Source organism: Methylobacterium sp. WL64, from assembly GCF_008039945.1.
In the GTDB taxonomy this organism is placed as follows: domain Bacteria; phylum Pseudomonadota; class Alphaproteobacteria; order Rhizobiales; family Beijerinckiaceae; genus Methylobacterium.
In genome coordinates this window covers 1-55,602 of sequence record NZ_VRVA01000012.1, presented here as the reverse complement: position 1 = coordinate 55,602, position 55,602 = coordinate 1, and the positions used below count along the sequence as shown (strand labels likewise).

The following is a 55,602-nucleotide window of genomic DNA, read 5'->3' as shown; positions in this document are numbered from 1 at the left end:
GCCGTTCCGGCAACCGCATCACTCGGCCTCGATGGCCGCGCTCGTCGGCGGCGGCCTCGGCGCGCGACCCGGGGAGGTGTCGCTCGCCCATGGCGGCGTGCTGTTCCTGGACGAACTGCCCGAATTCAACCCGCAGGCGCTCGACAGCCTGCGGCAGCCGATGGAGACCGGGGAGGTGATGATCGCCCGGGCGAACCACCGGGTGACCTACCCGGCGCGCTTCCAGCTCGTGGCGGCCATGAACCCATGCCGCTGCGGGCAAGGATTGGAGCCCGGCTATGCCTGCCGGCGCGGGCCGAACGCGCGCTGCATGGCGCAATACCAATCGCGGATCTCCGGGCCGATGCTCGACCGGATCGACCTGCGCATCGAGGTCCCCGCGGTCACGGCCGCCGACCTGATCCTGCCGCCCCCGGCCGAGGGCTCCCGCGAGGCCGCCGCCCGGGTCGCCGAAGCCCGCAATCGACAGACGACGCGCTACGCCGCCCACGCCCTGCCGGTAGCCACCACCAACGCCTCATGCCCGGCGACGTTGATCGAGGCGGTGGCAAGCCCCGATGCCGAGGGCACGGCCCTGATCCGGCAGGCGGCCGAGAGCATGCGGCTCTCCGCCCGCGGCTTCCACCGCACCCTGCGGGTGGCGCGGACGCTGGCCGACCTCGACGGCGAGGCGCAGGTGCGCCGGCTGCACCTGGCCGAGGCCTTGTCCTATCGCGGCCGGAGCGACGCGTCGGCGGCGGCCGCGTGAGTACGGACCTGACCGTCACGATCGGACAGGCCAGCGCGGCCGGCCGCAAGGACGCGAATCAGGATTTCCACGGTGCCCTGGTGCCGGTGCAGCCGGCACTCGGTCTCAAGGGCATCGCGGTGGCGCTGGCCGACGGCATCAGCAGCAGCGCGGTCGGCGCGCTGGCGAGCGAGACCGCGGTCAAGAGCTTCCTCGGCGACTATTACGCCACCCCGGACACGTGGGCGGTGAAGAGTTCGGCGCAACGGGTGATCGCGGCAACGAATTCCTGGCTCTACGCGCAGACGCGGCGCGGGCGCGATCCGTACGATGCCGACAAGGGCTACGTCACCACCTTCGATGCGCTGGTCCTGAAGGCGCGCACCGCGCACCTGTTCCATGTCGGCGATGCCCGGATCTGGCGTGTCGCCGGCCGGTCCTTGGAGCAGCTCACCGAGGATCACAGGGTCGTGGTCTCGGCGGCGGAATCGTATCTCGGCCGCGCGCTCGGGGCGGGCGGTCATGTCGAGATCGACTACCACACGGCGAGCCTGGACGCCGGCGACGTCTTCGTCCTGACAACCGACGGCGTTCACGAGCACGTCCGGCCGCGCGATCTGGCCGCGATGATCGCGGCCGCCGAGGACGATCTCGACGCCGCCGCCCGGGCGATCGTGGAGGCCGCGCACGCCGCCGGCAGCCCGGACAACCTCACGGTCCAGATCGTCCGCATCGAAGCCGTGCCCGATGGCGAGCCGGCCGACCTGCTCGGCGGCGTCGACGGGCTCGATCCCGCGCCGTTGCTCGATCCGCCGGCCGATTTCGACGGCTACCGGCTGCTGCGCATCCTGCATTCCGGGCCGCGCAGCCGGGTCTACCTGGCGATCGACGCGGAGACCGGGGATCCGGTCGCGCTGAAGGTCCTTTCGCTCGATCTGCGCGACGACCCGGCCCAGCGCAAGCGGTTCGCCCTGGAGGAGTGGATCGCCCGGCGCATCGACAGTTCGCACGTGCTCAAGGCCCATCCACAGAGCCGCCGCCGCAGCCACCTCTACACGGTCATGCGCTACGTCGAGGGCCAGACCCTGACCCAGTGGATGCGCGATCACCCTGCGCCCGAGTTGGAAGCGGTGCGCGGCCTCGTCGAGCAGATGGCCAAGGGCGTGCAGGCCTTCCACCGAAAGGAGATGGTCCACCAGGACCTGCGCCCCGACAACGTCCTGATCGACACCACCGGAACCGTCCAGGTCATCGATTTCGGGGCCACCCGGGTGGCAGGGGTGGTGGAGGGCGATCCCCGGAACGATGCCGCCGAAATCCTGGGGACCGTGCAGTACACGGCGCCGGAAGGCTTTCTGGGCGAGCCGTCGACGGCCGGCTCCGACATCTTCGCGGTGGGCGTGATGGCGTACCAGATGCTCACCGGCCGGCTGCCCTACGGTGACCGGGTGCCCCGGGCGTTGACGCGCGCGGCCCAGCGCAAGCTCCGCTACGTCTCGGCCCGCAACGCCCGGCCGCTGCTGCCGGCCTGGGTCGACGGGGCGCTGCGCAAGGCCGTGCATCCCGATCCCGCCCGGCGGTACCAGGCGCTCTCGGAATTCGTCCACGATCTCCGGTACCCCAATCCCGGTTTGACGGAGACCCGCCAGGCGTCGCTGCTGGAGCGCGATCCGCTGCTGTTCTGGCGGTTGCTGTCGCTGGTGCTGGGCCTCATCGCACTCGGGCTGGCCAGCATCCTGATCGCCCACCCGCCCCGGTGACTCGGCGCGTCAACGGTCCAGTTCGGGATACCGGCGGAAGATCCCGTCCTCGTTGAACGGGATGCGGCGCTCGCTCGCCAGATAGGCGGCGATGCGCGGACGCTGCGCCACCGCCTCGTGCAGCCGGGCGACATGCGGCGTGTCGCGCAGGGCAGCATTGGATGCGTTCGGGAAGGCGTAGCGCAATCCGGCGACCAGCTGGAACAGGGATAGGTCGGCGTAGGACAGCTTTGATCCGACCAGGCGTTCGCTCCCGTTCGCCGCCAGCACGCGCTCGAAATAACCCAGGAATTTGGGGATGCGGTCCTCGCGGAACCCTTCGGCCCGGCGCGCAGCCTCCGGCTTCTGGTCGGCGTAGTATAGGCCGACCCCGAGGGGATGGTGCGTGTCGTGGGCCTCGTCCACCGCGTCCGCGATGGTGAGCTGCAGCTGATGGGTCCAGATCCGGTCCGCCTCGGTGGCGCCCACGAGGCCGAGGCGCGGCCCGAGATACAGCAGGATCGCGGTGCTCTGTCCGATCACGACATCGCCGTCGCGCAGGAAAGGCGGCGCGAAGGGCGGCCGGCGATTGCCCGGATCGGCGAGGCGGTCGAGCATCGGCTCGATGCCGCCGGCCTCGTCGTCCCGCCGCGCGATGTCGACATAGTCGGCACCGGCCTCTTCGAGGGCGAGGCGGACGAACTCGCCGCGCCCCTGGATCATCGGCCAGTAATGCAGCTCGTACGGCATTGCGTCTCCTCCACCGGGAAGGCGCGATGCCGGCGCGTGGTTCCCGCTCAGTTGCCGGGGGCGTCGCCGTCGGTCGCCTTCTCGGGCAGCGGCTCGGCGCTGGCGACCGCCTTGTGGGCCAGCATCGGCTGCAGGTGCTCGGCGAGCTGCTGGTCCAGATGCTTGACGTAGGCGCCCTTGAAGTAGCGCTCACCCGTCTTTGCGCCGTAGAGCCGGTCATGGGCCTGGATCATCGCGGCCACCTCCGGGCGGCACAGGAACCCGGTGATGCCCACCGCCTCGTACCAGTGGCCGGCCCGGGCCTCGGCCGTCGCCTTCGGGTTCGCCAGCACGGTCTCGGCGAAGCATTCCGTCGCCGCCTGTCGCAGCGGACCCAGCACCTTCTCGGCCTCCGCCTTGTTCACCACCGGGGCAGCCGGATGGCGGTGGGGACGCGCCTGAGCCGTCGATGCCAGCGCGAGGACGGCGAAGGTGGCGAGGATCGTGGACTTCATGCGGGCGGCCTCGTCGGGTGTCCGAATGGCGTTCAGCATTCCCTCATGATTGCGTCGGGATCGCGGCTGACGGGACGCCGCATCCGCCCGATCTCGGGCAAGATGCGGACGATTTCGCGACCGCGCTCAGCGCTGCCGCTCGGCCCGCCAGCGGCTGCGGCAGGCGAGGGCGCCGGACGCGATCCAGGTGCCGGCGCCGAACCCGTTCGCGCCGAGCCGGCCGGCGACGTCGGCGGTGCCGAGACCGTTGGCGATGGAGCCCCGGACAATACCGTTCCGGGCGACGCTGCCCTGCACGACGAAGGCCGTCCCCATGAAGCGGGCCTGCCCGTGCTCGATGCGCACCGGGTATCGGTAGGCCCGGTCGCAGGGACCGGATTCGGTGAGGATCTCGACGCTCCAGGTGCCGTCGAACCGGGAAGTGCCGTCGAACCGGGAAGTGCCGTCGAACCGGTCCGGAATCCGGACGCCCCGCGGCGTCGCCGCAGCGGGGACCGCGAGTTCGAGGATCAGAGCGGCGCCGGTCAGGCACCCGAAACGGCGTCGGCTCATGGCGATGATCGGGGCAGGCGGTCTCGTGATCGTCTCAGGCGGCGGGCGGCCGAACGGCGGCACGGAGGGCACCGTCGAGCAGGCTCACCAGATCGCAGCCGACATGCAGGAAGGCGTGGACGCCCGCCGCCTTAAGGGGATCGATCAGGTCCACCGGTTTGCCGGCGACGTAGATCGATCCGGCGCCGGCCTGCTTGAGGGCCTCTGCGGCCGCCAGCGCGTGCTCGGCGTAGAGCGCGTCGGTCGAGCAGATGCAGGCGAGCGGCGCGCCGGATTCCCGGAATGCCGCCGCGAGGGCGGCCGGGTCCGTGAAGCCGTCGTTCGACACCGCCTCGATGCCGCCCGCCGCGAAGGCGTTGGCCGCGAAGGTCGCCCGGGCGTTGAAAACGGAGACCGTGCCGAGATTGGCGAGGAACACGGCGGGGCGGTGCCCGGATTTCGCCAGGACGGCGTCGGATGCGTCGCGCAGCGCCTCGAACGGCTCGGCCAGACGGATCGCCGGCAGCGCATCGCAGGCGACGGCCGAACCGGAACCGAAATTCGAGGCCGGGCCGGCGGTCACCGGCTTCACGTCCAGGACGGTGACCGGCTTCTCGGCGAGGTTCGGGAATTCGCTCGCGCCGGTCAGGGCCTCGCGACGGGTGGCCACGGCCTTGGCGCGAGCTTCGCGGGTCAGCTCGATGCGCCGCTGCAGCTTGCCGACGCTGAGGGAGGCGACGATCCCGCCCTCGGCCTCGATCGCCTGGAACGCCTCCCAGGCCGCCTCGGCGAGCTGGGCGGTCAGCGTCTCGAACCCGCCCGCACCGGCCGCCGGATCGCTGACCCGCGCCAGGTGGGATTCTTCGAGCAGGACGATCTGGCTGTTGCGTGCCACCCGCCGGGCGAACGCGTCGGGCAGGCCGAGCGCCAGGGTGTAGGGCAGGACCGTGACGCTGTCGGCGCCGCCCATTCCGGCCGACGCGGCGGCCATGCCGGTGCGCAGGATGTTCACGAACGGATCGCGCCGGGTCATCATCCGCCACGCGGTCTCGGCATGGAGGCGCAGGGGCTTCGGATCCAGCCCGCAGGCCTGCTCGATCCGGGCCCAGAGCCGTCGCAGGGCGCGGAATTTGGACACCGTGACGAACTCGTCGGCATCGGCGGCGAGCAGCACCGAGATCCGGTCGCGGGCGGTGGCGAGGTCGTGGCCCGCGGCCTCCAGGGCACGCAGGTAGGTCACCGCGGTGGACAGGACGGCGGCAAGCTCCGCCGCCTCGCCGGCCCCGGCCTCGTGGTAGGGCCGTCCGTCGGCCAGGAGCGCCCGGCCGGTGAAGCCCGCGGCTTCGAGGTCCGAGACGGTGGCGGCCAGCCGCGGGGCGATCTCGAACCACACCGCGCCGAGGCTGCCGGTGGCGGCGAGCGTCCCGACCGGATCGATGCCGAGGTCGAGGTCGTAGGTGGAGAGGTCTTCCCCGCGGCGGGCCGCGAGGCCCTTCACCAAGCCGGCGACCTCCAGGCCGGACGCGCCCGCGTCGAACCGCAGGGCGATCAGCGGCAGCATCACGCCCTTCAGCACGGCGTCGAGATCCTCGACGCTGCGGGCGGTCAAGCCGTAGCCCCGGGCGCCAGCCGCGCCGGAAAACACCAGGGCCAGCGCGTCGGCGCCGCCTTCGAGGTCGGTCATCGCCTGGATGTTGGCGCTTGCGATCTCCGGATGATCGACCCGCTGGGACACGCGCCAGGGACCGGGCTCCCGGAACGGTTGCGCGGTCGGCTCGGCACGCTCGTAGAGCGGCTCGATCCGCAGACCGTCGCTCGTCCGGGAGACCAGCCGTTTCTCGAAGTCTGCGCCCTTCAGGACGCTGTCCACAAGGCCGAGCCAGCGCGCCCGGTCGGCGGGCTTGAACAGGTCGGCGAGCGGTGTGTCGTCCATCGGAAAATCCCCGGGCGCGGCGTCTTGTGCACCGCTTTCGGGGACTTGCCTCGCACGCCGCTCGCCCGGAGGCAATCGCCCGTTGGGCGAGGATTGTTATCCGAGGATGATCAGCCCGGCGAAGCCCAATGCACCGACGATGATCCGCCACCAGGCGAACAGCCGGAACCCGTGGCGCGACACGTAGTCGAGCAGCACGCGGACCACGAACAGGGCCGAGACGAACGACACGATGAAGCCGATCACGATCAGGCCGATATCGTCGCGCGAGAGGAATTTGTAATTGTCGAACAGGTCCTTGGCGAAGGCGCCGGCCATGGTCGGCATCGCCAGGTAGAACGAGAACTCGGTGGCCGAGCGCTTGTCGGCGCCCATCAGCATCGCGCCCACGATGGTCGCGCCCGAGCGCGACACGCCCGGGATCATGGCCAGGCACTGGAAGATGCCGATCTTCAGGTCCATCGGCAGGGAGAAGTCGTAGACGTCGGTCTTCTTAACCTCGAGGTCGGTGTCGTCGAGGACGAGAAGCACCAGGCCGCCGGCCACCAGCGTCGCGCATACGATCCACGGGTTGAACAGGTAGGCCTTGATCACCTTCGAGAAGAGGCCGCCGATGATCGCGGCCGGCAGGAAGGCGACCAGGATGCCGATCACGAAGCGGCGAGCCTGCGGGTTGGTGGGGAGCGCGGTGGCGATGCCGACGAGGCGGCGGAAATACACCGTCAGGATCGCCAGGATCGCCCCGAGCTGGATCAGCACCTCGAAGGTGTTGTTGGGGGAGTGGAAGCCGATGAAGTGGCCGACCAGGAGCTGGTGACCGGTGGACGAGACCGGGATGAACTCGGTCGCGCCCTCCACCAGGGCGAGAAGGACCGCCTTCCCGATGCTTACCGGATCCATTGTCGAGCCTCGCGCCGCGGGCGCACGCCGGCCCGAACCAGGCGCGTCGCGAACCGTCCAAAGAATGTGCCCGGAGGCTTCGCCCATCAGGGTTGACGAGCGGTTACCGGAGCGGACCGCGCGTGTTAAGGGCTCGGCAACGATCGAGCAATAACGCTCGCTCTGAAGTCCTGCGCGCCGAAATCTAACGCGCCGGGGCCGACGACCGGCGTGGGACTGTCCGCGCCGTCTGAACGCATTGTCCTCACGGCCTCAATGGCGACGCTCTACCACTTCCCCTTCTGCGCGAACTCCCGGTTCATCCGTCTCGTGCTCGCCGAGATGGGTCTCGAACCGACGCTGTTCGAGGAGCGCCCGTGGGAGCGCCGGGACGACTTCCTGTTGATCAATCCGGCAGGCTCCACGCCCGTGCTGCTGGAGCAGACCGGCCTGGTCGTGCCGGGCGCCGGCGTCATCGCCGAATACCTCGACGAGACGAGGGGCCTCGGGCTATCCGGCCGGCGCATGCTGCCGGACGACACGGTGGAGCGCGTCGAGGTCCGGCGCCTGCTGGACTGGTTCCTGATCAAGTTCGACTCCGAAGTGACCGGCTATCTGGTCAACGAGAAGATCTCGAAGCGCTTCATGTCGGCGCACGAGGGCGGCGGCCCGCCAGACATGAACGCGATTCGGGCGGCGCGCACCAACGTGCGCTACCATCTCAAGTATATCGGCTACCTCATCGCTCGCCGACGCTGGCTCGCCGGCGACAACCTGACCTATGCCGATCTCGCGGCCGCCGCCCACCTCTCCTGCGCCGACTATCTCGGCGACGTGCCGTGGGACGAGGACGAGATGGCCCGCAACTGGTATGCCCGGGTCAAGTCGCGGCCCTCGTTCCGGGGGCTGCTGGCCGACCGGGTGGCCGGCATGCCGCCGGCGGCCCATTACGCGGATCTGGATTTCTGAGCGCACGACGGACCTATCACGGTGCCGACCTGCGCCGCCTCGTCGAGGGGCGGGCGCGCCATCTCGGCTTCTGCGGGATGCGGGTGACGCGGCCCGACCGGCTCCCGGACCTGCCCGCGCGCCTGTCGTCCTGGCTGGAGGAAGGCGCCCACGGCACGATGGACTGGATGGCGGACCGCGCCGACCAGCGCGCGAGCCCCGTCGGCCTCTGGTCGGGCCTGCGCAGCATCCTGGTCTTCGCCATGAGCTACCGCCCGGACGACGATCCGCTCGAACTCGTGGCCCTGAAGGAGCGCGGCGCGATCGCGGCCTATGCCCGTCGTCGGGATTATCACGACGTTTTGAAAGGCCGCCTGAAGGAACTAGGGGGCTACCTGTCGGCCAAGGGCGACGTCCGGGTGAAGGTGTTTTGCGACACCGCCCCGGTGATGGAGAAGACGCTTGCCGAGGCGGCCGGGCTCGGCTGGCAGGGCAAGCACACGGTGCTGCTCTCCCGGGAGCACGGCAACTGGCTGCTCCTGGGCGCGATCTACACCAGCGCCGAGTTCGAGCCCGACGATCCCGGGCGCGGCCATTGCGGCTCCTGCCGGGCCTGCCTGGACATCTGCCCGACCGACGCCTTCCCGGCTCCGTACCGGCTCGATGCGCGGCGCTGCATCTCGTACCTCACCATCGAACATGCCGGGCCGATCGCGACGGAGTTCCGGACGGCGATCGGCAACCGCGTGTTCGGCTGCGACGATTGCCTGGCGGTCTGCCCCTGGAACAAGTTCGCCCGGACCGCGGCCGATGCCCGCTTGGCTGCCCGGGCCGACCTCGCCGCTCCGGCGCTGGCGGACCTCGCCGGATTGGACGACGCGGCCTTCCGGAAACTGTTCGCCGGAACCCCGGTGAAGCGCACCGGCCGGGACCGGTTCCTGCGGAACGTCATGATCGCAGTCGGCAATTCCGGCGATCCCCACCTCGCGGATGCGGCGATCGCGCGGCTCGCGGACGCCTCGCCGCTGGTGCGGGGCATGGCGGTGTGGGCCTGCGGCCGCCTGCTGGAGCCCGCCTCCGTTCAGGCACTGCGCCAACAGCACGAAGCAGCCGAGACGGATTCTCACGTTCGCAGCGAGTGGATCGCCGCCACCGCCTTGACGGAACTCCGGACCGGCGAGACATCCCGGGCATGAATCTCTTCATCTTCGGGCTCGGCTTCACCGGCCGCCGTTTTGCCGAGCGGGCGCGCGACCGCTTCCAGACGGTGCGGGGCACCGTCACCGACCCGGCGAGTGCCGCGCGCATCGCCACCGAGACCGGCTTCACCATGCGGGCCTTCGGGCCGGAGGCGGACGATCCCCGGATCGCCGACGACCTCGCCGACACCGACGCGCTCCTCGTCTCGGCGCCCCCCTCCGAGCGGGGCGACCCGGTGCTCCGGCGCTACGAGGACGCGATCGCGGCGAGCCGGGTCGGCTGGATCGGCTATCTCTCGACCATCGGCGTGTACGGCGACCAGGGTGGCGCCTGGATCGACGAGGCCACGCCGGCCGCGCCGCGCAGCGCCCGCTCCCGGATCCGGCTCGAGGCCGAGGCGGCCTGGTTCGATCTCGGCGCCCGGACCGGCAAGGCCGTGCAGGTGTTCCGGCTGTCGGGCATCTACGGCCCGGGGCGCAACCCGATCGTGAAGCTGCGCGAGGGCCGGTCTCAACGCATCGTGAAGGCGGGCCAGGTCTTCAACCGCATCCATGTCGACGACATCGCCACGACCCTGATGGCCTCGCTCGACCGTCCGAGGCCGGGGGCGGTCTACAACGTCACCGACGACGAGCCGGCGCCGCCTCAGACCGTGACCGAGCACGCCGCGGCGCTCGCCAGCTTGCCGCTGCCCCCGGAGGTCGACTTCGAGACCGCCGACCTGTCACCGATGGCGCGCAGCTTCTACGGCGAGAACAAGCGCGTGCGGAACCGGCTGATCCGCGACGAACTCGGCGTCGCGCTGGCGTACCCGACCTATCGCGAGGGCTTGGCCGCCCTGAAAGATCAGGCCTGATCAGGCTTCCAGGTGCCGCGGCCGGACGAGGCGGCGGAGCAGGCCGCCGCGCGGGCCGGCGAGCATCGAGACGATGTAGAGCGCGCCGGCGGCGAGCACGATGGCCGGGCCGCTCGGCAGGTCGAGCTGGTAGGACAGGCTGAGCCCGGTCACGCTCGCCACCGCGGCGATCAGCATCGAGATCGGGATCAGGCCGCCCAGGTCGCGCGCCCAGAATCGGGCCGCCACGGCCGGCAGCAGCATCAGCCCGACCGCCAGCAGGGTCCCGAGCGCCTGGAAGCCGCCGACGAGGTTCACCACCACCAGCGCCAGGAAGGCGAGATGCACCGGGCCGCCGCTGCGGCTCACCGTGCGCAGGAACAGCGGATCGACGCATTCCATCACCAGCGGCCGGTAGATCGCGGCGAGCACCACCAGGGTCAGCGTGCTGATGCCGCCGAGCAGGATCAGCGCGGCGTCGTCGAGGGCCAGCACCGAGCCGAACAGGAAGTGCATCAGGTCGATCTGCGAGCCGCGCAGGGAGACCAGCAGAACGCCGCCGGCCAGCGAGATCAGGTAGAAGGCTGCGAGGTTCGAATCCTCGCGCACCACCGTGGCCCGGGTGACCGCGCCGGCGAGAAGCGCCACCGCCAGCCCGGCGACCAGTCCGCCAAGCGTCATCGCCGGCAGCGACAGGCCGGCGACCAGGAAGCCGGCTGCGGCACCCGGCAGGATCGCGTGGCTCATCGCGTCGCTCATCAGGCTCATCCGGCGCAGGGTCAAGAAGACCCCGACCGGCGGCGCAGAGACCGACAGAGCGAGGCAGCCCGCCAGCGCCCGGCGCATGAAGCCGAACTCCACGAAGGGCGCCAGAAGCGGCCCGAACGGATCGATCACGCCGCGTCCTCGTGATGATGATCGTGGGCGTCCGGGCCGTGCGACCCGTGATCATGCCCGCGCGCGTCGGCTGTCCGGGGCCCGATGCAGACCGGCGCGTCCTCATCCCAGGCTTCGGAGAGGTTGCGCGCACGCGCCAGGTTCTCCGGCGTCAGGACTCGGGCGGTCGGCCCCCAGGCCACGGCTTCCCGGGCCAGCAGGAGCGTGGTCGGGAAATGCTCGCGCACCTGGGACAGGTCGTGCAGAGCGGCGACGACGGTACGGCCCTGGCCGTGCCAGAGCCGGATCAGCGCCAGCAGGTCGTCCACGGTGCGGTTGTCGATCCCGGTGAACGGCTCGTCGAGGAGCATCACCGGGCAATCCTGCAGGATCAGGCGGGCGAACAGGGCCCGCCGGAACTGCCCGCCCGAGAGGGTGCTGATCGGGCGCGCCTCGAAGCCGCCGAGCCCGACCGCCTCGAGGGCCGCCGCGATCTCCGGCCGACGCCGGCCCAGGCTGCGCCAGGATCCGGCCTTCCGCCACAGGCCCATGCCGGCGAGGTCCATCACGCTCAGCGGAAAGCTCCGGTCGATCTCGTCGGCCTGGGGCAGGTAGGCGAGGGCGCCCGAGCGCTCGATATACCCTTCGAGGCAGCGGATCTCGCCGGCCATGCCCTTGAGCAGGGTCGACTTGCCGGCGCCGTTCGGCCCGACCAGCGCCAGCAGGTCGCCGGCGCGCAGGGTCCCCGACAGGTGGTGGATTGCCGGATGCCGATCGTAGCCGAGGGTCAGGCCGACCAGCCGGATCGCATCCTGCATGGCGGGACGGTCGCTCATGCGGCCAGCGCCCAGGCGATCGCCAGCCAGACCACGACCGACAGCGTCACCGCCAGGGCGAGGCGTGGGCCGATGCCGCTGCGGAACAGGGATCGCGGAGCCGCTTGGCGTGGGCTGGAAATCGGGGGCAAGACGTCCTCGTCGCGCGCTCGGGCCGGCGCGGGGACCGGTCGGGCTACTGGTGCGTTCCGGGGCCGCGGTGATACACTGTAACAAACCCGCCGGACAACTGGCGGTTTCGGGGTTGGAGCGATCATGCACCGTCACGAGGGTCACGACGCGTGCCAGGCGGGCGTCGGCGACATGCTCGCGCGGGCGGAAGCCGTCTGTCGCGAGCGCGGGCTGCAATTCACGCCGCTGCGCCGTGAGGTGATGGAAGCGGTGGCGGAGGCCGGGAAAGCCCAGGGCGCCTACGACATCGCCGAGAAGCTCAGTGCGCCGGGCAAGCGCGTGGCGCCGGTCTCGGTCTACCGCGCCCTGGACTTCCTCATGCAGCAGGGCCTGGTCCACCGGATCGCAAGCCGCAACGCGTTCATCCCCTGCGCCCACGGGCATGCCCCGGGGGAGGGGGTCGTGTTCCTGATCTGCCGCACCTGCGGCGGCGTCGACGAGGCCTCGTCCGAGGAACTGGAAGACGGCCTCGGCCGCACCTTGAAGCGGGCGGGCTTCACGCCGGCCCACAGCATCCTGGAAGTCGAGGGTGATTGCGGGGCCTGCCGGGAGCGTGCTCAGGAAACCTGAGGCGCGTCCCGGGTCGTTCAGCGCGCGTTCTTGTAGGCCCGCCGCGAGACGATGGTCTGGACCATGATCTGGAGATCGAACCAGATCGACCAGTTGTCGATGTAGTGCAGGTCGCAGGCGACGCGACGTTCCATGTCGAGGTCGGTCAGGGTCTCGCCGCGATAGCCGTTGACCTGGGCCCAGCCGGTGATGCCGGGGCGCACGTTGTGCCGCCGGGCGTAGAGCGCGATCCGCCGCTCGAAGCTGCGGTCATGCGCCAGGGCGTGGGGGCGCGGGCCGACCAGCGACATCTCACCCTTGAGGACGTTCAGGAGCTGCGGCAGCTCGTCGAGATTGGTCCGCCGCAGGATCGCGCCGACCTGCGTGATGCGGCTGTCGTTGCGGGTCGCCTGCTTGAACACCGCGTTGGCGTCCGCTCTCATCGACCGGAACTTGAACACGCCGAAGGGCTGCTGGTTGAAGCCGTAGCGCTTCTGGCGGAAGAAGACCGGACCCGGGCTGTCGAGCTTGATCGCCACGGCGATGGCCGCGAGCAGCGGCGACAGCGACACCAGGGCGATCGCCGCCACCGTGAGGTCGAGGGCGCGCTTGAGCAGGATCTCGGTCACGTTGAGCGGCCGGCGTCCGATATTGATGCCGGAGACGCCGCCGACCCGGGCGACCTGCATGTCGGGGAACCGGTCGAGGACGCTGCCGGGCCGCAGGTGCAGGGCCGACGGTACCCGCAGGAACGCGTCGATGCAGCGCTCGACCTCGGCTGTGTCGGTCCACGGCACCAGCACGAACACGTCGTCCGGGCGCAGGAACCGGACCACCGACACGGCGAGGTCGAGATCCTCCTGGAGCTGATCGTGCCGCGACACGGTGTCGGCGCCCGGATCGACCCGGCGCAGGTAACTGGTGCCGACGATCCGGGACCCGAGCTGCTCGGCCTCGTGGCTGGCGTAGAACCGGGCGATGTCTTCCTCGTACCCCACCAGGTGGACGCGGCTGGCCGAGGCCGATCCCGCCGTCAGGCTCCGGCGCACCAGGCGGGTCGCCACGGTGCGGGTCAGGAGGAGAGCCGGCAGGCCGAGCAGGAACGCCGTGATCGAGACGATGCGCGAGTAATCGTTGGTCGTCTTGGTGAGGAAGCCGACCACAAGCACCGCCGCCCAGGCGACCAGCCAGAGCGAGGCTATGCGCTGGACGTTCAGCTTCTGCGCCATGATGCCGTCGAGGCTGTAATCCTCGCGCAGGATGTTCGACGAGACGATGATCGCGCTGAGCAGCGCGGCCAGGCGCAGGCCCCGGAAGGCGGTCACCCACACGCTGTCGCCCTCGAAGGCGATCTGGTAGCCGAACTCGACGGCCAGGATGACGGCGACGATCGCCCCGATCTCGGCTGCGGCCAGCGACGACGACATCACGATTCGCGCAAACGCCCGACCGCGGCGCGGCAGGAGCGCCGACCACACGCTGCGACGGCGTTCGGCCGAAGTCGGAAGGGGCTGGAACGTCTCCGGAACCCGCTCGTGAAACATGTTGCCCGCCGCGTCCCGGTTTGATCGGACTTTGTACCGGTCTGAAACACGAAAGATTTCAGCGCCGGCATCTGCCGATGACGGAGCAAGGGGTGAGCCGCGAAATCCGGTAGTCCGGCCGCTTCGGGGTGGCTGCCCATGTAAGCGAACGTCTGCCGGTCGGCAATACATGGTAAATGCTGAGTCACCAGAATACGGAGACATGCAGTGCGTGACCGTTCGACGGCTTGATACCAGCAGTTGCGTGGTAATGCCGGGACGTTGCTGAAGGGTTGAATTCTGGCGGACCAAGAAGCTTGGCCGAGTCTCGCGGTATCCCGGACACAGGGGCGGCGCGGTTCCTGCGCGCGGCCGTCGACGGGGTCGCCCAACCTTACGTCGTCACGCCGCCAGACCACATTTCGGTCCGGCGGCGGGTCATGAAGGCAGTAACTGCAACGTCAGGCGGTAGCGGCCTGCTTCGCGGTCTCGGCGCCGCCGACGGTCTGCACCATCTCGAAGCCCTCGAATTGCGGGTGTCCGAGATACAGCGGCTTGGTCGAAGGGGCCCGGCTGTGCGCCTTGCGGAACTGCTCGGAGCGCGTCCAGGCCTCGAATTCGGCGCGCGAGCGCCAGACGGTGTGCGAGGCGTAGAGGACATGATCCTCCTGCTCCGGCCCACGCAACAGGTGGAATTCGACGAAGCCATCCATCTCGCCGAGATGGCTGTCGCGCCCGAGCCAGACGGCCTCGAAGTCCTCGATCGCATCCTTAACGACCTTGAAGCGATTCATCGCGATAAACATGCTGTTCTCCGTTGAGAGGCTCAATTTAGGCCCCGAAGCCGGTCCGGGCGAGCCCTGCTGCGGCGACGGGGCGCGCGCGAAGCTCTGCGCAGACTTATCCGATCGACATTTCAGCAACAATGTTTCGAAGATACGCCAGGTTAAACCACAAGATGTATGCTTAGACTTGCGGAGCTTAACAACTTCGTGTCCAATTGCGGGACGGTCCATATTGTGTCGCAGTCGGGGTGTCATCCGATTGCTATACCGCTCGCAATCGACGCGAAAATTTGTTCGGCGCACGGGAGCAAGTGACAATAAGGGCTTAGAGCCGGTACCGTTTGCAATGCATTCGGTTGCTGCTCTAGCGTGCGGCACCGCACGTTAGGTATAGGCGCGTTATGAGATTGAGGGTCGGACGGTGAAGCGGCGCGATGGCGAGGCGAGAACACCGGATCCGCAAGGGGACGCTGTTCAAAGCGCGGACAAGGACGTGACCAGTCAGATCATGCCGAAGCAGACCACCGACGTCGATCGTCTGGTCGGTATTCGCATCACCGCGCTGCGGAAGGCCCGCGGCCTCAGCCAGACCGCGCTCGGCAACGCCGTCGGCGTCACGTTCCAGCAGGTTCAGAAATACGAGAAGGGCCAGAACCGGGTCGGTGCGGGCCGGCTGCGCGAGATCGCGCGCCTGCTCGAGGTGCCGGTGTCGGCGTTTTTCGAAGAGAGCGAGCCCCGCGAGAACGCCCAGGAGGACGTGTTCGGCTTCCTCAGCGCCCACGGGGCGATCGAGTTGCTGCGCGCCTACGCGCTGATCGAGGACGAGCAGATGCGCCGCGACGTCCTCGCGCTGGTCCGGAGCGCCGCGCGGCTGGCGCAGGCCCGCACCGCACCGCCCGCAGCCGATCCGGTCTGAACGGTTTCGACCGGGGCGGTCCCGTACACATCACGCAATCAAATCGATCGCGTTTCGGCCGCGACGATCCCGCACGCTGAGTGCCTCTTAAAGCTCCTCGGCCGCGATGAGGTGGAAGAAGCTTCCGCCCACCAGGCCCACCCGGTGCCCGGCCAAGCCTTGATCCGTGCCTTCCGCATCGGTGACGCGGGCAAGGGCGTCCGCCTCCGCGGCGGAGGGTGACAGCTCGCTGGCATAGTGGAACTCGTGGCCCACGATCCGGGCGCCGCGGTGGCCCAGCGGACCGTCGCTGCTGAGGCGGGCGACACGATAGCCGAGATGCAGCTTGCGCTTGCGGTACGAGGTGGCGACCGGCAGCAGCCCCGCCATGGCGTGGGTGTTGCCATCCGCATCCTCGAGCGTCCGACCCAGGACCATGTAGCCGCCGCACTCCCCGTGGACCGGCCGTGTCGCCGCGAAGGCGCGCAGGCCGTCGAGGAAGCGGGTCGCGGCAGCGAGTTGCCCGGCATGCAATTCCGGATACCCGCCGGGCAGCCAGCAGGCGTCGCACGCTTCCGGCGGCGCTTCGTCGGCGAGGGGTGAGAACGGGACGATCTCGGCCCCGGCCAGCTGCCATCCGGCTTCGAGATGCGGGTAAAGGAAGCTGAACGCCGCGTCCCGGGCCACCGCGATCCGTTGCCCGGGCGGTCGCGGCAGCACGCCCACCGACGACGGAGCTCTGCCGCCGGCGCAGGCGATCACGGCATCGAGGTCGATACCCGCCTCGGCCAGGTCGGCGAGCCGGTCGAGCCGCGCCTCCAGGTCGGCGGTCTCGCCCGCCTGGACGAGGCCGAGGTGCCGCTCGGGCAGGACCAGCTCGGTATCGCGCATCAGGGCGCCGAGCACCGGAAGCCCGACGCGCTCCAGGCCGGCCTCCACGAGCCGGCGGTGGCGGGCGCTCGCAACCTTGTTGAGGATCACCCCGGCTATACGGATTCGCGGGTCGTAGAGCGTGCAGCCGAGCGCCACGGCGGCGGCCGATTGCGCCGCGCCGGACACGTCGATCACCAGTACCACCGGCCAGCCGAAGCGGGCTGCGATGTCGGCGTTTGCCCCGGTCCGGTTCTCCGCGGCCCGGACCCCATCGAACAGGCCCATGGAGCCCTCGGCGACCACGATATCGGCCCGCGCGGCCGTCTCGCCCGCCAGCGCGTCGAGGAGCCCGGGCGCCATGGCGAAGCTGTCGAGGTTGAAGCTCGGCTGGCCGGTCGCCGCCCGGTGGAAGGCGGGATCGATGTAGTCCGGCCCGCATTTGGCACCGCGGACACGCAGGCCCCGCCGGGTCAGCGCGCGCATCAGCGCGAGGGTGACGGTGGTCTTGCCCGAGCTCGAGCGCGGGGCGGCCACCAGCAGGCCGGGGGCGCTCATACCGCGCCCCCCACGGTCCCGCCCGGCCTGTAGCGCCGGTCGTAATCGGGGGCGTAGAGCGCGCTTTCCCGGAAGTCGGTTGCGCCGAGCGCCGGCCCGACGAGGATCAGGGCGGTGCGTTCGAGACCGGCCTCCGCCACGAGGGCGGGGAGCCCGGCGAGGTCGCCGGTCAGCGCCCGCTCATCCGGCCACGAGGCGCGGAACACCACCGCCGCCGGGCAGGACGCGCCGTAGAATGGGATCAGCTCGGCCGCGACCTTCTCGATCACATGGATCGAGAGATGCACCGCCAGCGTCGCCCCGGTCGCCGCGAAGGCGGCAAGCGTCTCGCGCTCCGGCATAGCGCTCGCCCGGCCCGAGGTGCGGGTCAGCACGACGGATTGCGATACGCCCGGCACCGTCAGCTCCCGGCGCAGCATCGCGGCGGCGGCCGCGAAGGCCGGGACGCCCGGCGTCACCGTGTAGGCGATGCCGAGCCGGTCGAGCCGGCGCATCTGCTCGGCGAGCGCGCTCCAGATCGACAGATCGCCCGAATGCAGCCGCGCCACGTCGCGCCCGCCCGCATTCGCGGTCTCGATCTCAGCCATGATCGCGTCGAGATCGAGGGGTGCGGTGTCGACGATGCGGGCGCCTGGCGGGCACCAGCCCAAAATCTCGGGCGCCACCAGCGATCCGGCGTAGAGGCAGACCGGGCAGGCGGCGATACGGTCGCGCCCGCGCACAGTGATCAGGTCGGCAGCGCCGGGTCCGGCGCCGATGAAGTGGACGGTCATGGGTGCCGAGCGGTCTGGTGCGGGATCGCGAGGGCGCAGGTTGCGCCGGCGCTGGCGATGCGGGGAAGGGCGAGGCGGCTCTCGGAACCCGCCGCCGCCAGGGCGGCCGCCTCGGCCAGCGAGCCGACGCCGCGCAGGCGCTCGATCCGGGCCGAGCGCGTGACGACTTTTGGGTCGCAGGCTTCCAGGGCTGCCGGTTCGACCGGCCAGGGCGAAAGACCGAACGCCGCTGCCGCCGCGCAGATAGACGGTTCCGCGGCCCTGTCTGACGCCGTAGCGATGGCCGTCAGATCGGTCCGGGCGGCACCGACGGCACCGAGGGCGCGGGCGATGAGCGCGGCGATCTCGTCGGCGCCGGTGCCGCGCCGGAACCCGATCCCGGCTACGAGCGGGTCGGTCATGGCTTGGTCCAGGCCCATTGGGTCACCGGCATCGCGGGACGCCAGCCGTGCATCCCCCCCACCGGGCTCGCCCGATCGACCGCGAAGCGCCGCAGGCTTCCGCCATGTTGGGCGAAGGCCGCGAGCAGCGCCGCCTCGCCCTGGATCGTGACCGCGTTGGCCACGCAGCGCCCGCCCGGCCGGAGGGAACCGAGCGTATCCGCCAGAACCCCCGCCTCGGAAACGCCGCCGCCGATAAAGACCGCGTCCGGGGCGGCTAAACGGGCTAGGGCTGCCGGGGCTGCGCCTGTGACCACCGACAGGTCCGGAACCCCGAGGGCCTGAGCATTCCGGAGGATCCGCTCGGCCCGGTCCGGCCGAGCCTCGATGGCGGTGGCGCGCAGGCTCGGATGGCGCAGCATCCACTCGATCGCGATGGATCCCGCCCCGGCCCCGACATCCCAGAGATGCTGGCCCGGATGCGGCTGCAGAGCCGCCAGCGTCAGGGCGCGGATCTCGGCCTTGGTCAGCTGCCCGTCATTCTCGAACAGCCCGTCGTCGAGGCCGGGCGCCAGCGGTAGGGCCTGTCCTGCGCCTGCCACCGCGATGGCCACGGTGTTGAGCGGGTCGATCGTACCGAGGTCGAAGCCATCGGCCCGGCCCTCGCGGACCCGCTCGCGCGGGCCGCCCATCGCCTCCAGCACCGTCATGGTCGAGGCGCCGAAGCCGCGCTCGGTGAGCAGCCCCGCCAGCGCCGACGGTGTGGTGCCGTCCCAGGACAAGACCAGGAGCCGGGCCCCTGGCTGGATGTGGGGCACTATCCGCGCCAGAGCCCGCCCGTGCAGGGTGACGAGACCACATTCGGCCAGCGGCCAGCCGAGCCGCGCGCAGGCGAGACTGAAGGCGGAGGGCTGCGGGAAGGCGCGGATTTCGGTGGGTGGCACCAGCTGGGCAATCTCGGCGCCGATGCCGTAGTGGAACGGGTCGCCGGTCGCGAGGATGCAGGTCGGCCGTCCACGCCGGGCCAGGATCTCCGGATAGGCGTCGTGGATCGGGCTCGGCCAGGTCCGGGTCTCGGCGTCGAGGGGGGCGGCCAGGGCGAGGTGGCGCCGCCCGCCATACACGACCTGCGCGGCATCGAGCGCCGCGGCAGCCGCTGGCGCGAGGCCCGAGCGTCCATCCTCGCCGATGCCGACGATCGATAGCCAGCGGTGGCTCGACAGGGCATCAGCGCTCATGGACAAGACCCCCATGAACCGCGGTGCGATGCGAATCCTGATCCTCGGCGGCACCGGCGAGGCGAGCGCCTTGGCCCGGGCGCTGGCCGACCGGAACGCGTACGCCGTAACGCTGTCGCTGGCCGGCCGGACCGCGGCCCCGAAGGCCGAGCCGGTGCCGACCCGGATCGGCGGGTTCGGTGGCGCCGTGGGCCTCGCCGATTATCTGCGCGCGGGGGCTATCGATCGCCTGATCGACGCGACGCACCCGTTCGCGGCGACCATCTCGGCCAACGCCGCCGCCGCCGCGGAGGTCGCAGGGGTGCCGCTGCTGGCGATCCGCCGGCCGGGCTGGCGCCGCGAGGCGGGCGACCTCTGGACCGAGGTGGCGACCATGGAACAGGCGGTCGCGGCCCTCGGGCCGGCGCCCCGGCGCGTGTTCCTGACGATCGGCCGTCAGGAGGCCGGCGCCTTCGCGGTGGCGCCGCAGCACAGTTATCTGGCCCGGAGCGTCGAGCCGCTCGGGTCGGCTCTGCCCGTGCCGGACCTCACGGCCATCGAGGCGCGGGGCCCGTTCGACGCGACGGCCGAGGCCGCGCTGATGCACGCCACCGGCACCGAGATCCTGGTCAGCAAGAATTCCGGCGGTGCGGCGACCTACGGCAAGATCGCGGCGGCGCGCAGCCTCGCGATCCCGGTGGTGATGGTGCGCCGGCCGGAGAAGCCGGACGTGCCGAGCGTCCCCGACGCCGCGGGCGCTCTGCGCTGGCTCGAGACCGGCATTCATGCCGGGCCCGCGACCTTGCGCGACGTGTAGACGAACGGCACGCCGCCGGACCGTGGGATCAGCCGCGTGGTGGAGGCGCCGAGGATCACCATCGTGGCCATGTCGGCCGGTACGGCATGCGCTTCGGCCAGCGTCGAGACCCGGATCGCCTCGTCCGGCCGGCTGATCGCGCGGGCGAACATCACCGGCGTCTCGGGCGCCCGGATCCCGGCGGCGAGATCGAAGGCGGCGCCGAGCTGCCAGGGCCGGGCGGCCGAGATCGGGTTGTAGAGCGCGATCACGAAGTCGGCGCGCAGCACCGCGTCGAGCCGGGCGGTCACCACCGGCCAGGGCTTCAGGTTATCCGAAAGCGACAGGGCGCAGAAATCGCCGCCCAGCGGCGCGCCGAGCCGGGCGGCGGCGGCCAGCATCGCGGTGATCCCCGGCTCGACCGTGATGGTCAGGTCGCGCCATCCGGGCTCGCCGTGCTCCACCGCCTCGAACACGGCCGAGGCCATGGCAAAAACGCCCGGATCGCCGCCGGACACCACCGCCACCCGCCTCCCGGAGGCGGCAAGCTGCAGGGCGTGGCGGGCGCGGTCCACTTCGACGCGGTTGTCGCTGGCGTGACGGATGAGGTCCGGGCGCTCGGGCACGCGCGCCACGTAGGGAAAGTAGCCGATCAGATCCTGCGCGGCGTCGAGGGCCCGGCGGGCGGACTCGGTCAGCAACCCGGGATCCCCGGGGCCGAGGCCGACCACCGTGACGCTGCCGCTCACGGCCGACGCCCCTCGCCGGGCAGGAGGACCATCGAGAAGTAGGGCGCCTCGTCGTCGGCCTTGTCGGCGAGCATCACCACGCGCTCGCCCGCCATGGTGCCGCGCTCGACATAGACGGCCCGGTTCAGCAGCCCTGCGGCGGTGAGCGCAGCCCGCACCTTCGGCAAGTGCCGGCCGAGCTTCATCAATACGGCGGCGTCGGTGCCGCGCAGGCGCTCGGTGAGCGCGTCCAGCGGCAGCGTGGCCGGCAGGACCGTGAGGATGTCGTCGCCCCAGGTGATCGGCGTGCCGGCCCGGGTCCAGCAGCCCGACATGCCGGTGACGCCCGGCACCACCTCCACGGGGAAGCGGTCCTTGAGGCGCCGCCACAGGTGCATGAACGAACCGTAGAAGAACGGGTCGCCCTCCGACAGGATCGCGACGTCGCGCCCGGCGCCGAGATGGTCGGCGAGCTGGCCGGCTGCGTCGTCGTAGAAGGCGGCCAGCGCCGCCACGTAATCCGGGTGCTCCGGGTGGATCTCGGTGGTGTAGGGGTAGGCGAGGGGCATCTCGCGGGCGGGGTCGCGCAGGATCGCGTCCGCGATGGTGCGGGCATTGCCGCGCCGGCCACGCTTGCAGAAATGCACCAGCACCGGCGCGCGCATCAGAATGCGCTGCGCCTTCACGGTGAGCAGTTCCGGGTCGCCCGGGCCCATGCCGACCCCGTAGAGGGTGCCGGTCACGGCCATCGCGGGGATCTCCTCGACGGGGGCTTCGACGCGCTCGAACCCGTCCATCACTCGACCTCGCTGGCGAGCGCGTTGACCGCCGCCGCGGTCATCGCGCTGCCGCCGCGCCGGCCGTGGACAACCACGAACGGCACCCGGCCGTCCCGGGCCAGGGCATCTTTCGATTCGGCCGCGCCGACGAAGCCCACCGGGATGCCGATCACGGCGGCCGGGGGCGGCACGCCGGCGTCGAGCAGTTCGAGCAGGCGGAACAGGGCGGTGGGGGCGTTGCCGACCGCGACGATGCTGCCCGGCAGGTGCTCCCGCCACAGTTCCATGGCGGCGGCCGAGCGGGTGGTGCCCAGGCTCTTGGCGAGGTCCGGCACGCGCGGATCGCCCAGCGTGCAGATCACCGCGTTCTTGGCGGGCAGCCGCGTCCGGGTGACGCCGTCGGCGACCATCCGGACATCGCACAGGATCGGGGCGCCGGCCTGGAGCGCCGCGACCCCCGCCTCGGCGAACCCATCCGACATCTCCACGTCTACCGGGAGGTCGGTCATGCCGCAGGCATGGATCATCCGGACGACGACGCGCTCGGCCGCACCCGACCAGCGCGCGAGGTCGGCCTCGGCCCGGATCATCGCGAAGGAGCGGGCGTAGATCGCCGCACCGTCACGGATATAGTCGTACCGGGAGGCCGCCTCCGGCTCCGAACCTGCCTGGCGCAGGGCGTTCTGGCTCGCGCTCATGCCGGTCTCTCGTACCTCCCAAATTCCGTCACGGTGTTCCCCGGCGCGAAGGCGGCGGCGAGCCCGACGGTCTTGGCCCTTCCTAACCGCTCCATCACCGCCTCGATAGGGAGGTGCATCGCCGGCTCATCGCCCGGCGCGCCGCCGATGACGGCGCCGTAGAGCCCATCCCGGCCGACCAGGGTCAGGTCGGCCGGGCCCGGCCGGGCGCAGCCCTTGGCACAGCCGGAGACGTGGGCCACGCGGCCCTCCAGGCCGAGTGGCGCGAATATCGTCGCGAGAAGCGCGGCATCCACGAGCGTCGGCGTCGATCCGGAGGCGCAGGCCGGCGCGCCCGTACAGGCGGCGACGCTGCGCCGCGGATCATCGGGGGCGATGATGAAGGTTCGGGCCAGAGCGGTGAGATCGGCGGCGGACGGATCCTGACGCGGCAGCAACACGAAGCCGCGAGCCGGGGACAAGCGGATCTCCCCGGCGCCGAGGCGAGCGGCAAGGTCCACGAGGTGGTCGAGGGCAGCGGCTGTGCAGCGACCGAACGGCGCATCCACGGCGAGCATTGATTGGCCCGGCGCCAAAGATGTGACGCCTGTCAGCGGCGAGAAAGGCGCTCCCTGCGGAAAGACGCTACCGCACCCGCTCTCCCGCATGGGAGGGGGGACTTGCACCTGCATCGCGAGCCGAACGGCATTCTCCACCGCGCCGAACTCATCGGGCGACAGATCGCGCATCCGCCGCCGGCCGGTCCGGGCGAAGGCGTTCAGCAGCGCTGCGACCGCCGCCGGTGCCTCCTCCCGGGTACAGGCGACGAGATCGTGAAGACCGTGCTCCGTGGCGACCGCAATCCCGACATCGCCGGCGGCACAGGGGAACATACGGACATCGCCCTCAGGCACCTCCGCACCCAGGCGCCCTTCGACCACCACCAGCGTCTTGGCCGGCAACCCCGCCACCGCGAGTCCCGCCGCCTCCACGGCACGCGCAAGGGCCGGCACATCGAACGTTTCCGCGGTATCGCGGCCGGCGAGCGGGCTGGTGAGCGTCAGCCGCTGCGGACCGCCATCGCTGCGCGCGTCGCCGAGGCCGGCGGTTTCCAGCAGCCGGGCGAGCGGCGTGCGCGTCGCCTCGGACACGCCGCGGATCTGGAGGTTGGCGCGGGCGGTGAGGTCGAGATGGCCATTGCCGAAGCGACGCGCGCCGTCGGCTACGGCGTGTGCTTGCGCCAGGGTCAGGATCCCGAGGGGTGGATGCACCCGGGCGAGCAGGCCGTCGCCGGTGGGCATCGGGCGGCTGAGCCCCGGGCACCAGCCCCGGCGCGCGGGCGCCTGGGGCAGAACCCTGCGATGGGTGGAGGCGCTCATTCGGCGGCCTCCGGCATCAGCGCGTCGGCCGGCAGCGCGTTGCGCCGGCTGTGCCACAGGCCACGGTCGCGGGCCTCGTCGAACCGCTCCAGGATCGCCCGGGTCGCGGCTGGGTTGGCGGCACGCAGGCGGTCGAAGACGTCGGCATCGGCAATCCAGGCCGCGTAGAGGCGGTCGAAGCCGGCATCGGTCACGGCGTCGCTCGCTGCGGCCAGCACGAACACGGCGTCGAGGCCCTGGGCCAATTCCTGCGCGCCGCGGTAACCGTGGCGGAGCTGGCCCGCGATCCAGCGGGCGTCTGCCAGGCGGCCACCGATCAGCCGGGCTGCATCCTCCCGGGCGGTGCGGGCCTTTGGGCGGTCGGGAACAGAGACGTCGAGGCTGTACAAGGTGGGGCTGGCGCCCTGGAGCGTGGCGGCGGCCGCGAACCCGCCCATGGCGTCCACCGCGGCATCGCCGTCGAACAGGTCGCGCTCGGCCACGTCGAAGGCGTGCAGATAGGCGTCCGCCGCCGCGATCCGGGCGCCGAACTCCGCGTCCGGCCCCTCGCGGTCGCCGTAGGCGTGGCTGCTGGCCGCGAGGTAAGCCCGTCCGAGATCGGCCCGGACGTCCCAGGCGGCGTCGAGGGCGGTGGCGGCCGTGCCGGCGCCGTAGCGACCCGGTGCCGCGCCGTAGACCCGGGCGGTCGTCTCACCACGGCGGCGCGCGCCGGCCAGGGGATTCTCACAATCCTCCTCGTCCCGTTCGGCCACCGCACGGGCGGCGCGATCGAGCAGCGCCAGCGTATCCGGGAAGGTGTCGCGGAACGCGCCCGAGACGCGGACCGTCACGTCGATGCGCGGCCGGTCGAGCATCGCCAGCGGCAGCACCTCGAAGCCGGTGACCCGTGTGCTGGCATGGTCCCAGACCGGCCGGACGCCCATCAGCGCCAGGGCGTGGGCGACGTCCTCGCCTCCGGTGCGCAGGGTCGGCGACGCCCAGAGATCCATGACGATCCGGGCCGGGTACTCGCCCTCGTCCTGGAGGTAGCGCGTCACCACGGAGGCGGCGGCCTTCTCGCCCAGCAGCGCAGCGGCGCGGCTCGGGATCGCCCGCGGGTCGAGGGTCGCGAGGTTGCGCCCGGTGGGCAGCACGTCGGCACGGCCGCGGGACGGCGAGCCCGAGGGGCCCGGGGGCACGAAGCGGCCGTCCAGCGCCGCCAGAAGGCCAGCCCGCTCACCGGCGGCGCTCGCCAGGACCGTCTCCCGTGCATCGGCCGGGGCGCGTCCGAAGACGTGAAGCCCGTCGCGGAACGTCGTCTCGCCAAGATCGCAGAGATGGGCGTCGAGGCGGGTGAGCGCCTCGTCCATGGGCGTGTCCGGCCCGATCCCGGCGCCCGACAGCAGCCCCGCGGCGTCCGCATCGTCAAGGATCGCGGTGGCGATCAGTCCGGCCCGGCGCGGATCGAGCACGCTGGCGGCGGAATACTCCTCCACCAGCTCGCGCAGGCGCGCGGCCTCCGGCGAGAGGGCGTGCACCTCGGTATCGGGGGTGAGATGGCCGAGGGCGATCCCGCCCAACCGGCGCTTGAGCGGCGCGGCCTCGCCCGGATCGTCGACGATGAACGGGTAGATGACCGGCAATCCGCCGACGCAGAGCGCTGGGAAGCAATCCGGCGAGAGCGCCACCGCCTTGCCTGGCAGCCACTCGGTGGTGCCATGGGTTCCGAGCTGCACCAGCGCGTCGAAACGCTGCCGGAGCCCGAGGTGGAACGCCAAGTAGGCGTGGGTCGGGACGCGCTCCGGATCGTGGTAGCCGGTCTTCCGATCCGGGTCGCGGCCGCGGTCGGGTTGGAGGAAGAGCGCGATGTGTCCGCCCGCCATCCCAAAGGCGTCGGTGTTCGCACCCCGGCCCGCGAAACATGCGACGTGCTCCCCCTCCCGCACGGGAGAGGGGACCGGCGATGCGATCGGCCGCGCGCGTATCCGGTCGGCTGCGGTGAGCGGAGGGGCAGCCGCATCCGCCGTGACCATCCGGAACCGGAAAAGACCACCGCGGCACGTCGGGTCGTCCGCTGGCTCGCCCCAGGCAGCCGTCAGCGCTTCACGCTGCGCCGCCGGCAATCCGGCGAGCCAAGCGACATAATCCCCCAGCGGTACCGCGAAGCCCGCCTCGCCCTCGGTGAGCGCCTGCATCAGTGCAGCCGGCTCGGGCGGCAAACCGGTCGCGTAACCCGACCCGGCAAGATCAGAGAAAATCGCGCGGGCGCTTTCGGGCGTGTCGAGGCCGACCGCGAAGCCGGCCCGGCCGCCACGGGCGGGATAATCGGACAGGACGACGGCCACCCGCCGCTCGGCCCGGGGGAGGGCGGCGAGACGCAGCCAACCCGCCGCCCGTTCGGCCAAGGCTTCGATGCCGGCCGGATACGGAACCGCCCGGCGCTCGGCGAAGCCGGCGACCTCGGCGGCCTCTTCCTTGAACGAGATCGGAAAGCCGGAGAGTCGGCCATCGAATTCCGGCAGGGCGACCTGCATCGCGAGGTCCGCAGCCCCGAGGCCGCGCGCCGAGGCTTCCCAGGCCGCCTGGGGCGAGCCGACCGTGTAGGCCTGAAGCACCGGGCAATCGGCGCCGTCGAGGACGAAATCGATCCCGTCCTCCCGCGCCGAGAAGGCGGTGGCGGCGATCACCAGATCCGGTTTGCGGGCGCGCACGGCCTCGGCCACCGCCCGGGCCGCCTCCGGCTCCTTCAGGCTCGACACCGCCATCGCCAAGACGCCGATCCCGCGGGCGCGCAGGGCCGCGACCAGGGTGACGAACGGCGCGGTGTCGCCGCCCAGCACCGCGGAGCGGTAGACCAGGAGCAGGGCCAAGGGCGCCTTGGTTGCCCGCATGTCGGCCAGCGGCACTGCGGTCTCGGCCGCCGCGACGGCGACACCCAGGGGCAGCGCGCCACAGCCCGGGCACCAGGGAAACCCCCGCGGCAGCGGCTGAGGCGGCTCGACCGTGCCTCCCGCGCCGACCCGGACGGCCAGGAGGCGCAGCATCCGCCGCAGGTTCTCCGGGCCGCCGGCGCGAAAATAGCGGTCGAGCCGCTCGGCCAGATCCGGGTCGGTGGAGAAGCCGGCAAGGCGCGGGTCCGGCCGGTCGTCGCCCGGCAGCACCGCCAGCACGACACCGTGCGCCCGCGCCGCGGCGGCACAGCGCTCGATGCCGTAGCGCCAGTAATCCAACCCGCCGAGGCAGCGGATCACGACGAGCTTCGCGCGGGCGACCACGCGCTCGACGTAGAGATCCACCGACATCGGGTGCCGGAGCTTGGCGAGCTTTGCGAGCCGCAGGCTCGGCAGCCCGGGCTCGCCGGCATGGGCCTGCCCGATGCCCGCGAGGTCGCTGTCGGTGAACGAGAGCACGACGAGGTCGCCCGGCTCCTGCCCGAGATCCACCGCCGCCTCGCCCTCGTCGAGGGAGACCGTATCGATGCGGACGAGATGCATGGCGCGCTTCCTAGGCCCCGCCAGATCGGGCGCGCGCGCAGAGTCTCAGCAAGGGAGCGCGCGCGATCGCGATCATCCCGCGAGCGCCGCGGCGACGGCGCCCTGGTCGAAGCCCTTCAGGCCGATCACCACCAGGCGACCGTCCCGGTTCTCGCCCGCCCGCCAGGGCCGGTCGAAATGGTGGGCCACGCGCCGGCCGACGCCCTGCACCACGAGGCGCATGGCCTTGCCCTCGACCTCGGCGAAGCCCTTGATCCGCAGCACACCCGCGGCCTCGGCAGCCTTCTCGACGCGGGCCGCGAGGTTGCCGGCCGTGACGGCCGGGCGGATCGGCAGGGCTACGGTCTCGAAGTCGTCGTGGTCGTGGTCCTCGCCGTCGCCGTGATGCGAGGGGCGGGCGTCGAGGTCGTCCTCGGCCGCGGCGCCGAGCCCGAGCAGCACCAGCGGGTCGATGGCGCCGTTCTCGGTCTCCACCACCTTCACGGCGCGGGGCAGGTGAGCCTCGACCTCGGCGCGAACCCGGGCGCGGGTCTCGGCGTCGAGCAGGTCGGACTTGTTGAGCACGACGAGGTCGGCACAGAGGAGCTGGTCCTCGAACACCTCCTCCAGCGGGTTGTCGTGGTCGACCGCCGTGTCGGCGGCGCGCTGGGCGGCCAGGGCCTCGGGATCCTCCGCGAAGGCGCCCGCGGCCACGGCCGGCCCGTCCACCACGGCGACGACGCCGTCGACGGTGACCCGCGAGCGGATGGCCGGCCACTGGAACGCCTGGACCAGCGGCTTCGGCAGGGCGAGGCCGGAGGTCTCGATCAGGATGTGCTCCGGCGGCTCGGCGCGACCGAGCAGGCTCTCGAGCGCCGGCACGAAGTCGTCGGCGACCGTGCAGCAGATGCAGCCGTTCGGCAGCTCCACGATGGAGTCCTCGGTGCAGCCCTCGACGCCGCAGGCGGCCAGGAACGACTTGTCGAAGCCGACATCACCGAACTCGTTGACCAGGATCGCCAGGCGGCGGCCCTTGGCGTTCTCGATGACGTGGCGGACCAGCGTCGTCTTGCCGGCCCCCAGGAAGCCGGTGACGATGGTGCAGGGGATCTTGGTCACGATGGTCATTCCGCAGCCTCCAAGGTGCCGGCCGGAAGCGGGCGGGGATCGGGAAAGGGCGGGATGCGGGCGATCACGCCGGTCTTGAATGCGGCAGGGCGCTCCCGCCAGGGCACGATGCCGTCCGGCGTCGCCGCGTAAGCGGCCAGCCCGTCCAGGATGGTCGCCGCCGACTCGGACGGGTCCATATCGCCGTAGACGTAGGTCCAGCGGGTCTCGGACACGACCGCCACGGAACAGGGCCGCTTGCACACCGACAGGCACTCGACCCCCTCGATCCGCAGCTGCCCGGACGTGTTGCGCGCGCGCAGGGCCTCGAGCAGGCGCGCGCCGGCCCGGGGCCCGTCCGGATCGTCGCCCGGGCGGCGACAGGTCGTACAAACGTAAAGGACGGTCTCAGGCATGACGGCCTCAGGCATGCACCGTCCCGCGTGCGTTTCCACGGCCGAAAGCCTGCCAGGCCCAGCCGAAGCCGAGGCCGATCAGCATCCAGAAGACGAAGCTGATCGCCAGCGAGCGCGCCACGAACTGCGCCGCGAGTGCCGCGGGAAGCTCCGAGGACACCTCCGCAGCCTGCGGCGCACCGGCGACGTGCGGCGCCACGATCAGCACGAGGCCGCCCAGGATCGCGATCAGCGAGCGCCGGACCGTGATCAGGTACAGGCCCATCCCGGTGGCGGCGGCGGTCATCACCCACCAGGCCTGACGGGCGGCGAGCGGTGCCGCCTCGCTGCCCGGCAATTCCGGCGGCAATCCCAGGCCCGGGGCCAGAGCGACGCTGGCGAAGCCCGCGATCGCGAACGCGACACCGACCTGCCGCGTCGGCTCACGGCCGCAGGCCAAGATCACCGCACCGAGCAGGAGGGCGTAGCCGACCCCGCCCACGAGCGTCGCCAGAGCGGTGAAGGCCATCCGGGGCAACCCCTCGCCGGGCTGCCACTCGGGTGCGGCGTCCGGTGTGCCATGATCGTGCCCCGCATGAGCCAGCACGACCTGAGCCGACATGATCGGGAGCCTGCGCTCGGCCTGGTGCGTCTGCTTGGTCTCATAGCGCTCGGCCGCCACGATCAGCGGCGACGTCAGCGTCAACTCGAGGCCGGTCACGACGGCGGCCGCGAGGAAGCCGGCGGCCAGGGCCGCCGACAGAAGCCGGATGATCATCCCTGCGCCAGGGGCGTCAGTGGCAGGGGAAGTTCTGGGTATGCCGGAAATCGTGCGCGGCGTTGTGCAGCGCGATCGCCGGCGAGAAGCCCGCCATGAACAGGAGGCCGAGGCCCAGGAAGGCCGCGAGCGCGACGGCAACCGGACGCTCTCCGGCGCGGGTGCCGGTGGCGATGGGGGCGAGGGTCGAGGTGGTCATCAACATGTCTCCAACCGCCCCACCGGCGGCATTGCGGGATCTCATCGTGACGGCAGGTCTCCTGGCTCGCGGCTCGGCGCGCCTGCCGCCTTCCCGGATCGCTCCGGTGGCCTACTGGCAGACGCTCGCCGCTCACAGTTGCGGGGGCAGCCGCGGTTTCGAGGTTCGTACCCCTCACCGCATTCCCTTTTCACCCCGTCTCCGGGGCACCGTCACGCCATCGTTGTAGACGCATGACAGCTCTCGCACAACGGAGGCCCGGCGGAATCGTTTCGGACTCTTGGGGTACGGCACGGATATGCGGGTCGGGCGGTGGCCGTGAGTGTCGAAACGCATCGGCGGGACGGACTTCGACGCGTCGCGACCGCCGTCGGCGCTTGGCCCGCGGCACCGGCGCCGTGTAACGGCCGGCGTGGACGATTCCGGCCCATGTCCGATTCTCGAACCCTTGAGCGTTGATGTCGATGCGTACCTTGTCGCTGGCCCTCGTCGTCCTGGCGGCCACGTCCCTTCCGGTCCGGTCCGACGACAGCACCGCCGCGCTCATCGCCGGGGGGCTCGTCCTGGAAAAGGCCGACACGATCGCCCTCGCGGCCGAGGATCTGTACCTCTCCGAGCAGGCCGTGCAGATCGACTATCGGTTCCGCAACCTGACCGATTCCGACATCGTGACCACGATCGCGTTCCCAATGCCCGACATCACCGGCGACTCCGAGATGCTGGTTTCGCTCCCCGATCCGGCGCACGACAACTTCCTGAAGTTCCAGTCCGCGGTCGATGGCGAGCCTGTCGAATCGCAGGTCGAGCAGCGGGCGTTCCTGATGCGGAGCGATACACCGCCCGTGGAGATCACCGCTCGGCTCAAGGCGCTGGGGATCCCGCTCGTGCCAACCACCGCGGCGACGGAAGCGGCCCTGCGCCGCCTCGGCGAGCGCCAGCGGCGCGACCTGATCGCGGCCGGCATCCTGGAGCGGCAGGAGCACAAGGACGGGACGATCGCGGATGCCCCGCTCTGGACATTGAAGTCGAAATTCTGGCGCCGGCAGGTCTTTCCCGCCGGGCGCGAGATCGCGGTGCGCCAGAGCTACGTCCCGAGCCTCGGCGGTCTCGCGAGCCTGTCCTACGGCGGGCCGAACCTCGACCCGGCGCAGAAGGCGCACTACGCGACCCGATATTGCACGGACCCGACCTTCGAGCGGGTGGCCCAGGCCCTGTACCGGCGGTCGAGCGCCGACGGCAGCCGGGCGTTCCAGGCCTACGAACGGTCCCTCTCCCACGTGATCAGCTCCGGCGGCAACTGGGCTGGCCCGATCGGCCAGTTCAAGCTGGTCGTGGACAAGGGGGATCCTACGACCCTGGTCTCGTTCTGCGGGGCCAACGTGAAGAAGACCGGCCCGACGACCTTCGAGACGGTGATGAGGGACTTCGTCCCGCAGCGCGATATCGAGATCCTGCTGCTCAAGACCAAGACGGGAGAATGAATCGGTCGGGCGCCCTCGCGGTGCGCCCATGGGCTTGACGCGTCGGGTTCGATACGGGCACCGCCGGGCGCGCCCTCCGGCCCCGACCTCGGCGCGTTTGGTCCAGCCCGCCTCGGAGACACGATGGCCCCGGAAGACGCCCCGACATCCGCCCTCGTCGATCTCGCGTCCGGCCGCGCCCCGCAGCGCGTTGTCGAGGCGGATAGGACCTGGCTGGACCTCGACCTCGGCGGCCGCTTCCCGGTCCGGTCCGTTGTCGGGATCCCGTGCGGGGAGGGCGGTTCGGTCGCGGAGGGCGCCATCCTGTTCTCGCAGGACGGCGTGACGTGGTCCGCACCGGGCATCGCGTCCCGTCCGGTCGAGTCGGAGGCCGGCACGGTCGTCATTGAGGCCGACGAGCGCGCCTGGACGCGTTCCGTCCGCGTCGCGATGCCGGCCTCGATGCCGAACGTCACGGTCCGGGTCATGTGCGAGGAGGCGGCGTTCGACCTGATCGCCCTGCGGGCCATGCTGGGCCTCGACGTGACGCTCCTGAACGAGAAGCCCGGCGCCAACGCCTTCACCGCCTATACCCTGGAGAGCAATCCGGGTCGCACGAGCGGCGCCCTCGTGGGCGTGGCGGTGTTCCAGAACGGCGCCTTCGGCAACTGCTTGATCCAGTACATCATCGCCCTGTCGGTCGCGAAGGCGCTGAACCTGAAATACGTGGCGGTTCCGAAGTTCGACCGCAGCAAAGTCATCTTCCTGACCGAGCGGCTGACTTGTGACGGCATCACCTTCCTGCCTCCGGACGAGCCGCTGCCGACCGACGGGTACTTCCTGTCCGGCCTGTTCTTCGATCCGACGCAGTTCCAGCGGCAGGTGAGCCTCGACGCGCCGCCGGATTCACGGGCGATCATCCAGGGGATGATCCGCCCCCTGTTCAACGGCCTGCCGGCGACGGTCCCGCCCAAGCCCGACGACCAGCTCCTGATCCACATCCGCTCGGGCGACATCTTCAGCACCTGGGTCGACCCGCATTATCCCCAGCCGCCCTTCGCGTTCTACCGCATGGTGATCGACCGGCTGCTCGGCGAGGGCCGCATCCGCTCGATCAAGCTGGTCTTCGAGAACCGGCTGAACCCGGTGATCGCCGCGGTCGAGGCCTATGCGCAGGGTCTCGGATTGCCGGTGGAGACGCAGAGCGAGTCGCTGATCGCCGACGTCACGGCCTTGGTCAACGGCCGCTACCTCGTGTTCGGCCTGGGGACCTTCGGCCCGGCGATCTGCCACCTGTCCGAGCGGGTCGAGCAGGTCTTCTACTTCGCGTCCAACTGGCCGCAGATCTTCCGGGGTATTCCGTCGATCGACCGGGTCATCGAGGTCCGGGACTTGGAGGAGCGCTATATCAAGGTCGGCGCGTGGCAGAACACCGACGCGCAGCGCCGAATGATGATCGAGTACCCGGCCGAGGCGCTGGCCTTCGACGACGCCGCCTGAGGATCAGGGCTTGTCCTCACGGTGCTCGACGGGGTCCGCGGTCGCCCCGCGCGCCTGTACGGCATCCCGGTACAGGCGCTCGACGTCCCGCTTGAACGCGGCCCGGGAATCGTCCCGCGAGTAGAACATGTGGCCGCCGGGGTAGACCGCGAGGCTGACCCGCCCGGCGCCGTAGGCCGGCACCTGCGCGAGCAGGAGCTTCGAGGCGTAGTAGGGCGTCACGAGATCGGTGAAGCCGTGGGCGACCAGCACCCTGAGCCGGCCGTCCAGCGCCAGCACGCCCTTCAGGTTCGATAGCGCCTCCGGGGCCTGCCGGCCCGAGCCCCAGGTCCAACCGCGGTTCACGGCGTTGTTCAGCAGCTCGTAGCGCATGTTCGGCACCGGCCACTTCAACGTGCGCGCGTAGAGGTCGAGCATCGCGCTGGTCAGCGGCGCCTGGAGCGCAGTAAGCTGGGGATCCTCGAAGCCCGATTGTGCGGCGTCCGGGTTCGGGTCCCAGCCCGTGATGCCGGTGTCGTAGGCGCTGGTGACGCGCTGCTCCGCCCGGTCGAACTCGCGCTGAACGCTGCGGGTGGACAGGCGCGCCGCCTGCGCTTTCACGAAGGCTGCGTCGAACCCGGTGAAGGCCGCGACCTTGTCGGTCATGCGCGCAACGGCGGCCTTGTCGCCGGGGCCCTTGAGCAGGTCGGCGAGATAGGGGCCCACCGCGTAGGCCTCGGCATCGCCGAGCAAAGCCGGGCTCGGCGCCGTGCCGGCCCGTTCGAGGGCGCCGGCCGCCAGGGACGGCAGCTTCAGTACGTAGCCCCAGGGATTGGCCCGCGGCGTCTCGAGCCAGCCGAAATCCAGCACCGGCGACAGCAGCACCAGCCCGGACAGGCCGACACCGATATCCTCCTGCAGCTTCTCGGTGATCAGCGGCCCGCGGAAGCCACCGTAGCTCTCGCCGACGAAGAACTTCGGGCTCGCCATGCGGTCGTTGACCCGCAGGTAGCGGGCGATGACGGCCGCGAGCGTGGCGGCGTCGCTGTCGATGCTCCAGTAACTCTTGCCGTTTCCGTCCGCGGCCCGGCTGTAGCCGGTGCCCACCGGATCGATGAAGACGAGGTCGGTGAAGTCGAGCCAGGTGCCGTCGTTGGGCGTCAGCGCCACCGGTTGCGATGGGCTGATGCTGGCGCCGCCGGTGGGCAGGCGCCACGGCCCGATCGCCCCGATATTCAGGTAGGCGGACGCCGCCCCGGGGCCGCCGTTGACCGCGAAGGTGACGGGTCGCTGGCGTCCGGCCTCCGGGGCCATCGTGTAGGCGACGTAGGCCACCTCGGCCTGAAGCTTCCCGGCCTCGTCGACGAGCGGCAAGCTGCCGGCCGTGGCGGTGAAGTCGAGGGTCCGGCCGTCGGGGAGCGTCACGCTCTGGCGCGTGGTCGAATCCGGAGGAAGGCGCCGGCCCTCCGGCCCGCGAGGCGCTGGCTTGGCCTCCGCTTGAGGGCCGGGATGGTGTGCGTCCTGCGCGTGGAGTGGCAGCGGCGCCGTCAGGATGAGGACGAGCGCGGTATGCGCGAGACGTTTGCGGAGGAGCACGGTCAAGCCTTCTTGTTCCAGCGGCCCGAATCGTCCTGCTGCCAGTAGGCGACGGTATGGCCCGCCTCCTTGGCCTGGCGCCACTGCTCGCGGGCGCGCAGCAGGGCGTCCTGGTCGGTCCCGTCGAACAGGATGCAGATCCGTTCGTAGCTCTCTGCGTCCGGCGGCAGGTCGGCGCCCTCCACCAAAAATCGGATGGAGGCGGTGTTGGGGTTCACGTCGCGCAAGGTGAGTACCACCGGCTGCCCGGCCGCGTCGGGATCACGGTCGGTGCCGTGGGGCAGAAAGCTCTCGTCGGAATAGGTCCATAGGTGGTCGTCGAGGGCTTGAAGCCGCTCCTCGGTGGCCGCCTGGATCGCGGCCTGCCAGCCCCGGCCGAGCGAGCGCTCGACGAGGTTCGGCAGCACCTTCTCCAGGGGCTGGCGCTGCATGTGGTAGAACAGGATCTCGGTCACGATCCGACCGATATAGGGTTCGGGGCCCAGGCGCGAGCAGCGGCGCGGAGCCGCGCCCCGGCGCTCAGACCAGCCGGCTCTGCTCGATCGCCGCGCCGACGAACCCCTTGAACAGCGGGTGCGGCTCGAACGGGCGAGACTTCAGCTCCGGGTGGAACTGCACGCCGATGAACCACGGGTGCCCGACATGCTCGACGGTCTCGGGCAGGAGCCCGTCCGGCGAGAGGCCGGAGAAGCGCAGGCCCTTCGCCTCCAGCCGCTCGCGGTAGGCCATGTTGACCTCGTAGCGGTGGCGGTGCCGCTCCGAGATCCGCTCCGACCCGTAGATCTTGGCGATCTTCGAATCGGGGTCGAGCTGTGCGTCGTAGGCCCCGAGCCGCATTGTGCCGCCGAGATCGCCGACCGCCGCGCGGCGCTCCAGCTCGTTGCCGCGCAGCCACTCGGTCAGCAGACCGACCACCGGTTCGGAGGTCTCGCCGAACTCGGTGGAGTTGGCGTTCGGCACCCCGGCCAGCGAGCGGGCGGCCTCGATCACCGCCATCTGCATGCCGAAGCAGATCCCGAAATACGGGATGCGCTTCTCGCGGGCATAGCGGGCCGCCCGGATCTTGCCCTCTGCCCCGCGCTGGCCGAAGCCGCCGGGCACCAGGATGCCGTTCAGGCCTTCGAGGAACGGCGCGGGATCCTCGCGCTCGAACACCTCGGCCTCGATCCATTCGAGGTTGACCTTCACCCGGTGGCTGATGCCGCCGTGGATCAGAGCCTCGGTGAGCGACTTGTAGGCGTCCTTTAGCCCTGTGTACTTGCCCACGATGGCGATGGAGACCTCGCCCTCGGGGTTGCGCACCCGGTCGGAGATGGTGGTCCAGCGGCCGAGATCCGGCTCCTCGCCGTGCTCCAGGCCGAAATGGCCGAGCACCTCCCGGTCGAGCCCGGCCTTCCGGTAGGAAAGCGGCACCTCGTAGATCGAGGCCACGTCGAGCGCCTCGATCACCGCGGTCTCGCGGACGTTGCAGAACAACGCGAGCTTGCGCCGCTCCTCGATCGGGATCGGCCGGTCGCAACGGCAGAGCAGGATGTCGGGCTGGATGCCGATCGAGCGCAGCTCCTTCACGGAGTGCTGGGTCGGCTTGGTCTTCAATTCGCCCGCCGACGGGATGTAGGGCAGCAGCGTCAGGTGGACGTACGCACAGGTGCCGCGGGGCAGTTCCTGGCCGAGCTGGCGGATCGCCTCGAAGAACGGCAGCCCCTCGATGTCGCCGACCGTGCCGCCGATCTCGACCAGCACGAAGTCGAACGTGTCGTTGCCGTCGAGGACGAAATCCTTGATCGCGTTGGTGACGTGCGGAATCACCTGGATGGTGGCGCCGAGATAGTCGCCGCGCCGCTCCTTGGCGATGATGTCCTGGTAGATCCGGCCGGTGGTGATGTTGTCGGCCCGGCTCGCCGGCACGCCGGTAAAGCGCTCGTAATGGCCAAGATCCAGGTCGGTCTCGGCGCCGTCGTCGGTGACGAACACCTCGCCGTGCTGGGTCGGGCTCATCGTGCCCGGATCGACGTTCAGGTAGGGGTCGAGCTTGCGCATCCGCACCCGGTAACCCCGGGCCTGGAGTACGGCGGCCAGCGCCGCCGAGGCGAGTCCCTTACCGAGGGAGGAAACCACGCCGCCGGTGATGAAAACGTACCGCGTCATGGGCCTCGGTCCATACAGAAAGCGCTGGCCTTTGCCAAACGGCAAGCCTGCCGGCGATGGAATGGTTGGGGATCAGGCGGGCAACGGGAACGGCCCGCCAGGGCGGACCGGAGCTGAGCCGAATCGTCGGCCCACGCTCATCCGCCGCCTGACCTCTTGCGGCTCACGGGGCCGGTTGTCACGCGCGTCCAGTGCCGACCCGGTATCCGTTTCGGCCATGCGCCGCGTCAGCGCGACTGCGGCGCCTCGGGCACGGCCGGCTGGGCCGGCGCGGTCGCGGGGGCCCGGTCCTGCTGCTGGCGCAGGGTGTCGAGCAGGTTGTCGGCTCCGGTCGGCTGCTTGGCCGGCTGGCCGGCGGGCGAGGACGCGCCGGTGTCGAGGATCGACTTCGGCGCCGCCGAACGGTGCGACATCACGGCGAGCAGCATGCTGGTGGCGAAGAACAGGGCGGCCAGGATCGCAGTCGCGCGGGTCAGGGCGTTGGCCTGGCCGCGGCCGGTCATGAAGCCGGCGACGCCACCCCCGCCGCCACCGCCGAGCCCGAGGCCGCCCTCAGAACGCTGCAGCAGCACGACGCCGATTAGCGCGAGCACGATGATGAGGTGGACGACGATCAGGACGGTCTGCATCGGTGTTCCGGAATCTGGTTCGGCTTCGCGCGCCGGTCCCGAGGAGGCGATCCGGCGACGGGCGGCCGGTGCCAGGCGTTCGAGGAGCCAAGCACTCGAAGTGCCAGGCATTCGAGGTGTCAGGCATTCGACTTGGCGCGCCGGTCGCAAATCTGCGTCGGCCATACACCACTCGCTGGCCGCCGCCAACTTGACGATCGGCCCCCGGTTGTTCCCGGTCGGCCTCGCGTCCGGGGTCGGACCGTGTTCTGACGGGCGGGAAGGCGGCTCATCGAACGCGCCGCCCCGCCCGGGAGCCTCGCCATGACCATCTCACGCCGTTCGGCGCTCGCCGCCGCGTTCGCCGCGCCGATCCTGATCCACGCGCCGCCGGGGTTCGCCGCCGGAACGGAAGCCTCCGCCCAGACCGCCGAGGTCGAGGCGGCGGTGGATGCCTTGACCAAGGCCCTGCTCGCGGCGGACGGCACCGCCCTCGATGCCCTCACCCTCGATGGCTTGAGCTACGGCCATTCGAGCGGCGTTGTGCAGGACAAGGCGGCCTTCGTCGGCGCGCTGACCAGCGGCGCCTCGCGCTTCCCCAGCATCACGCTGTCGGACCGCTCGGCCTCGGTGATCGGGGAGGACGCGATCGTCCGGCACGTCTTCACCGGCGAAACCGTCTCGGGTGGCAAGACCTCGCCGGTCCATATCGGGGTGCTGCAGGTCTGGCACCGGGACGGCGGCCGCTGGCGCCTGATGGCCCGCCAGGCGTTCAAGCTCTGACGCGCGACCAGTTCGCCGCTCAGTAGCGCGACGGGACGAGCATCTCCGGCGGGGTCGGCGTGCGGATGTAATCCGCGTGGCGAACCCGCTCGGGCAGGTGAACCGGCGGATGCTCGACGTCCTGGTAGGGGATCTGTTCGAGCAGGTGGCTGATGCAGTTGAGGCGGGCGCGCTTCTTGTCCACAGCCTCGATGACCCACCAGGGCGCCTCGGGGATGTGGGTGCGGGTCAGCATGTCTTCCTTGGCGCGGGTGTAGTCCTCCCAACGCCGGCGGGATTCGACATCCATCGGCGACAGCTTCCACTGCTTCAACGGGTCGGCGATGCGCATGTGGAAGCGCAGGGCCTGCTCCTCGTCGGTGATCGAGAACCAGTATTTCAGCAGCACGATGCCGGAGCGCACCAGCATGCGCTCGAACTCGGGCACCGAGCGGAAGAACTCCTCGACGTCGGCATCGGAGCAGAAGCCCATGACGCGCTCGACGCCGGCGCGGTTGTACCAGGAGCGGTCGAACAGAACGATCTCGCCGCCGGCCGGCAGGTGGCTGACGTAGCGCTGGAAGTACCATTGCGTGCGCTCGCGCTCGCTCGGCGCCGGCAGCGCCGCGACCCGGCAGACGCGCGGGTTGAGGCGCTGGGTGATCCGCTTGATCACGCCGCCCTTGCCGGCCGAATCGCGCCCCTCGAACAGGACCACGACGCGTAGCTTGCTGTGCTGGACCCAGTCCTGCAGGCGGACCAGTTCATGTTGGAGGCGCAGCAGCTCCCGGAAATAGAAGCGGCGGTCGCTGCCGGAGCCGGTCCCGCCCTCGAGGCTGTCGAGGCGGTCGTCCTCGAGCCCGAGCTCCATCTCCTCGTCGTAGCTGTCCAGGATCTCGCGGCGGATCATGTCCACCATCGAGGGGTCGGCGCGGTCGTGGTCGATGGTCATGGCAGGCTTCGCGATCGGGTGTCGTCACGCCCCACAAAGCAGGATCGTGTGACAGTCCCGAGACCCTGACGAAGGCTTTGCCCGAGACTCCCGCCCGAGACCCCGCCCGCGCCTCAGGCGTAGGCGCCGCAGATCCCCAGGAAGTCCTCGGCCACGAGGCTCGCGCCGCCCACTAGGGCGCCGTCGACGTTCTCCACCGCCATCAGCTCGCGGGCGTTGCTGGGCTTCACGGAGCCGCCGTAAAGGATGCGGATCCGGTGCGCCTCGTCGCCGACGAGCTTGTCCAGCATCTCCCGCAGAGACGCGTGGACCTCGGCGATGTCGCGGGGCGTCGGGGTCCGGCCGGAGCCGATCGCCCAGACCGGCTCGTAGGCGATCACAGTGTCGGCCGCGGTGGCGCCCTTGGGCAAGCCGATGGCCAGCTGTGCGCGCACGATATCGAGGGCGCGCCCTTGCTCGCGCTCCTCGATGGTCTCGCCGACGCAGATGATGCCGCTCAAGCCGGCGCGGCGGGCGCCGAGCGCCTTGGCGTGGACGCCGTCATCCGTCTCGTGATGGTAGGCCCGGCGCTCGGAATGGCCGACGATCACGTATTTCGCGCCGAGGTCCGCCAGCATCTCCGCCGAGATCGATCCCGTGAAGGCGCCGCTCGGCCGGGCGTGCAGGTTCTGGCCGCCGATGACGATCGGCGAGCCGGCGGCCGCGGCCACGCAGGAGCCGATCAGCGTCGCGGGCGGGCAGATCAGCACCTCGACGCGGGATGCCAGGTCCGGCGTGAGACCGTCCCGGATCGCCTCGACCACTTTGATCGATGCCCGGGTCCCGTTCATCTTCCAGTTGCCGGCGACCAGCGGTTTCCGCCCCGTCTGCGACATCCCTAGCCCTCACCTCGTCCCCGCGCCGCCACGGTATTCCGGGGTCGGCGGGGCCTACCAGAGCGAGCTTGGGCGCGCAAACCGTCCGAATGGGTGAGCCTTTGCCTGTGGGCGCGAATGGTCTATCGCGGTCGGCTTTCAGGGATGGCACCGGCCCGGCGACGGGTCGACGGCCGAAGGTATCCGATCACAGATCATGCTTCAGGGCATCCGCAACGCCAGCCAGCATTGGCTTGGCAAGATCGTCTTGACGATCATCTTCACCCTGCTGATCGCGGGCGTCGGGATCTTCGGCGTGGAGGAATTCTTCCGCGGCGGCTCCAGCAGCAACGTCGCGACGGTGGGCAGCACGCCGATCACCGCCGAGCAGGTGCGCCAGGCCTACCAGAACCAGCTGCAGCGCTATCAGACGCAGCTGAAGCGTGCGCTCACCCCGGACCAGGCGCGGATGCTCGGCCTCGACCGGCAGGTAATGTCGCAGCTGATCACCGAGGCGGCCCTCGACCAAAAGACGCACGATCTCGGTCTCGGGGTGCCGGACGCCTCGGTGATCCGGGCGATCCACGACGAGAAGAGCTTCCAGAACGCCCAGGGCCAGTTCGAGCCGCAGCTGTTCTACCAGACCCTCCAGCGGGCGGGCCTGAACGAGGGCCTGTTCGTGCGCGAGCAGCGCTCCGTGATCGCGCGGCTGCAGCTCGCCGAGGCCGTGTCGTCCGATCTGCACGTGCCGGCGGCGATGCGCGAGGCGGTCCACCGCTACACCACCGAGCGCCGCTCTGCGGCCTACCTGATGCTGACCCCGTCCGTTGCCGGAGAGATCCCGGCCCCGACCGAGGACGCATTGAAGGCCTGGTACGAGGCCAACAAGTCCGGTTTCCGGGCGCCGGAATTCCGGACCGCGACCCTGCTGGTGGTCGATCCCGAGGCGATGGCCAAGCCGGAGGCGATCACCGATGCGGACGCCAAGGCCGCATACGAGCTGAACAAGGGCCGCTACGGCAGCCCGGAGAAGCGCACGATCCAGCAGGTCGTGTTTCCGGATGCCACCGCGGCCGAGACCGCCCGCAAGGCGATCGAGGACGGCTCGAAGACCTTCGAGGCCGTGGCCGAGGAACGCAGCACCGGCGGCACCGACCTGACGCTCGGCACGCTGACCAAGGCCGAATTGTTCGACAAGGTGGTGGCGGATGCCGCCTTCGCGCTGCCCGAGGGCGGCGTGAGCCAGCCGGTCCAGGGCCGCTTCGGCACCGTGCTGCTGCGGGTGACCAAGATCGAGCCCGGCACGGTCAAGCCGTTCGCCGAGGTCGAGGGCGAGATCCGCAAGGGCCTGGCGCTCAGCCGTGCCCGGGACGCCATGGAGACGACCCGCGACGCCATCGAGGACCAGCGCGCCAGCGCCAAGCCGCTCGCCGACATCGCCGCCGAGCGCGGGCTGAAGCTCGTGACCGTCAAGGCGGTGGATCCCCAGGGCAAGGGCCCGGACGGCCAGCGCGTCGCCGACATCCCCGACCCGGACACCACCCTGCCGGCCCTGTTCCGGGCCGAGATCGGCGGCGACAACGAGCCGCTGCGCACCAAGTCCGGCGGCTACGTCTGGTACGACGTAACCGGCATCGACGCCGCGCACGACAAGCCGCTGGACGAGGTCCGGGACGGCGTGAAGGCCGGCTGGACCACCGCCGAGATCGCCAAGCGGCTCCAGGCCAAGGGCCGGGAGCTGGCGGAGAAGCTCAACGGCGGCGCGACCATCGAGGCGGTCGCCCAGGAGGTCGGCGTCAACACGCAGGAGGCGCAGGACCTTGCCCGCAACCAGGCCAAGGACATGCTAACCGCCGACGACGTGAACCTGATCTTCGCCACCCCGGTCGGCAAGGCTGGCACCGCGGCCGCGGGTGATTCGCGCGCCGTGTTCAAGGTTACGGCGGCGACGATGCCGGCCTTCGTAGCCAACACCCAGGGCGACAAGGCGATCACCAAGAACTTCCAGGCCGCGCTCGCCGACGACGTGCTGTCCCAGTATATTTCCGAGGTCCAGAAGAACGCGGGCGTTAAGATCGACCAGGCGGCCCTGCGCCGGGCCATCGGCGGAGAGTATTGAGGGCCATGGCCGAGGCGCCTGACTACGCGGCCTTCGCCGGACGCTACGAGGCCGGGCAGCCGAGCCTCGTCGAACTCAGCTTGGTCGCCGACCTCGAGACGCCGGTGGCGGCGTTCCTGAAGCTGCGCGCCCGGCATGCCGGCCCGGCATTCCTGCTCGAATCGGTGGAGGGCGGCGCGGTGCGCGGCCGCTACTCGATGATCGGTCTCGATCCGGACCTGATCTGGCGCTGTCGCGATGGCGCCCCCGCGATCGCCCGCGGCGCCGATCTCGACGCCTTCGCGCCGGACGACCGGAATCCGCTCGCCAGCCTGCGGGCACTGATCGCCGAGAGCGCAATCGCTCAGTCCGATGCGCAGGATCTGCCCCCGATGGCGGCCGGCCTGTTCGGCTATCTCGGCTACGACATGGTCCGCGCCATGGAGCGGCTGCCCGAGCCGAACCCGGATCCCCTCGGCGTGCCGGACGCGATCCTGATGCGCCCGCGCGTCATGGTGGTGTTCGATTCGATCCGCGATCAGATCACCGTCATCTCGCCGGTGCGGCCTTCGCCCGGCGTCACCGCCCGCGCCGCCTACGAGGCTGCGCTCGCGTGCCTCGACCGGGTGGCGGAGGCCCTCGAAGGCCCGCTGCCGGTGGATGCGCGGGTGGACCTCTCGACGGTGGCGCATCCTGAGCCGGTCTCGAACACCTCCCCCGAGGCCTTCGCCGGCATGGTCGCGAAGGCGAAGGAGTACATCGTCGCCGGCGACGTGTTCCAGGTGGTGCTGTCCCAGCGCTTCTCGGCGCCGTTCACGCTGCCCGCCTACAGCCTGTACCGGTCGCTGCGGCGGACCAACCCGGCGCCGTTCCTCTGCTACCTCGACTTCGAGGCCTTCCAGATCGTCTGCTCGTCGCCGGAGATCCTGGTGCGCGTGCGCGACGGGACCGTCACGGTCCGGCCGATCGCCGGCACGCGCCGCCGCGGCGCGACCCCGGCCGAGGATGCGGCGCTCGCCGCCGAATTGCTGGCCGATCCGAAGGAATGCGCCGAGCACCTGATGCTGCTCGATCTCGGCCGCAACGATGCCGGCCGGGTCTCGAAGATCGGCACCGTGCGGGTCACCGATTCGTTCTTCATCGAGCGCTACAGCCAGGTCATGCACATCGTGTCGAACGTCGAGGGCGACCTCGATCCGCGCCACGATCCGCTCGACGCCCTCGCGGCCGGCTTCCCGGCCGGCACGGTCTCTGGCGCCCCGAAGGTGCGGGCCATGGAAATCATCGACGAGCTGGAGCACGAGAAGCGCGGGCCCTACGCCGGCTGCATCGGCTATTTCGGCGCGCGCGGCGAGATGGATACCTGCATCGTCCTGCGTACGGCGATCGTGAAGGACGGGCGCATGCACGTCCAGGCCGGCGCCGGCATCGTCTACGATTCCGATCCGGCCTCCGAGCAGCAGGAATGCGTCAACAAGGCCAAGGCGCTGTTCCGGGCCGCCGAGGAGGCGGTTCGGTTCGCCGCCCAAGCCAAGCGCGGGCAGTAGAGCGAGGTTGACCCTGCGGGCGAGAGGGCTCACATCGCGAAAATGCCCGAGCGTGCCGCCGCGATGTCCAACGTCCTCGTCATCGACAACTACGATTCCTTCACCTGGAATCTCGTTCACCTGATCGGCCCGCTCTGCGGCGCCGTCGCGGTCGCCCGCAACGATACGATCACCGTCGCCGACATCCGCGCCCAGGCGCCGGACGCGATCGTGCTCTCACCCGGCCCATGTACGCCGAACGAGGCGGGCATCTGCCTCGATGTCGTCCGAGACCTCTCTCACGAGATCCCGATCTTCGGCGTCTGCCTCGGGCTCCAGGCGATCGGCCAGGCCTTCGGCGGCGACGTGATCCGGGCGCCGCTACCGCTGCACGGCAAGGTCTCGACCATCCGGCATGGCGCCAGCGGCCTGTTCCGGGGCCTGAACGACAGCTTCGAGGCGACCCGCTACCATTCCCTGATCGTGGACCGGGCCAGCTGCCCGGACACGTTGCGGGTCACGGCCGAGGCCGACGGCCTGATCATGGGGCTGGAGCACGCCGAGCGGCCGCTCCACGGGGTGCAGTTCCACCCCGAGAGCATCCGGTCGCAGCACGGCACGGAGATCGTGAAGAACTTCCTGGATCTGGCCGCCGCCTGGAACGCGGCGCGTGACAGGACCCGCGCCGACGTGCATTGACGCCGGACGGCCGGGGCGGCCTTCCGACAGAGCGCATGGACAGCTTCAGACCCCATCTCGCCAAGGTCGCCGGGGGCCTGGCCCTCGACCGTGCCGAGGCGCGCGCGGCCTTCGACGACCTGTTGTCGGGCGAGGTCACGCCCGTGCAGGCCGGCGCGTTCCTGGCCGCCCTGAAGGTGCGCGGCGAGACCGTCGAGGAGATCGTCGGCGCCGCCGAGGCGATGCGCGCCCGCATGACCCGGATCGATGCGCCCGCAGGCGCCGTCGACGTGGTCGGCACCGGCGGCGATCATTCCGGCAGCGTGAACGTCTCGACGCTCGCCGCCATCCTGGTCGCCGCCTGCGGCGTGCCGGTGGCCAAGCACGGGAACCGCGCCGCGACCTCGCGCTCGGGCGCCGCCGACGTGTTGGCGGCTTTGGGCGTCAGGCTTGGGCTCGATGCCGAGGGTCAGGCCCGGTGCCTCGCCGAGGCCAACCTGTGCTTCCTATTCGCCCAGGCCCATCACGGCGCCATGCGCCACGTGGCGGCGGTGCGCTCCGAGCTGCCGGTGCGGACGATCTTCAACCTGCTGGGACCGCTCTGTAATCCGGCGGGCGTCGCCTACCAGCTGTTCGGCGTCGCGCAGGAGGCGCTGGCCGAGCCGCTGACGAAGGTGCTCGCCGAACTCGGCAGCCGCCGGGTCTGGACCGTCCACGGCTCCGACGGACTGGACGAGATCACCGTCACCGGGCCGACCCGCGTGGTCGCCCTCGAGGAGGGCCGGTTGTCCCGGTTCACCATCGATCCGCGGGACCTCGGCCTCCCATTGCGGGCACCGGAAGAGCTGCGCGGCGGCGATCCTGCCGACAACGCCCGGGCGCTCGAAGCCGTCCTGGCCGGCGCACGCAACGCCTACCGGGACATCGCCGTTCTCAATGCAGGCGCGGCCCTCGTCGTCGCGGGGGCGGCGTCGACCCTGGCGGACGGGCTCGCGCGGACGCAGGATGCCGTCGATTCCGGGGCGGCGCGGGACACCCTCGCCCGCTTGGTCCGGGCCTCGAACGATCGCTCGAACGGGGAGGAGTGCCGATGAGCACGCTCACGCAGGAATCGGTGACCCATGAGGGTTCTGCCGAGGCGCCGAACGAGCGGCCCAACGTGCTGGCCCGGATCGAGGCCTACAAGCGCCGCGAGATCGCCGAGGCGAAGCTGCGGGTGCCGCTGGCCAAGCTCGAGCGCCGCGCCGCCCAGGCCGTGCCGGTGCGCGGGTTCGCGGCGGCGATCCGGAGCCATCTCGATGCCGGGCGCCCGGCCCTGATCGCGGAGGTGAAGAAGGCCTCCCCGTCGAAGGGCCTGATCCGCGAGGATTTCGCGCCCGCGACGCTGGCGGCGGCCTACGAGGCCGGCGGTGCCACCTGCCTGTCGGTGCTCACCGACGAGCCGTCATTCCAGGGGCGTCCGGAATACCTCACCGAGGCGCGGGCGGCCTGCGGGCTCCCGGTCCTGCGCAAGGACTTTTTGTTCGAGCCCTACCAGGTCTACGAGGCCCGGGCCTGGGGTGCCGATTGCATCCTCGCCATCATGGCTTGCCTGGACGACGACGAGGCGCAGGCCCTGGTCGCCACCGCGCACGAGCTCGGCATGGACGTGCTGGTCGAGGTCCACGACGAGGCCGAGTTGAACCGCGCGGTGCCGCTCGGCACGGCCCTGATCGGGATCAACAACCGCAACCTCAAGACCTTCGAGGTCTCGTTCGAGACCGCGATCCGCCTCGCCCCGGGCATCCCGGCGGACCGGATCGCCGTGGCCGAGAGCGGCATCGGCGGCCACGCCGACGTCAGGCGGCTCCGGGAGCACGGCCTGGGCGTGGTGCTGGTCGGCGAGAGCCTGATGCGGCAGGCGGACGTCACGCGTGCGACCCAAGAATTGCTGTTCGGCGAGGGCGACGGGCCGGAGCCGGACGCCAAGGCCGGCAAGACCAAGAAGCAAGACGACAAGAAGAAGGGGTGAGCATGGAACCGGGTTCGACGCTCACCCATCTCGACACCAGCGGCGCGGCCAACATGGTCGACGTCACCGACAAGCCCGCCACCGACCGCACCGCCCGGGCCGAGGGCAGCGTGGTGATGCAGCCCGAGACCCTGGCGCTGATTCGCGAGGGCGACGCCAAGAAGGGCGACGTGGTCGGCACCGCGCGGCTCGCCGGGATCATGGCCGCCAAGCGGACCCACGAGCTGATCCCGCTCTGCCATCCGCTGCTGCTGTCGAAGGTGCGGGTCGAGTGCGAGCTGGACGACGCGCTGCCGGGCCTGCGCATCGCCGCCGAGGTGCGGGTCCAGGGCCCGACCGGGGTCGAGATGGAGGCGCTGACCGCGGTCTCCGTGGCCTGCCTGACGGTCTACGACATGGTGAAGGCGGTGGATCGCGGCATGCGGATCGAGGGCATCCGCCTCATCGCCAAGGATGGCGGCCGCTCCGGTGCCTACCGGGCGCCCGACGCATGAGCACTGGGCTGATCCCGGTCGCCGAAGCGCTGGCACGGGTGCTCGCAAGCATCCCCGCGCCGGTCGAGGCAGAAACGATTCCGCTGGCCCGGGCCGCAGGGCGCACGTTGGCGGCTGATGTCGCCGCCTCCCGAACGCAGCCGCCGTTCCCGGCCTCCGCCATGGACGGCTACGCGGTCCGCTTCGCCGATGCGTCCGTGGTTGGTGCCAGCCTGAGATTGATCGGGACCAGCGCGGCCGGTCACGGCTTCTCGGGGCGCATCGGCCCCGGCGAGGCGGTGCGGATCTTCACCGGCGCTCCCGTGCCGGAGGGCGCCGACGGGATCCTGATCCAGGAGGACGCGCAGGCCGAGGGCGACATCGTTCGGGTGATGGAGGCGGTCGAAAGAGACCGCTTTATCCGCCGGGCCGGCCTGGACTTCACCGCCGGCGAGACCCTGTTGGTCGCCGGCATGACCCTCGACGCGCGGCGCCTGGCGTTGGCCGCGGCGGCCGGCCAGCCTGAACTCTCGGTCCGCCGCCGGCCGCGCGTGGCGATCCTCGCGACCGGCGACGAGCTTGTGGAACCCGGCGCCGTGCCGGCTTGGGACCAGATCGTCGCCTCGAACAGCCTCGCGCTCGCCGCCCTCTCCGCCGAGGCTGGCGCCGAGATCATCGACCTCGGTATCGCCGCCGACGATCACGGGGCCCTGGAAGATGCGTTCCGCCGCGCCCGCGAGGTCCGGGCCGACCTCTTGGTGACGCTCGGCGGCGCATCCGTCGGCGACCACGACCTGGTCCAGGCCGCGCTCGCCCGGGAGGGGCTGGAACTCGGCTTCTGGCGTGTGGCGCTCCGGCCCGGGAAGCCGCTGATGCACGGGCGACTGGGCGACATGCTGGTGATCGGCCTGCCCGGGAATCCGGTGTCGTCGATCGTCTGCGGACTGCTGTTCGTCGTGCCGGCAATCCGAGCCCTGCAGGGCGACCCGCAGGCGGGCGCCGACCGGAGCGAACCGGCCACGCTCGCCCGCGACCTGCCGGCCAACGATGGCCGCGCCGACTATATGCGCGCCACCCTCGCGCTCGAACCCGGCTGCCTGCCGGTGGCGGATCCGGAGAAGCGCCAGGATTCCTCCATGCTGGCCGTGCTCGGCCGCGCCGAGGCGCTGCTGATCCGCGCGCCGCACGAGAAGGCCGCGACGGCCGGCGATCCCTGCCGGATCATCCGGCTCGATCGCCGGTTGCTCTGACCGCCTAGCGAATAACCCGCCAGACCTTGAGGGGACCTGGCAGCGCGATGGGCTCCAGCCGGTCGGACTGAGCCTCCCCGCGGGCGAGCCGGGTCGCGAAGGCCGGCTCGGCCTGGAGGTCGTCGGCCGGACGAGCCGGGCAGGTTACCACGTAGCGGACCCGGAAGGCGTCGAGCACCCGGTTGAGATCCGCCTCGGTGCCGCCGAGGCCCTCGATCGCGGCGGTCAGGCCCGGAATCGCCCGGTGATAGGGCGCGGCCACAATGGTGTGCGGCGTGCGCAGCAGGATCGACGGCCCGAGGGCGATCGGCGCCAGCACGGTCCCGGCCGGGAGTGCCGCCAGGGGACGCACGGCGGCATCTCCCAGGCAGGCGAAGGCGGCGGCTAGATCGGGTCCCGTCCGGGCTTCGGCGCCGAGCCATCCGGCCAGCGCCGCGGGCGCCATCCAGAGGGTGCTGATGAGGCTGGCGCCGAGCGCGGCGGCCGCCCCGCGGCGGGGGTCGGCCCGGACGGCCAGCGTCAGAGCCCGGTCGATCACCGGCCCCGCCACCAGCGGCACGAAGCCGGAGGCGATGTAGAGCCCGCGGAACTGAAAGATCCCGAGGATCAGCCCGGGCCAGAGGAACAGGGCGGCGACCGACCAGGCGCGCCGCTGTGATCCGCGCCACGCCATCAAACTCGCGGCCAGGGTTGCGAGGAGAACGACCGGGTAGAAGACCAGCATCTCCCAGCGCCCCTGGGCCACGGATTTCCGCACCGACGCCATCTCGTTGACGGTGAGCAGCCAATGCTCCCGCACCAGCGGCGTCATCCCGGGGAACGGCCCGTCGAGGCAGACCGGAAAGGCGAGGGCGAACCCGCCGATCAGAGCGATGCCGGAGGCGATTGCCAGGGCGAGCCGCGCGCGGCCCGTCGTGCGAGACCGGTCCAGGACGAACGCTGCGGCGCCGAAGCCGAGGCCGCCGGTCGCCAGCCACAGCCAGGGCGGGGAGAGGGCGTCGCAGCGCGTCGCGGTCCAGAGGCCAGGGGCCGTCTGCGCGGCGAACAGGGGCGGCGCCGCCACGCCGAGGCCGAGCCCGAATCCGGCGAGGCAGGGGAGGGCGGCGCGGCCGCGCCGGCACCAGTCGCCGGCGAGGTACAGGGCGCCGAGGGCGAGATAGGGCAGGCCTTCGAGGCCCACCGCCAGCGACAGGGCCGCCAACCCGCCGCCAACGAGTCCGGCGCGGAAGCCGCCGCGGATCACGCAGAACGCGAGACCCAGGATCGCAAGGATCTGGACGTTGTGGTGATCGACCCGGCCCGCCTGAAACTGGATCGCGATCCCGAAGGTCTGGGTCGCCGCGAGCACCGCCAGGATCGCCGCCCGGCCCCCGAAATGCGCGTTCACGCCCCGGTGCAGCAGGGTGCAGAACAGCCCGAACAGCAGCATCGGCCAGATCGCCGCCGCCAGACCTGTGGCGAGGTCCGGCCCGGCCAGGGGCGTCAACGCCCGGATCAGGCCCGCGATCGGAGCGTCCACCAGGCGCGACCAATGGCTCGCCACGCCGTCCGGCGCCAGGAACCGGTACTGGGTGTTGTCGTACCAGCCCTGGCCGGCCAGCATGTCGCGCACTTCGACAAGCCGCATCGCGTCGTCGGTGTCGGGCACGCGCAGGTGCCGGATCGTGTCCCACACGTCTTGCGGCGCGTTCAGCGTCGCGAGCGACAGGGCGACGAGCAGCCACAAGAACGTGCGCGGATCGATCCGTGCCGGCGAGGCGGCGGCCGCGGGCGACATCGGTTCGGGTCCCCGGATGCGCCGAAAGCGAGCGCCGGAGCCATGCTGCGCGCCCGGGCTTAATGGCGGGTCAATCAACCGTGAGGCGGTTCCTTAACCATCCCGCCGCACTCTCCGCGCGAGCCGGTCCGCGATCCGGCCGGGACGGCAGCCGGAGCAGGGGATGAGCCACCACACCGAGACGCTGGTGATCGGCGCGGGGCCGGCGGGCCTCACGGCCGCTTACCTGCTGTCGAAGCAGGGGCGGTCGGTCACCGTGCTGGAGCGGGATCCGGCGCAGGTCGGCGGCATCTCCCGCACGGTCTCGCATAACGGCTACCTGTTCGATATCGGCGGACACCGGTTCTTCTCGAAATCCAAGGCGGTGGTCGATCTCTGGGACGAGATCCTGCCCAACGACTTCATCGAGCGGCCACGGCTGTCCCGGATCTACTATCGCGGCCGGTACTACGCCTATCCGCTCAAGGCGTTCGAAGCGCTGCGCAACCTCGGCCTATTCACGAGCGCGGCTTGCGTAGCCTCCTACCTGTACGCCCGCATGCGGCCGGTGCGCGACCCCAAGAACTTCCACGCCTGGGTCCGCAACCAGTTCGGCGAGCGCCTGTTCTCGATCTTCTTCAAGACCTACACCGAGAAGGTGTGGGGCATGTCGTGCGACGCGATCTCGGCCGATTGGGCGGCCCAGCGCATCAAGGGCCTCGACCTCGGCGCGGCGATCCGCGACGGCATCAAGCGCTCGCTCGGCCTGCGCAAGGCGCCCAAGGCCGGCGGCCCGGTGATCAAGACGCTGATCGAGTCGTTCCGCTATCCCCGCCGCGGACCCGGTATGATGTGGGAGGCCGCCGCCGCCAAGATCCAGGCGCAGGGCGGGCGCGTGCTCCTCGACCGCGGCGTCGATGCGCTCTCCTACGATGCCGGCACCGGCATCTGGACGGTCGCGGCCCGCAGCGCCGACGGCAGCCGCGAGACCTTCACGGCCCGGCACGTGATCTCGTCGGCTCCGGTGCGCGAACTGGTCGATGCGATCCGCCCGCGTCCGCTCAGCACCTTCAACGCGCGGTCGCTCAAGTACCGCGACTTCCTGACCGTGGCGCTCATCGCCAAGTCGCAACAGAATTTTCCGGACAACTGGATCTACATCCACGATCCGTCCGTGCAGGTCGGCCGGGTGCAGAACTTCCGCTCCTGGTCGCCCGAGATGGTGCCGGACGACGATCACACCTGCCTTGGCCTCGAGTATTTCTGCTTCGAGGGCGACGGGCTCTGGACCGCCTCGGACGAGGAGCTTGTGGCGCTCGCCAAGCGCGAGATCAGCCAGATCGGGCTTATCGATCCGGCCGACGTGGTCGATGCCTGCGTGGTCCGCCAGCCCAAGGCGTATCCGGTCTACGACGCGGATTATGCCGGACACGTCGTCACCGTGCGGCGCGAGCTGGAGCGGGACTTCCCGACCCTGCACCTCGTCGGCCGCAACGGCATGCACAAGTACAACAACCAGGACCACGCGATGATGACCGCGATGCTGACCGTGGAGAACATCCTCTGCGGGCGGCGCCGGCACGATGTCTGGCAGGTCAACGAGGATGCGGAATACACCGAATCCGGCGTATCCGGCGCGCAGGCGGCTTTGGGCAGCGAGCGTCTCGTCCCCCGCAAGGTCGCCTGACACGCGACAGCTGCGGGCGCGCGTCACCGGCGCAACTTGCCCGCCCGCAGGCGTCGTCTATGTCCGATTCGGAACCGTCCGAACCCAAGGGCGGCCGGGAGGATTTTAAAACGATGCGATCGCTGTTCATCGCTGCGCTCTGGGCGGGCGTCGCCCTGCCCGCCCTCGTGGCTCCGGCCCTCGCACAGGGTGCGGCGCCGGCCGAGACCAAGGCCAAGGCCGACGACCTGGAGAAGCTGCAGAACCTCCGCAGCACCGACACCCAGGCCGCCCCCGAGATCCCGCAGACCGGCCGCCGCGCCGATGCGATCCGCAAGACGCTCACCAAGATCAAGCTGCCCGACGGCTTCAAGATCGATCTCTACGCCGTGGTGCCGGATGCCCGCGCCATCGCGGTCGGCCCCAATGCCGGCGTGCTGTTCGTCGGCACCCGCAAGACCAAGGTCTACACGGTCACCGACCGCGACAAGGACCGGGTCGCCGACGAGGTCCGGGCCTTCGCGCCGGGCATCGCGTTCAAGATCCCCAACGGCGTCTGCTTCTCGAAGGACGGCGTGCTCACCATCGTGGAGCAGAATCGGGTGCTCGCCTTCCCGGCCGCCGAGTTCTTCTACGAGAATCCGGACGTCGCCGCCGGCATCCTGGTGAAGGAAGGCGCGCTGATCCCGGCCGGGGAAGAGAGCTTCAATCACACCGCCCGGGTCTGCCGGGTGGGTGCGGACGGCAAGACCTACATTGCGCTCGGCCAGCCCTACAACGTGCCGCCGGCCGAGAAGATGGACCTGTACCGGAAGGCCGGCATCGGCGGCATCATCCGCATCGACGCCGACGGCAAGAACCGCGAGGTTTTTGCGACCGGCATCCGCAATTCGGTGGGCATGGATTTCGCCGCCGACAAGTCGCTCTGGTTCACCGACAACCAGGTCGATGGCATGGGCGACGACAAGCCGCCGGGTGAATTGAACCACGCCACCAAGGCGGGCGAGAATTTCGGCTTCCCCTGGTACGGCGGCGGCGCAATCCGCACGGTCGAGTATAAGGACCAGACCCCGCCCGCCGACGCGGTCGCCCCGGTCACCGAATTGCCGCCCCACGCGGCCGATCTCGGCATGGCCTTCTACAACGGCAAGCAGTTCCCGGCCTCGTACAAGGGCGGGATCTTCATCGCCGAGCACGGTTCCTGGAACCGCACCGAGCCGGTGGGCGCCCGGGTGATGTTCGCCCCCATGGGCGCGGACGGGAAGCTCGGCGCGGTCAAGCCGTTCGCGGAAGGCTGGCTGACCGGCGACGGCGAGTATCTCGGCCGCCCGGTGGACGTGGCGGTGATGCTCGACGGCTCGCTGCTGGTCTCGGACGATTCCGCCGGGGCGATCTACCGGATCTCCTACGAGAAGTAGCTTTTTGGGACTTGGCGCCTCGCTCCGTGCGAGGCGCCACCGCCGCAAACAGGCGCAGTCCCCCTCTCCCGCACGGGAGAGGGGGACTGCGCCTGTTCCGTTGACCATTCGTGAAACCGCCTACCGAGCCCAGCCGATGATCCGCCCGCTTCTCCTTCTCGCCGCTCTGCTCGTCCCGCTCTCGGCCCAGGCTGGCGACGCGGCCCTCGGGCGCAAGAAGGCCAGCGCCTGCCAGACCTGCCACGGTATGGACGGGCTCTCGAAGCTGCCGGAGGCGCCGAACCTCGCCGGCCAGGTCGAGCCCTACCTGGTGAAGGCTCTCGGCGAGTACCGCGACGGCAAGCGGCAGAACGAGATCATGAACGTGGTCGCCAAGGAACTGTCGGATGCCGACATCGCGAATCTGGCGGCGTATTACGCGGGCATCCAGATCGACGTGCTGCCGCCGGGGTAGGAGCTTCTCCGGCGCTCCACACCGTCATTGCTTCGTAGTGCTCGCGACGACGGAAGGGACCGTTCGGATTCGATAACTGCACCGGGTCCACCGAGTGACGATTTCGAGCCACGGAGATCCTCCAACCCTCCCCCTCATCCTGAGGTGCTGCGTAGCAGCCTCGAAGGAGCCCTCCAGGGATCGCGCGGCTGGCTGGAGGGCTCCTTCGAGGCCTCCGCTGCGCTCCGGCACCTCAGGATGAGGAAAAGGATGGGATAGCCGGTCGAACAGGCTCGCGATCAAAGACAGACCGATAAGGCCAGACGCTGAACCGATCCGCACCGCCCACCCTAGGTTGAGTGCGCGTCACGAAATCAGCACCTCAATCGTCCATCTTCAGCGCCGCGATGAACGCCTCCTGCGGGATCTCCACGCGCCCGAACTGGCGCATCTTCTTCTTGCCTTCCTTCTGCTTGTCCAACAGCTTGCGCTTGCGCGAGATGTCGCCGCCGTAGCACTTGGCGGTGACGTCCTTGGACAGGGCCTTGATCGTCTCGCGGGCGATGATCTTGCCGCCGATCGCCGCCTGGACCGGGATCTGGAACAGGTGGCGGGGGATCAGGTCCTTCAGCTTCTCGCACATGGCCCGGCCGCGCGATTCGGCGCGGGTGCGGTGGACCAGCATCGAGAGGGCGTCCACCGGCTCGGCGTTGACCAGCAGCGACATCTTCACGAGGTCACCCTCGCGGTAGTCGGAGACGTGGTAGTCGAACGAAGCGTAGCCCTTCGAGATCGATTTCAGCCGGTCGTAGAAATCGAACACCACCTCGTTCAGCGGCAGGTCGTAGACCACCATGGCGCGCTTGCCGACGTAGTTCAGGTCGATCTGGACGCCGCGGCGGTCCTGGCAGAGCTTGAGCACGCCGCCTAGATACTCGTCCGGCGTCAGGATCGTGGCGCGGATCCAGGGCTCCTCGATCAGCTCGATCTTCATCACGTCCGGCATGTCGGCCGGGTTGTGCAGCTCTTTGAGCGTGCCGTCGCGCATCTTCAGGCGGTAGACCACCGAGGGCGCGGTGGAGATCAGGTCGAGGTTGAACTCGCGCTCCAGCCGCTCCTGGATGATCTCCAGGTGCAGCAGGCCGAGGAAGCCGCAGCGGAAGCCGAAGCCCAGCGCGGCCGAACTCTCCATCTCGTAGGAGAAGGACGCGTCGTTGAGCCGGAGCCGGCCCATGGCCGCGCGCAGGTTCTCGAACTCGGCGGCGTCCACCGGGAACAGGCCGCAGAACACGACCGCCTGGACTTCCTTGAAGCCCGGCAGCATCGAGGTGGTCTGGCGCTTGTCCTCGGTCAGCGTGTCGCCGACGCGGGTGTCGGCGACCTCCTTGATCGAGCCGGTGAAGAAGCCGACCTCGCCCGGGCCGAGCTCGCCGATCTCGGCCATCTTCGGACGGAACACGCCGATCCGGTCGACGCCGTGGACGGCGTCCGCGCCCATCATCCGGATGGTCATGCCCTTCTTGAGCACACCGTCGATGATGCGCACCAGCACGACGACGCCGAGATAGGCGTCGTACCAGCTGTCCACCAGCAGGGCCTTGAGCGGCGCGCTCCGGTCGCCCTTGGGCGGCGGCAGGCGGGTCACGATCGCCTCCAGCACCGCCTCGATGTTCAGCCCGGTCTTGGCCGAGATCGGCACCGCGTTCGAGGCGTCGAGGCCGATCACCTCCTCGATCTGCTCCTTGACCCGCTCCGGCTCGGCGGCCGGCAGATCGACCTTGTTGAGGACCGGCACGATCTCGTGGTTGGCGTCGAGCGCCTGGTAGACGTTGGCCAGCGTCTGCGCTTCGACGCCCTGGGAGGCATCCACCACCAGCAGCGAGCCCTCGCAGGCGGCCAGCGAGCGCGACACCTCGTAGGCGAAGTCCACGTGGCCGGGCGTGTCCATCAGGTTGAGGATGTAATCCTTGCCGTCCTCGGCCCGGTATTCCAGGCGCACGGTCTGCGCCTTGATGGTGATGCCGCGCTCCTTCTCGATATCCATCGAGTCGAGCATCTGCTCGCTCATGTCGCGCAACGCCACGGTGCCGGTGGCCTGGATCAGCCGGTCCGCCAGGGTCGATTTGCCGTGGTCGATATGCGCGACGATCGAGAAGTTGCGGATGTTGTCGATCGGGGTTGTCATCGGCATTCCGTTCGGGCGCGCGACGGCGCGCACCGTCTGACGTCTGGGCGTGTTCGGATGGGTCGGCTCACGCGCGAGATAGCAGTGCCGCGCAGACGCGCCAAGCGCGGGAGCCGACCCGCTGCGACCGGGGGGGCCAGAACGACGAAGCGGGAGCCAGTACGAACCGACCCCCGCCCGTCGGCAGTGCTCCGCCGATGCCAGCGGCTATGACGAGCGTTCAGCGGCCGCGGTCGCGGATCAGGCGCTCGATCTCGGCCTCGCCGTGGGTCCGGGCCTTCGACTCGGTCGGGTGCTTCCGGTCCGAGCGCTGGTGCAGCTTGCCGTGCTTGCGGATGCTCCACTGGAACATCGCGCCGCTTTCGCCGACCGGCTGCACATCGAGGCTGAAGGGATAGGTGTCTGTCTGGATCTCGCTCATCGCGCGGATATGGTGCACCGGGCGGCACTTCGCCATGCCCCGGGGTGATCTCCCGCCCCCGATGTCCCC

At 70.6% G+C, this 55,602-nt stretch carries 53 protein-coding genes and 1 riboswitch (1 of these 54 only partly in view); of the genes, 21 read left to right on the top strand and 32 right to left on the bottom strand.

Features of this window, described 5'->3' with window-relative positions; genetic code table 11:
• Both FV242_RS08895 and FV242_RS08890 read left to right on the top strand, forming a co-directional pair.
• Window positions 1-748: the 3' end of a YifB family Mg chelatase-like AAA ATPase gene (locus FV242_RS08895; RefSeq protein WP_147938672.1), read on the top strand. Its footprint begins 791 nt before the window's first position; the window shows 748 of its 1,539 coding nt (coding positions 792-1,539); its start codon lies off the left edge, out of view; the stop codon is at window positions 746-748.
• Window positions 745-2,487, top strand: coding sequence for a bifunctional protein-serine/threonine kinase/phosphatase (locus FV242_RS08890; RefSeq protein WP_147938671.1), 1,743 nt, complete (start codon window positions 745-747; stop codon window positions 2,485-2,487). Before FV242_RS08895 ends, FV242_RS08890 begins: the two co-directional genes overlap by 4 nt.
• A 9-nt stretch (window positions 2,488-2,496) precedes the next feature.
• On the opposite strand, the gene FV242_RS08885 is transcribed toward FV242_RS08890, so the two are convergent.
• The 5 genes from FV242_RS08885 to FV242_RS08865 all read right to left on the bottom strand — a co-directional run bounded on the left by FV242_RS08885 (window position 2,497) and on the right by FV242_RS08865 (window position 7,074).
• On the bottom strand, window positions 2,497-3,216 hold the full coding sequence (locus FV242_RS08885) for a glutathione S-transferase (protein WP_147938670.1): 720 nt from the start codon (window positions 3,214-3,216) through the stop codon (window positions 2,497-2,499).
• Between the two features lie 47 nt (window positions 3,217-3,263).
• A complete protein-coding gene (locus FV242_RS08880; protein WP_147938706.1) occupies window positions 3,264-3,710 on the bottom strand; it encodes a hypothetical protein in 447 nt (148 codons plus the stop codon).
• A 126-nt stretch (window positions 3,711-3,836) separates the two neighbouring features.
• Window positions 3,837-4,262, bottom strand: a complete 426-nt coding sequence (locus tag FV242_RS08875; protein WP_147938669.1) for a hypothetical protein — start codon at window positions 4,260-4,262, stop codon at window positions 3,837-3,839.
• Window positions 4,263-4,296: 34 nt separating this feature from the next.
• On the bottom strand, window positions 4,297-6,174 hold the full coding sequence (locus FV242_RS08870; RefSeq protein ID WP_147938668.1) for a methylmalonyl-CoA mutase subunit beta: 1,878 nt from the start codon (window positions 6,172-6,174) through the stop codon (window positions 4,297-4,299).
• Between the two features lie 96 nt (window positions 6,175-6,270).
• The gene (locus FV242_RS08865; RefSeq protein ID WP_147905861.1) at window positions 6,271-7,074 is read right to left on the bottom strand and encodes an undecaprenyl-diphosphate phosphatase; all 804 of its coding nucleotides are present in this window, start codon (window positions 7,072-7,074) and stop codon (window positions 6,271-6,273) included.
• Between the two features lie 255 nt (window positions 7,075-7,329).
• Here FV242_RS08865 and FV242_RS08860 point away from each other — a divergent pair, with 255 nt between their 5' ends.
• Genes FV242_RS08860 through FV242_RS08850 form a run of 3 tightly spaced genes read left to right on the top strand, consistent with a single transcriptional unit; the run spans window position 7,330 to window position 10,057 of the window.
• The gene (locus FV242_RS08860) at window positions 7,330-8,022 is read left to right on the top strand and encodes a glutathione S-transferase family protein (protein WP_007561448.1); all 693 of its coding nucleotides are present in this window, start codon (window positions 7,330-7,332) and stop codon (window positions 8,020-8,022) included.
• 29 nt (window positions 8,023-8,051) lie between these two features.
• Window positions 8,052-9,197, top strand: coding sequence for a tRNA epoxyqueuosine(34) reductase QueG (gene queG / locus FV242_RS08855; protein WP_147906001.1), 1,146 nt, complete (start codon window positions 8,052-8,054; stop codon window positions 9,195-9,197).
• Entirely contained in the window at window positions 9,194-10,057 is an 864-nt protein-coding gene (locus FV242_RS08850) for an SDR family oxidoreductase (protein WP_147938667.1), read from the top strand. The genes queG and FV242_RS08850 overlap by 4 nt, the downstream gene beginning before the upstream one ends.
• Here the strand turns inward: FV242_RS08850 and FV242_RS08845 are convergent, their stop codons facing one another.
• From FV242_RS08845 to FV242_RS36060, 3 genes are read right to left on the bottom strand one after another with little or no spacing between them, the layout of a single operon-like run.
• On the bottom strand, window positions 10,058-10,882 hold the full coding sequence (locus FV242_RS08845; protein ID WP_147906000.1) for a metal ABC transporter permease: 825 nt from the start codon (window positions 10,880-10,882) through the stop codon (window positions 10,058-10,060).
• A 47-nt stretch (window positions 10,883-10,929) separates the two neighbouring features.
• Window positions 10,930-11,748: a metal ABC transporter ATP-binding protein gene (locus FV242_RS08840; protein ID WP_147938666.1), complete on the bottom strand. Its 819-nt coding sequence runs from the start codon at window positions 11,746-11,748 to the stop codon at window positions 10,930-10,932.
• On the bottom strand, window positions 11,745-11,879 hold the full coding sequence (locus tag FV242_RS36060) for a hypothetical protein (protein WP_281407053.1): 135 nt from the start codon (window positions 11,877-11,879) through the stop codon (window positions 11,745-11,747). The genes FV242_RS08840 and FV242_RS36060 overlap by 4 nt, the downstream gene beginning before the upstream one ends.
• Window positions 11,880-12,003: 124 nt before the next feature.
• On the opposite strand from FV242_RS36060, the gene FV242_RS08835 reads away from it, so the two are divergent.
• Entirely contained in the window at window positions 12,004-12,489 is a 486-nt protein-coding gene (locus FV242_RS08835; protein ID WP_147905858.1) for a transcriptional repressor, read from the top strand.
• Between the two features lie 17 nt (window positions 12,490-12,506).
• Here FV242_RS08835 and FV242_RS08830 read toward each other — a convergent pair whose 3' ends face one another.
• On the bottom strand, window positions 12,507-14,012 hold the full coding sequence (locus tag FV242_RS08830; protein ID WP_147905857.1) for an undecaprenyl-phosphate glucose phosphotransferase: 1,506 nt from the start codon (window positions 14,010-14,012) through the stop codon (window positions 12,507-12,509).
• Window positions 14,013-14,452: 440 nt separating this feature from the next.
• Window positions 14,453-14,797 (bottom strand): antibiotic biosynthesis monooxygenase, encoded by a 345-nt coding sequence (locus FV242_RS08825; protein ID WP_147938665.1) that lies wholly within the window; start codon window positions 14,795-14,797, stop codon window positions 14,453-14,455.
• 484 nt (window positions 14,798-15,281) lie between these two features.
• On the opposite strand from FV242_RS08825, the gene FV242_RS08820 reads away from it, so the two are divergent.
• On the top strand, window positions 15,282-15,692 hold the full coding sequence (locus FV242_RS08820; RefSeq protein WP_147905999.1) for a helix-turn-helix domain-containing protein: 411 nt from the start codon (window positions 15,282-15,284) through the stop codon (window positions 15,690-15,692).
• An 87-nt stretch (window positions 15,693-15,779) separates the two neighbouring features.
• Here FV242_RS08820 and FV242_RS08815 read toward each other — a convergent pair whose 3' ends face one another.
• From FV242_RS08815 to cbiE, 4 genes are read right to left on the bottom strand one after another with little or no spacing between them, the layout of a single operon-like run.
• A complete protein-coding gene (locus FV242_RS08815; RefSeq protein WP_147938664.1) occupies window positions 15,780-17,099 on the bottom strand; it encodes a cobyrinate a,c-diamide synthase in 1,320 nt (439 codons plus the stop codon).
• A complete protein-coding gene (gene cobM / locus FV242_RS08810) occupies window positions 17,096-17,872 on the bottom strand; it encodes a precorrin-4 C(11)-methyltransferase (protein WP_147938663.1) in 777 nt (258 codons plus the stop codon). The genes FV242_RS08815 and cobM overlap by 4 nt, the downstream gene beginning before the upstream one ends.
• Window positions 17,869-18,273: a cobalamin biosynthesis protein gene (locus tag FV242_RS08805; RefSeq protein ID WP_246692203.1), complete on the bottom strand. Its 405-nt coding sequence runs from the start codon at window positions 18,271-18,273 to the stop codon at window positions 17,869-17,871. The genes cobM and FV242_RS08805 overlap by 4 nt, the downstream gene beginning before the upstream one ends.
• A complete protein-coding gene (gene cbiE, locus FV242_RS08800; protein ID WP_147938662.1) occupies window positions 18,270-19,490 on the bottom strand; it encodes a precorrin-6y C5,15-methyltransferase (decarboxylating) subunit CbiE in 1,221 nt (406 codons plus the stop codon). Before cbiE ends, FV242_RS08805 begins: the two co-directional genes overlap by 4 nt.
• Between cbiE and FV242_RS08795 the strand changes: the two genes are divergently transcribed.
• Window positions 19,489-20,286 (top strand): cobalt-precorrin-6A reductase, encoded by a 798-nt coding sequence (locus FV242_RS08795; protein ID WP_246692646.1) that lies wholly within the window; start codon window positions 19,489-19,491, stop codon window positions 20,284-20,286. The two genes, cbiE and FV242_RS08795, sit on opposite strands and share 2 nt — an antisense overlap.
• Here FV242_RS08795 and cobJ read toward each other — a convergent pair.
• The 9 genes from cobJ to FV242_RS08750 form a co-directional block, all read right to left on the bottom strand.
• Window positions 20,253-21,014 (bottom strand): precorrin-3B C(17)-methyltransferase, encoded by a 762-nt coding sequence (gene cobJ / locus FV242_RS08790; protein WP_147905851.1) that lies wholly within the window; start codon window positions 21,012-21,014, stop codon window positions 20,253-20,255. The genes FV242_RS08795 and cobJ overlap by 34 nt on opposite strands.
• Window positions 21,011-21,790 (bottom strand): precorrin-2 C(20)-methyltransferase, encoded by a 780-nt coding sequence (locus tag FV242_RS08785; RefSeq protein ID WP_147938661.1) that lies wholly within the window; start codon window positions 21,788-21,790, stop codon window positions 21,011-21,013. The genes cobJ and FV242_RS08785 overlap by 4 nt, the downstream gene beginning before the upstream one ends.
• Entirely contained in the window at window positions 21,790-22,470 is a 681-nt protein-coding gene (locus FV242_RS08780) for a precorrin-8X methylmutase (RefSeq protein ID WP_147905849.1), read from the bottom strand. Before FV242_RS08780 ends, FV242_RS08785 begins: the two co-directional genes overlap by 1 nt.
• A complete protein-coding gene (gene cobG, locus FV242_RS08775) occupies window positions 22,467-23,828 on the bottom strand; it encodes a precorrin-3B synthase (RefSeq protein WP_147938660.1) in 1,362 nt (453 codons plus the stop codon). The genes FV242_RS08780 and cobG overlap by 4 nt, the downstream gene beginning before the upstream one ends.
• The gene (cobN, locus tag FV242_RS08770) at window positions 23,825-27,301 is read right to left on the bottom strand and encodes a cobaltochelatase subunit CobN (RefSeq protein ID WP_147938659.1); all 3,477 of its coding nucleotides are present in this window, start codon (window positions 27,299-27,301) and stop codon (window positions 23,825-23,827) included. The genes cobG and cobN overlap by 4 nt, the downstream gene beginning before the upstream one ends.
• Window positions 27,302-27,373: 72 nt before the next feature.
• Window positions 27,374-28,408: a cobalamin biosynthesis protein CobW gene (gene cobW, locus FV242_RS08765; RefSeq protein ID WP_147938658.1), complete on the bottom strand. Its 1,035-nt coding sequence runs from the start codon at window positions 28,406-28,408 to the stop codon at window positions 27,374-27,376.
• Window positions 28,405-28,803, bottom strand: coding sequence for a DUF1636 domain-containing protein (locus FV242_RS08760; protein ID WP_147938657.1), 399 nt, complete (start codon window positions 28,801-28,803; stop codon window positions 28,405-28,407). The genes cobW and FV242_RS08760 overlap by 4 nt, the downstream gene beginning before the upstream one ends.
• A gap of 7 nt (window positions 28,804-28,810) precedes the next feature.
• Window positions 28,811-29,560 (bottom strand): CbtA family protein, encoded by a 750-nt coding sequence (locus FV242_RS08755; protein ID WP_147938656.1) that lies wholly within the window; start codon window positions 29,558-29,560, stop codon window positions 28,811-28,813.
• 16 nt (window positions 29,561-29,576) lie between these two features.
• Window positions 29,577-29,759 carry a CbtB domain-containing protein gene (locus FV242_RS08750; RefSeq protein ID WP_147938655.1) on the bottom strand — a complete coding sequence of 61 codons (183 nt, stop codon included), beginning with the start codon at window positions 29,757-29,759 and terminating at the stop codon, window positions 29,577-29,579.
• Window positions 29,760-29,792: 33 nt separating this feature from the next.
• Window positions 29,793-29,988, bottom strand: a riboswitch (cobalamin riboswitch).
• 229 nt (window positions 29,989-30,217) lie between these two features.
• Here FV242_RS08750 and FV242_RS08745 point away from each other — a divergent pair.
• Both FV242_RS08745 and FV242_RS08740 read left to right on the top strand, forming a co-directional pair.
• Window positions 30,218-31,240, top strand: coding sequence for a DUF4424 domain-containing protein (locus tag FV242_RS08745; protein WP_246692645.1), 1,023 nt, complete (start codon window positions 30,218-30,220; stop codon window positions 31,238-31,240).
• Between the two features lie 123 nt (window positions 31,241-31,363).
• Window positions 31,364-32,719, top strand: coding sequence for a coagulation factor 5 8 type domain-containing protein (locus FV242_RS08740; protein ID WP_147938654.1), 1,356 nt, complete (start codon window positions 31,364-31,366; stop codon window positions 32,717-32,719).
• A 3-nt stretch (window positions 32,720-32,722) separates the two neighbouring features.
• On the opposite strand, the gene FV242_RS08735 is transcribed toward FV242_RS08740, so the two are convergent.
• The 4 genes from FV242_RS08735 to secG form a co-directional block, all read right to left on the bottom strand.
• Window positions 32,723-34,294, bottom strand: a complete 1,572-nt coding sequence (locus tag FV242_RS08735) for a S10 family peptidase (protein ID WP_147938703.1) — start codon at window positions 34,292-34,294, stop codon at window positions 32,723-32,725.
• A 2-nt stretch (window positions 34,295-34,296) separates the two neighbouring features.
• Window positions 34,297-34,749: a DNA polymerase III subunit chi gene (locus FV242_RS08730; protein WP_147905841.1), complete on the bottom strand. Its 453-nt coding sequence runs from the start codon at window positions 34,747-34,749 to the stop codon at window positions 34,297-34,299.
• A 64-nt stretch (window positions 34,750-34,813) separates the two neighbouring features.
• Entirely contained in the window at window positions 34,814-36,442 is a 1,629-nt protein-coding gene (locus tag FV242_RS08725) for a CTP synthase (protein WP_147905840.1), read from the bottom strand.
• 227 nt (window positions 36,443-36,669) lie between these two features.
• Window positions 36,670-37,071, bottom strand: coding sequence for a preprotein translocase subunit SecG (gene secG, locus FV242_RS08720; protein WP_147905839.1), 402 nt, complete (start codon window positions 37,069-37,071; stop codon window positions 36,670-36,672).
• A gap of 303 nt (window positions 37,072-37,374) precedes the next feature.
• Between secG and FV242_RS08715 the strand changes: the two genes are divergently transcribed.
• On the top strand, window positions 37,375-37,833 hold the full coding sequence (locus FV242_RS08715; RefSeq protein WP_147938653.1) for a nuclear transport factor 2 family protein: 459 nt from the start codon (window positions 37,375-37,377) through the stop codon (window positions 37,831-37,833).
• A gap of 19 nt (window positions 37,834-37,852) precedes the next feature.
• Here the strand turns inward: FV242_RS08715 and ppk2 are convergent, their stop codons facing one another.
• On the bottom strand, window positions 37,853-38,764 hold the full coding sequence (gene ppk2 / locus FV242_RS08710) for a polyphosphate kinase 2 (RefSeq protein WP_187278366.1): 912 nt from the start codon (window positions 38,762-38,764) through the stop codon (window positions 37,853-37,855).
• A gap of 113 nt (window positions 38,765-38,877) precedes the next feature.
• Window positions 38,878-39,639: a triose-phosphate isomerase gene (gene tpiA / locus FV242_RS08705; protein WP_147938652.1), complete on the bottom strand. Its 762-nt coding sequence runs from the start codon at window positions 39,637-39,639 to the stop codon at window positions 38,878-38,880.
• Between the two features lie 196 nt (window positions 39,640-39,835).
• Here tpiA and FV242_RS08700 point away from each other — a divergent pair, with 196 nt between their 5' ends.
• From FV242_RS08700 to glp, 7 genes are all read left to right on the top strand, one after another.
• Complete coding sequence (locus FV242_RS08700; RefSeq protein WP_147905836.1) at window positions 39,836-41,737, top strand: peptidylprolyl isomerase; 1,902 nt, start codon at window positions 39,836-39,838, stop codon at window positions 41,735-41,737.
• 5 nt (window positions 41,738-41,742) lie between these two features.
• Window positions 41,743-43,263, top strand: coding sequence for an anthranilate synthase component I (gene trpE, locus FV242_RS08695; protein WP_147938651.1), 1,521 nt, complete (start codon window positions 41,743-41,745; stop codon window positions 43,261-43,263).
• Between the two features lie 63 nt (window positions 43,264-43,326).
• A complete protein-coding gene (locus tag FV242_RS08690) occupies window positions 43,327-43,941 on the top strand; it encodes an aminodeoxychorismate/anthranilate synthase component II (protein ID WP_147938650.1) in 615 nt (204 codons plus the stop codon).
• Between the two features lie 35 nt (window positions 43,942-43,976).
• The gene (gene trpD / locus FV242_RS08685) at window positions 43,977-45,014 is read left to right on the top strand and encodes an anthranilate phosphoribosyltransferase (RefSeq protein ID WP_147938649.1); all 1,038 of its coding nucleotides are present in this window, start codon (window positions 43,977-43,979) and stop codon (window positions 45,012-45,014) included.
• Complete coding sequence (gene trpC / locus FV242_RS08680) at window positions 45,011-45,931, top strand: indole-3-glycerol phosphate synthase TrpC (protein ID WP_147938648.1); 921 nt, start codon at window positions 45,011-45,013, stop codon at window positions 45,929-45,931. The genes trpD and trpC overlap by 4 nt, the downstream gene beginning before the upstream one ends.
• Before the next feature lie 2 nt (window positions 45,932-45,933).
• On the top strand, window positions 45,934-46,425 hold the full coding sequence (moaC, locus tag FV242_RS08675; RefSeq protein ID WP_147938701.1) for a cyclic pyranopterin monophosphate synthase MoaC: 492 nt from the start codon (window positions 45,934-45,936) through the stop codon (window positions 46,423-46,425).
• Window positions 46,422-47,654, top strand: a complete 1,233-nt coding sequence (gene glp / locus FV242_RS08670) for a gephyrin-like molybdotransferase Glp (RefSeq protein WP_147938647.1) — start codon at window positions 46,422-46,424, stop codon at window positions 47,652-47,654. Before moaC ends, glp begins: the two co-directional genes overlap by 4 nt.
• 4 nt (window positions 47,655-47,658) lie before the next feature.
• Here the strand turns inward: glp and FV242_RS08665 are convergent, their stop codons facing one another.
• The gene (locus tag FV242_RS08665; RefSeq protein ID WP_147938646.1) at window positions 47,659-49,431 is read right to left on the bottom strand and encodes a hypothetical protein; all 1,773 of its coding nucleotides are present in this window, start codon (window positions 49,429-49,431) and stop codon (window positions 47,659-47,661) included.
• A 163-nt stretch (window positions 49,432-49,594) separates the two neighbouring features.
• On the opposite strand from FV242_RS08665, the gene FV242_RS08660 reads away from it, so the two are divergent.
• From FV242_RS08660 to FV242_RS08650, 3 genes are all read left to right on the top strand, one after another.
• Window positions 49,595-51,097 carry an NAD(P)/FAD-dependent oxidoreductase gene (locus tag FV242_RS08660; protein WP_147938645.1) on the top strand — a complete coding sequence of 501 codons (1,503 nt, stop codon included), beginning with the start codon at window positions 49,595-49,597 and terminating at the stop codon, window positions 51,095-51,097.
• A 113-nt stretch (window positions 51,098-51,210) separates the two neighbouring features.
• Window positions 51,211-52,494, top strand: a complete 1,284-nt coding sequence (locus FV242_RS08655; protein ID WP_147938644.1) for a sorbosone dehydrogenase family protein — start codon at window positions 51,211-51,213, stop codon at window positions 52,492-52,494.
• A gap of 136 nt (window positions 52,495-52,630) precedes the next feature.
• Entirely contained in the window at window positions 52,631-52,948 is a 318-nt protein-coding gene (locus tag FV242_RS08650) for a cytochrome c (protein ID WP_147938643.1), read from the top strand.
• A gap of 361 nt (window positions 52,949-53,309) precedes the next feature.
• On the opposite strand, the gene lepA is transcribed toward FV242_RS08650, so the two are convergent.
• Both lepA and FV242_RS08635 read right to left on the bottom strand, forming a co-directional pair.
• Window positions 53,310-55,112, bottom strand: a complete 1,803-nt coding sequence (gene lepA / locus FV242_RS08640; RefSeq protein ID WP_147938642.1) for a translation elongation factor 4 — start codon at window positions 55,110-55,112, stop codon at window positions 53,310-53,312.
• 220 nt (window positions 55,113-55,332) lie between these two features.
• Window positions 55,333-55,602 (bottom strand): hypothetical protein (locus FV242_RS08635; protein ID WP_246692644.1); only part of this gene is annotated, 270 nt, incomplete at its 5' end.

Excerpts from the sequence above, each read along its gene's own strand:
- FV242_RS08885 (WP_147938670.1), bottom strand. The coding sequence starts at position 3,216 with ATGCCGTACGAGCTGCATTACTGGCCGATGATCCAGGGGCGCGGCGAG.
- FV242_RS08880 (WP_147938706.1), bottom strand. The coding sequence starts at position 3,710 with ATGAAGTCCACGATCCTCGCCACCTTCGCCGTCCTCGCGCTGGCATCG.
- FV242_RS08875 (WP_147938669.1), bottom strand. The coding sequence starts at position 4,262 with ATGAGCCGACGCCGTTTCGGGTGCCTGACCGGCGCCGCTCTGATCCTC.
- FV242_RS08870 (WP_147938668.1), bottom strand. The coding sequence starts at position 6,174 with ATGGACGACACACCGCTCGCCGACCTGTTCAAGCCCGCCGACCGGGCG.
- FV242_RS08865 (WP_147905861.1), bottom strand. The coding sequence starts at position 7,074 with ATGGATCCGGTAAGCATCGGGAAGGCGGTCCTTCTCGCCCTGGTGGAG.
- FV242_RS08860 (WP_007561448.1), top strand. The coding sequence starts at position 7,330 with ATGGCGACGCTCTACCACTTCCCCTTCTGCGCGAACTCCCGGTTCATC.
- FV242_RS08850 (WP_147938667.1), top strand. The coding sequence starts at position 9,194 with ATGAATCTCTTCATCTTCGGGCTCGGCTTCACCGGCCGCCGTTTTGCC.
- FV242_RS08845 (WP_147906000.1), bottom strand. The coding sequence starts at position 10,882 with ATGCGCCGGGCGCTGGCGGGCTGCCTCGCTCTGTCGGTCTCTGCGCCG.
- FV242_RS08840 (WP_147938666.1), bottom strand. The coding sequence starts at position 11,748 with ATGAGCGACCGTCCCGCCATGCAGGATGCGATCCGGCTGGTCGGCCTG.
- FV242_RS08835 (WP_147905858.1), top strand. The coding sequence starts at position 12,004 with ATGCACCGTCACGAGGGTCACGACGCGTGCCAGGCGGGCGTCGGCGAC.
- FV242_RS08830 (WP_147905857.1), bottom strand. The coding sequence starts at position 14,012 with ATGTTTCACGAGCGGGTTCCGGAGACGTTCCAGCCCCTTCCGACTTCG.
- FV242_RS08825 (WP_147938665.1), bottom strand. The coding sequence starts at position 14,797 with ATGTTTATCGCGATGAATCGCTTCAAGGTCGTTAAGGATGCGATCGAG.
- FV242_RS08815 (WP_147938664.1), bottom strand. The coding sequence starts at position 17,099 with ATGAGCGCCCCCGGCCTGCTGGTGGCCGCCCCGCGCTCGAGCTCGGGC.
- cobM (WP_147938663.1), bottom strand. The coding sequence starts at position 17,872 with ATGACCGTCCACTTCATCGGCGCCGGACCCGGCGCTGCCGACCTGATC.
- FV242_RS08805 (WP_246692203.1), bottom strand. The coding sequence starts at position 18,273 with ATGACCGACCCGCTCGTAGCCGGGATCGGGTTCCGGCGCGGCACCGGC.
- FV242_RS08795 (WP_246692646.1), top strand. The coding sequence starts at position 19,489 with ATGGACAAGACCCCCATGAACCGCGGTGCGATGCGAATCCTGATCCTC.
- cbiE (WP_147938662.1), bottom strand. The coding sequence starts at position 19,490 with ATGAGCGCTGATGCCCTGTCGAGCCACCGCTGGCTATCGATCGTCGGC.
- FV242_RS08785 (WP_147938661.1), bottom strand. The coding sequence starts at position 21,790 with ATGGACGGGTTCGAGCGCGTCGAAGCCCCCGTCGAGGAGATCCCCGCG.
- FV242_RS08780 (WP_147905849.1), bottom strand. The coding sequence starts at position 22,470 with ATGAGCGCGAGCCAGAACGCCCTGCGCCAGGCAGGTTCGGAGCCGGAG.
- cobG (WP_147938660.1), bottom strand. The coding sequence starts at position 23,828 with ATGAGCGCCTCCACCCATCGCAGGGTTCTGCCCCAGGCGCCCGCGCGC.
- cobN (WP_147938659.1), bottom strand. The coding sequence starts at position 27,301 with ATGCATCTCGTCCGCATCGATACGGTCTCCCTCGACGAGGGCGAGGCG.
- cobW (WP_147938658.1), bottom strand. The coding sequence starts at position 28,408 with ATGACCATCGTGACCAAGATCCCCTGCACCATCGTCACCGGCTTCCTG.
- FV242_RS08760 (WP_147938657.1), bottom strand. The coding sequence starts at position 28,803 with ATGCCTGAGACCGTCCTTTACGTTTGTACGACCTGTCGCCGCCCGGGC.
- FV242_RS08755 (WP_147938656.1), bottom strand. The coding sequence starts at position 29,560 with ATGATCATCCGGCTTCTGTCGGCGGCCCTGGCCGCCGGCTTCCTCGCG.
- FV242_RS08750 (WP_147938655.1), bottom strand. The coding sequence starts at position 29,759 with ATGACCACCTCGACCCTCGCCCCCATCGCCACCGGCACCCGCGCCGGA.
- FV242_RS08745 (WP_246692645.1), top strand. The coding sequence starts at position 30,218 with ATGTCGATGCGTACCTTGTCGCTGGCCCTCGTCGTCCTGGCGGCCACG.
- FV242_RS08740 (WP_147938654.1), top strand. The coding sequence starts at position 31,364 with ATGGCCCCGGAAGACGCCCCGACATCCGCCCTCGTCGATCTCGCGTCC.
- FV242_RS08725 (WP_147905840.1), bottom strand. The coding sequence starts at position 36,442 with ATGACGCGGTACGTTTTCATCACCGGCGGCGTGGTTTCCTCCCTCGGT.
- secG (WP_147905839.1), bottom strand. The coding sequence starts at position 37,071 with ATGCAGACCGTCCTGATCGTCGTCCACCTCATCATCGTGCTCGCGCTA.
- FV242_RS08715 (WP_147938653.1), top strand. The coding sequence starts at position 37,375 with ATGACCATCTCACGCCGTTCGGCGCTCGCCGCCGCGTTCGCCGCGCCG.
- ppk2 (WP_187278366.1), bottom strand. The coding sequence starts at position 38,764 with ATGACCATCGACCACGACCGCGCCGACCCCTCGATGGTGGACATGATC.
- tpiA (WP_147938652.1), bottom strand. The coding sequence starts at position 39,639 with ATGTCGCAGACGGGGCGGAAACCGCTGGTCGCCGGCAACTGGAAGATG.
- FV242_RS08700 (WP_147905836.1), top strand. The coding sequence starts at position 39,836 with ATGCTTCAGGGCATCCGCAACGCCAGCCAGCATTGGCTTGGCAAGATC.
- trpE (WP_147938651.1), top strand. The coding sequence starts at position 41,743 with ATGGCCGAGGCGCCTGACTACGCGGCCTTCGCCGGACGCTACGAGGCC.
- FV242_RS08690 (WP_147938650.1), top strand. The coding sequence starts at position 43,327 with ATGTCCAACGTCCTCGTCATCGACAACTACGATTCCTTCACCTGGAAT.
- trpD (WP_147938649.1), top strand. The coding sequence starts at position 43,977 with ATGGACAGCTTCAGACCCCATCTCGCCAAGGTCGCCGGGGGCCTGGCC.
- trpC (WP_147938648.1), top strand. The coding sequence starts at position 45,011 with ATGAGCACGCTCACGCAGGAATCGGTGACCCATGAGGGTTCTGCCGAG.
- moaC (WP_147938701.1), top strand. The coding sequence starts at position 45,934 with ATGGAACCGGGTTCGACGCTCACCCATCTCGACACCAGCGGCGCGGCC.
- glp (WP_147938647.1), top strand. The coding sequence starts at position 46,422 with ATGAGCACTGGGCTGATCCCGGTCGCCGAAGCGCTGGCACGGGTGCTC.
- FV242_RS08665 (WP_147938646.1), bottom strand. The coding sequence starts at position 49,431 with ATGTCGCCCGCGGCCGCCGCCTCGCCGGCACGGATCGATCCGCGCACG.
- FV242_RS08660 (WP_147938645.1), top strand. The coding sequence starts at position 49,595 with ATGAGCCACCACACCGAGACGCTGGTGATCGGCGCGGGGCCGGCGGGC.
- FV242_RS08655 (WP_147938644.1), top strand. The coding sequence starts at position 51,211 with ATGCGATCGCTGTTCATCGCTGCGCTCTGGGCGGGCGTCGCCCTGCCC.
- FV242_RS08650 (WP_147938643.1), top strand. The coding sequence starts at position 52,631 with ATGATCCGCCCGCTTCTCCTTCTCGCCGCTCTGCTCGTCCCGCTCTCG.
- lepA (WP_147938642.1), bottom strand. The coding sequence starts at position 55,112 with ATGACAACCCCGATCGACAACATCCGCAACTTCTCGATCGTCGCGCAT.